Annotated in this window: 52 protein-coding genes and 1 pseudogene (1 of these 53 only partly in view); 24 read left to right on the forward strand and 29 right to left on the reverse strand. The window is 74.0% G+C overall.

Going from position 1 to position 55,842, the window contains the following annotated elements:
- Nucleotides 1–123: 123 nt before the first annotated feature.
- The 5 genes from AC2TEW_RS29120 to AC2TEW_RS29140 all read right to left on the reverse strand — a co-directional run bounded on the left by AC2TEW_RS29120 (nt 124) and on the right by AC2TEW_RS29140 (nt 4,314).
- Nucleotides 124–1,521 (reverse strand): carbohydrate-binding protein, encoded by a 1,398-nt coding sequence (locus AC2TEW_RS29120; protein WP_484626346.1) that lies wholly within the window; start codon nt 1,519–1,521, stop codon nt 124–126.
- A gap of 228 nt (nt 1,522–1,749) precedes the next feature.
- Nucleotides 1,750–2,724, reverse strand: a complete 975-nt coding sequence (locus AC2TEW_RS29125; protein WP_484626347.1) for an NAD(P)-dependent alcohol dehydrogenase — start codon at nt 2,722–2,724, stop codon at nt 1,750–1,752.
- Nucleotides 2,721–2,957, reverse strand: a complete 237-nt coding sequence (locus tag AC2TEW_RS29130; protein ID WP_484626348.1) for a helix-turn-helix transcriptional regulator — start codon at nt 2,955–2,957, stop codon at nt 2,721–2,723. The genes AC2TEW_RS29125 and AC2TEW_RS29130 overlap by 4 nt, the downstream gene beginning before the upstream one ends.
- Nucleotides 2,951–3,391 (reverse strand): hypothetical protein, encoded by a 441-nt coding sequence (locus tag AC2TEW_RS29135; protein WP_484626349.1) that lies wholly within the window; start codon nt 3,389–3,391, stop codon nt 2,951–2,953. The genes AC2TEW_RS29130 and AC2TEW_RS29135 overlap by 7 nt, the downstream gene beginning before the upstream one ends.
- Nucleotides 3,392–3,495: 104 nt before the next feature.
- The gene (locus AC2TEW_RS29140) at nt 3,496–4,314 is read right to left on the reverse strand and encodes an SDR family oxidoreductase (protein ID WP_484626350.1); all 819 of its coding nucleotides are present in this window, start codon (nt 4,312–4,314) and stop codon (nt 3,496–3,498) included.
- Between the two features lie 788 nt (nt 4,315–5,102).
- Here AC2TEW_RS29140 and AC2TEW_RS29145 point away from each other — a divergent pair.
- From AC2TEW_RS29145 to AC2TEW_RS29155, 3 genes are all read left to right on the forward strand, one after another.
- Entirely contained in the window at nt 5,103–6,131 is a 1,029-nt protein-coding gene (locus AC2TEW_RS29145) for an alpha/beta hydrolase (RefSeq protein ID WP_484626351.1), read from the forward strand.
- Nucleotides 6,132–6,515: 384 nt separating this feature from the next.
- Nucleotides 6,516–7,259, forward strand: coding sequence for a hemerythrin domain-containing protein (locus tag AC2TEW_RS29150; protein ID WP_484626352.1), 744 nt, complete (start codon nt 6,516–6,518; stop codon nt 7,257–7,259).
- 155 nt (nt 7,260–7,414) lie between these two features.
- The gene (locus tag AC2TEW_RS29155; protein WP_484626353.1) at nt 7,415–8,377 is read left to right on the forward strand and encodes a DUF1152 domain-containing protein; all 963 of its coding nucleotides are present in this window, start codon (nt 7,415–7,417) and stop codon (nt 8,375–8,377) included.
- Between the two features lie 51 nt (nt 8,378–8,428).
- Here the strand turns inward: AC2TEW_RS29155 and AC2TEW_RS29160 are convergent, their stop codons facing one another.
- Complete coding sequence (locus AC2TEW_RS29160) at nt 8,429–8,977, reverse strand: DUF1697 domain-containing protein (RefSeq protein ID WP_484626354.1); 549 nt, start codon at nt 8,975–8,977, stop codon at nt 8,429–8,431.
- A 138-nt stretch (nt 8,978–9,115) separates the two neighbouring features.
- Here AC2TEW_RS29160 and AC2TEW_RS29165 point away from each other — a divergent pair, with 138 nt between their 5' ends.
- A complete protein-coding gene (locus tag AC2TEW_RS29165) occupies nt 9,116–9,586 on the forward strand; it encodes a pyridoxamine 5'-phosphate oxidase family protein (RefSeq protein ID WP_484626355.1) in 471 nt (156 codons plus the stop codon).
- 33 nt (nt 9,587–9,619) lie between these two features.
- Here the strand turns inward: AC2TEW_RS29165 and AC2TEW_RS29170 are convergent, their stop codons facing one another.
- On the reverse strand, nt 9,620–9,979 hold the full coding sequence (locus AC2TEW_RS29170; RefSeq protein ID WP_484626356.1) for an ArsC/Spx/MgsR family protein: 360 nt from the start codon (nt 9,977–9,979) through the stop codon (nt 9,620–9,622).
- A gap of 181 nt (nt 9,980–10,160) precedes the next feature.
- Between AC2TEW_RS29170 and AC2TEW_RS29175 the strand changes: the two genes are divergently transcribed.
- The 5 genes from AC2TEW_RS29175 (at nt 10,161) to AC2TEW_RS29195 (ending at nt 13,947) form a co-directional block, all read left to right on the forward strand.
- Nucleotides 10,161–11,444: a cytochrome P450 gene (locus AC2TEW_RS29175; RefSeq protein ID WP_484626357.1), complete on the forward strand. Its 1,284-nt coding sequence runs from the start codon at nt 10,161–10,163 to the stop codon at nt 11,442–11,444.
- A gap of 134 nt (nt 11,445–11,578) precedes the next feature.
- The gene (locus AC2TEW_RS29180) at nt 11,579–12,745 is read left to right on the forward strand and encodes a PP2C family protein-serine/threonine phosphatase (protein WP_484626358.1); all 1,167 of its coding nucleotides are present in this window, start codon (nt 11,579–11,581) and stop codon (nt 12,743–12,745) included.
- A gap of 57 nt (nt 12,746–12,802) precedes the next feature.
- A complete protein-coding gene (locus AC2TEW_RS29185) occupies nt 12,803–13,054 on the forward strand; it encodes a DUF6011 domain-containing protein (protein ID WP_484626359.1) in 252 nt (83 codons plus the stop codon).
- A 15-nt stretch (nt 13,055–13,069) separates the two neighbouring features.
- Nucleotides 13,070–13,693 carry a hypothetical protein gene (locus tag AC2TEW_RS29190; RefSeq protein ID WP_484626360.1) on the forward strand — a complete coding sequence of 208 codons (624 nt, stop codon included), beginning with the start codon at nt 13,070–13,072 and terminating at the stop codon, nt 13,691–13,693.
- 89 nt (nt 13,694–13,782) lie between these two features.
- Nucleotides 13,783–13,947: a hypothetical protein gene (locus AC2TEW_RS29195; protein WP_484626361.1), complete on the forward strand. Its 165-nt coding sequence runs from the start codon at nt 13,783–13,785 to the stop codon at nt 13,945–13,947.
- A gap of 128 nt (nt 13,948–14,075) precedes the next feature.
- Here the strand turns inward: AC2TEW_RS29195 and AC2TEW_RS29200 are convergent, their stop codons facing one another.
- Nucleotides 14,076–14,999, reverse strand: a complete 924-nt coding sequence (locus AC2TEW_RS29200; RefSeq protein ID WP_484626362.1) for an LLM class flavin-dependent oxidoreductase — start codon at nt 14,997–14,999, stop codon at nt 14,076–14,078.
- A 601-nt stretch (nt 15,000–15,600) separates the two neighbouring features.
- Here AC2TEW_RS29200 and AC2TEW_RS29205 point away from each other — a divergent pair.
- The 5 genes from AC2TEW_RS29205 to AC2TEW_RS29225 are packed head-to-tail and all read left to right on the forward strand — an operon-like array spanning nt 15,601 to nt 21,428.
- Nucleotides 15,601–16,623, forward strand: a complete 1,023-nt coding sequence (locus AC2TEW_RS29205; RefSeq protein WP_484626363.1) for a glycosyltransferase family 2 protein — start codon at nt 15,601–15,603, stop codon at nt 16,621–16,623.
- Nucleotides 16,620–18,104, forward strand: a complete 1,485-nt coding sequence (locus AC2TEW_RS29210) for an NAD(P)/FAD-dependent oxidoreductase (protein ID WP_484626364.1) — start codon at nt 16,620–16,622, stop codon at nt 18,102–18,104. The genes AC2TEW_RS29205 and AC2TEW_RS29210 overlap by 4 nt, the downstream gene beginning before the upstream one ends.
- A complete protein-coding gene (locus tag AC2TEW_RS29215; protein ID WP_484626365.1) occupies nt 18,101–19,519 on the forward strand; it encodes an aspartate aminotransferase family protein in 1,419 nt (472 codons plus the stop codon). The genes AC2TEW_RS29210 and AC2TEW_RS29215 overlap by 4 nt, the downstream gene beginning before the upstream one ends.
- Nucleotides 19,516–19,953: a hypothetical protein gene (locus tag AC2TEW_RS29220; protein ID WP_484626366.1), complete on the forward strand. Its 438-nt coding sequence runs from the start codon at nt 19,516–19,518 to the stop codon at nt 19,951–19,953. The genes AC2TEW_RS29215 and AC2TEW_RS29220 overlap by 4 nt, the downstream gene beginning before the upstream one ends.
- On the forward strand, nt 19,950–21,428 hold the full coding sequence (locus AC2TEW_RS29225; RefSeq protein ID WP_484626367.1) for a GMC family oxidoreductase N-terminal domain-containing protein: 1,479 nt from the start codon (nt 19,950–19,952) through the stop codon (nt 21,426–21,428). The genes AC2TEW_RS29220 and AC2TEW_RS29225 overlap by 4 nt, the downstream gene beginning before the upstream one ends.
- 118 nt (nt 21,429–21,546) lie before the next feature.
- On the opposite strand, the gene glnA is transcribed toward AC2TEW_RS29225, so the two are convergent.
- Complete coding sequence (gene glnA, locus AC2TEW_RS29230) at nt 21,547–22,959, reverse strand: type I glutamate--ammonia ligase (RefSeq protein ID WP_033822819.1); 1,413 nt, start codon at nt 22,957–22,959, stop codon at nt 21,547–21,549.
- A gap of 271 nt (nt 22,960–23,230) precedes the next feature.
- On the opposite strand from glnA, the gene AC2TEW_RS29235 reads away from it, so the two are divergent.
- Nucleotides 23,231–23,698 (forward strand): RDD family protein, encoded by a 468-nt coding sequence (locus AC2TEW_RS29235; protein WP_033822818.1) that lies wholly within the window; start codon nt 23,231–23,233, stop codon nt 23,696–23,698.
- 195 nt (nt 23,699–23,893) lie between these two features.
- Here the strand turns inward: AC2TEW_RS29235 and AC2TEW_RS29240 are convergent, their stop codons facing one another.
- The 7 genes from AC2TEW_RS29240 to AC2TEW_RS29270 all read right to left on the reverse strand — a co-directional run bounded on the left by AC2TEW_RS29240 (nt 23,894) and on the right by AC2TEW_RS29270 (nt 31,313).
- Entirely contained in the window at nt 23,894–24,583 is a 690-nt protein-coding gene (locus AC2TEW_RS29240; RefSeq protein WP_033817826.1) for a DUF4191 domain-containing protein, read from the reverse strand.
- 136 nt (nt 24,584–24,719) lie between these two features.
- Entirely contained in the window at nt 24,720–24,932 is a 213-nt protein-coding gene (locus AC2TEW_RS29245; protein WP_484626368.1) for an SCO2195 family GlnR-regulated protein, read from the reverse strand.
- 207 nt (nt 24,933–25,139) lie between these two features.
- On the reverse strand, nt 25,140–26,093 hold the full coding sequence (locus AC2TEW_RS29250; protein ID WP_033817828.1) for a lipoyl synthase: 954 nt from the start codon (nt 26,091–26,093) through the stop codon (nt 25,140–25,142).
- A gap of 119 nt (nt 26,094–26,212) precedes the next feature.
- On the reverse strand, nt 26,213–27,010 hold the full coding sequence (gene lipB / locus AC2TEW_RS29255) for a lipoyl(octanoyl) transferase LipB (protein ID WP_484626369.1): 798 nt from the start codon (nt 27,008–27,010) through the stop codon (nt 26,213–26,215).
- Nucleotides 27,011–27,113: 103 nt separating this feature from the next.
- A complete protein-coding gene (locus tag AC2TEW_RS29260; RefSeq protein WP_484626370.1) occupies nt 27,114–29,051 on the reverse strand; it encodes a helix-turn-helix domain-containing protein in 1,938 nt (645 codons plus the stop codon).
- A 70-nt stretch (nt 29,052–29,121) separates the two neighbouring features.
- Nucleotides 29,122–30,486 (reverse strand): MFS transporter, encoded by a 1,365-nt coding sequence (locus AC2TEW_RS29265; protein ID WP_484626371.1) that lies wholly within the window; start codon nt 30,484–30,486, stop codon nt 29,122–29,124.
- Nucleotides 30,487–30,548: 62 nt separating this feature from the next.
- Nucleotides 30,549–31,313, reverse strand: a complete 765-nt coding sequence (locus AC2TEW_RS29270) for a 3-hydroxybutyrate dehydrogenase (RefSeq protein ID WP_484626372.1) — start codon at nt 31,311–31,313, stop codon at nt 30,549–30,551.
- A gap of 299 nt (nt 31,314–31,612) precedes the next feature.
- Between AC2TEW_RS29270 and AC2TEW_RS29275 the strand changes: the two genes are divergently transcribed.
- Nucleotides 31,613–33,292, forward strand: a complete 1,680-nt coding sequence (locus tag AC2TEW_RS29275; protein WP_484626373.1) for an NsdA family TPR-like regulatory protein — start codon at nt 31,613–31,615, stop codon at nt 33,290–33,292.
- A gap of 421 nt (nt 33,293–33,713) precedes the next feature.
- On the opposite strand, the gene AC2TEW_RS29280 is transcribed toward AC2TEW_RS29275, so the two are convergent.
- The 3 genes from AC2TEW_RS29280 to AC2TEW_RS29290 form a co-directional block, all read right to left on the reverse strand.
- Nucleotides 33,714–34,937 (reverse strand): cation:proton antiporter, encoded by a 1,224-nt coding sequence (locus tag AC2TEW_RS29280; RefSeq protein WP_484626374.1) that lies wholly within the window; start codon nt 34,935–34,937, stop codon nt 33,714–33,716.
- A 211-nt stretch (nt 34,938–35,148) separates the two neighbouring features.
- A complete protein-coding gene (locus AC2TEW_RS29285; RefSeq protein WP_484626375.1) occupies nt 35,149–36,477 on the reverse strand; it encodes an FAD-dependent oxidoreductase in 1,329 nt (442 codons plus the stop codon).
- 525 nt (nt 36,478–37,002) lie between these two features.
- Nucleotides 37,003–37,908 (reverse strand): TIGR01777 family oxidoreductase, encoded by a 906-nt coding sequence (locus AC2TEW_RS29290; RefSeq protein WP_484626376.1) that lies wholly within the window; start codon nt 37,906–37,908, stop codon nt 37,003–37,005.
- A 244-nt stretch (nt 37,909–38,152) separates the two neighbouring features.
- Here AC2TEW_RS29290 and AC2TEW_RS29295 point away from each other — a divergent pair, with 244 nt between their 5' ends.
- A complete protein-coding gene (locus AC2TEW_RS29295; RefSeq protein WP_484626377.1) occupies nt 38,153–39,127 on the forward strand; it encodes a DUF2510 domain-containing protein in 975 nt (324 codons plus the stop codon).
- Nucleotides 39,128–39,197: 70 nt separating this feature from the next.
- Here the strand turns inward: AC2TEW_RS29295 and AC2TEW_RS29300 are convergent, their stop codons facing one another.
- The 7 genes and pseudogenes from AC2TEW_RS29300 to cobU form a co-directional block, all read right to left on the reverse strand.
- Nucleotides 39,198–39,713, reverse strand: a complete 516-nt coding sequence (locus AC2TEW_RS29300; protein ID WP_484626378.1) for a DUF4240 domain-containing protein — start codon at nt 39,711–39,713, stop codon at nt 39,198–39,200.
- Between the two features lie 153 nt (nt 39,714–39,866).
- Complete coding sequence (gene sucB, locus AC2TEW_RS29305) at nt 39,867–41,657, reverse strand: 2-oxoglutarate dehydrogenase, E2 component, dihydrolipoamide succinyltransferase (protein WP_484626379.1); 1,791 nt, start codon at nt 41,655–41,657, stop codon at nt 39,867–39,869.
- 56 nt (nt 41,658–41,713) lie between these two features.
- Nucleotides 41,714–43,102 (reverse strand): dihydrolipoyl dehydrogenase, encoded by a 1,389-nt coding sequence (gene lpdA / locus AC2TEW_RS29310; RefSeq protein ID WP_484626380.1) that lies wholly within the window; start codon nt 43,100–43,102, stop codon nt 41,714–41,716.
- Between the two features lie 387 nt (nt 43,103–43,489).
- Nucleotides 43,490–44,986, reverse strand: a complete 1,497-nt coding sequence (locus AC2TEW_RS29315) for a leucyl aminopeptidase (protein ID WP_484626381.1) — start codon at nt 44,984–44,986, stop codon at nt 43,490–43,492.
- 324 nt (nt 44,987–45,310) lie between these two features.
- The gene (locus AC2TEW_RS29320) at nt 45,311–46,075 is read right to left on the reverse strand and encodes an adenosylcobinamide-GDP ribazoletransferase (RefSeq protein ID WP_484626382.1); all 765 of its coding nucleotides are present in this window, start codon (nt 46,073–46,075) and stop codon (nt 45,311–45,313) included.
- Between the two features lie 53 nt (nt 46,076–46,128).
- Entirely contained in the window at nt 46,129–47,247 is a 1,119-nt protein-coding gene (locus tag AC2TEW_RS29325) for a nicotinate-nucleotide--dimethylbenzimidazole phosphoribosyltransferase (RefSeq protein ID WP_359885883.1), read from the reverse strand.
- A gap of 28 nt (nt 47,248–47,275) precedes the next feature.
- Nucleotides 47,276–47,824: pseudogene (gene cobU, locus AC2TEW_RS29330) on the reverse strand (bifunctional adenosylcobinamide kinase/adenosylcobinamide-phosphate guanylyltransferase); the annotation flags it as partial.
- 118 nt (nt 47,825–47,942) lie between these two features.
- Here cobU and AC2TEW_RS29335 point away from each other — a divergent pair.
- On the forward strand, nt 47,943–48,143 hold the full coding sequence (locus tag AC2TEW_RS29335) for a hypothetical protein (RefSeq protein WP_484626383.1): 201 nt from the start codon (nt 47,943–47,945) through the stop codon (nt 48,141–48,143).
- A 28-nt stretch (nt 48,144–48,171) separates the two neighbouring features.
- Here the strand turns inward: AC2TEW_RS29335 and AC2TEW_RS29340 are convergent, their stop codons facing one another.
- Together AC2TEW_RS29340 and AC2TEW_RS29345 are read right to left on the reverse strand one after the other, a co-directional pair.
- Nucleotides 48,172–48,909 (reverse strand): methyltransferase domain-containing protein, encoded by a 738-nt coding sequence (locus AC2TEW_RS29340; protein WP_484626390.1) that lies wholly within the window; start codon nt 48,907–48,909, stop codon nt 48,172–48,174.
- 194 nt (nt 48,910–49,103) lie between these two features.
- Nucleotides 49,104–49,700, reverse strand: a complete 597-nt coding sequence (locus AC2TEW_RS29345; RefSeq protein WP_033821741.1) for a DUF3043 domain-containing protein — start codon at nt 49,698–49,700, stop codon at nt 49,104–49,106.
- Between the two features lie 269 nt (nt 49,701–49,969).
- Between AC2TEW_RS29345 and AC2TEW_RS29350 the strand changes: the two genes are divergently transcribed.
- A complete protein-coding gene (locus tag AC2TEW_RS29350) occupies nt 49,970–50,770 on the forward strand; it encodes a PspA/IM30 family protein (protein WP_082526702.1) in 801 nt (266 codons plus the stop codon).
- 31 nt (nt 50,771–50,801) lie between these two features.
- A complete protein-coding gene (pspAA, locus tag AC2TEW_RS29355) occupies nt 50,802–51,095 on the forward strand; it encodes a PspA-associated protein PspAA (RefSeq protein WP_484626384.1) in 294 nt (97 codons plus the stop codon).
- Nucleotides 51,096–51,208: 113 nt separating this feature from the next.
- Here the strand turns inward: pspAA and nadA are convergent, their stop codons facing one another.
- Nucleotides 51,209–52,390 carry a quinolinate synthase NadA gene (gene nadA, locus AC2TEW_RS29360; RefSeq protein ID WP_359885884.1) on the reverse strand — a complete coding sequence of 394 codons (1,182 nt, stop codon included), beginning with the start codon at nt 52,388–52,390 and terminating at the stop codon, nt 51,209–51,211.
- A 192-nt stretch (nt 52,391–52,582) separates the two neighbouring features.
- Between nadA and AC2TEW_RS29365 the strand changes: the two genes are divergently transcribed.
- From AC2TEW_RS29365 to AC2TEW_RS29380, 4 genes are all read left to right on the forward strand, one after another.
- A complete protein-coding gene (locus AC2TEW_RS29365) occupies nt 52,583–53,512 on the forward strand; it encodes an NADP-dependent oxidoreductase (RefSeq protein ID WP_484626385.1) in 930 nt (309 codons plus the stop codon).
- Between the two features lie 85 nt (nt 53,513–53,597).
- The gene (locus tag AC2TEW_RS29370) at nt 53,598–54,062 is read left to right on the forward strand and encodes an Lrp/AsnC family transcriptional regulator (protein WP_051812956.1); all 465 of its coding nucleotides are present in this window, start codon (nt 53,598–53,600) and stop codon (nt 54,060–54,062) included.
- Between the two features lie 219 nt (nt 54,063–54,281).
- Nucleotides 54,282–55,649 carry a pyridoxal phosphate-dependent decarboxylase family protein gene (locus AC2TEW_RS29375; protein ID WP_484626386.1) on the forward strand — a complete coding sequence of 456 codons (1,368 nt, stop codon included), beginning with the start codon at nt 54,282–54,284 and terminating at the stop codon, nt 55,647–55,649.
- Between the two features lie 161 nt (nt 55,650–55,810).
- Nucleotides 55,811–55,842: the beginning of a bacteriocin immunity protein gene (locus AC2TEW_RS29380; protein ID WP_484626391.1), read on the forward strand. It continues 184 nt past the right edge of the window; only the first 32 of its 216 coding nucleotides appear in the window; it begins with the start codon at nt 55,811–55,813; its stop codon lies beyond the right edge, outside the window.

The raw sequence follows: 55,842 nt of genomic DNA on the forward strand, positions 1-55,842 counted from the left end.
GACCGGCTAAACAAGGACGTCCTGTTCCGGCACCACCCCCACCCCCACGAAGAGTGAGCCGAACGGCGGCCCGGCGGCGCACCCGGGCCGGGCGGCCGGCCCGGGTGCGCCGCCCTTCGGGTCTCAGTGGCCGAAGTCGAACCAGTTGACGTTGACGAAGTCGGACGGCTGGCCGCTGGTGAAGGTCAGGTAGACGTCGTGGACGCCGGTGACGCCGGTGATGTTGGCGGGGACGGTCCGCCAGCTCTGCCAGCCGCCGGTGCCGGCGATGGCGAAGGAGCCGATCGGCGCGCCGGTCCGGCTGTCGAGGCGGACCTCGACCAGGCCGCTCACCCCGCCGGCCGCGCCGCTCGCCACCCGGCCGGTGAACTGCCGGGCCGGGGCGGCACCGAAGTCGACGCCCCGGTAGAGCGCCCAGTCGCCGTTGGCCAGCGAACCGATGTCCTGCCCGCCCTCGGCACACGCCTCGGTGGACGTCCCGCCCTGGGCGTCGAAGGACTCCGCCTGGATCGGCGCGTAGGCGTTCCGGCTCCCCCCGGGCGGCGTCGGGGTGGGGCTCGGGGTGGGCGTCGGGTTGCCGCCGCCGGACTGCCAGACGCCGACGTAGTCGACCACCATCGGCACGCCGGAGACGGTGCCGCCGTCCGGTCCGCCGCCGAACGCCCCCGGGAAGCCGCCGCCCATCGCGACGTTGAGGATCACGAAGAACCCGTGGCCGGTGGCCGCCGCCCAGGTGCCGGCGTCCATCTGGGCGGCGCTCACGCTGTGGAACTGCACCCCGTCCAGGTACCAGCGCAGTTGCTCGGGGCTGGTGCTGCGGTCCCACTCCACGGTGTAGGTGTGGAATCCGCTCTGGCAGGTCCCCGGGGAGCAGGCGCGCTGGCCGCCGATGCCGGTGGTCTCGTTGCAGACCCCGCCCGGGCTGGTGCCGCAGTGCAGGGTGGCCCACTCGTTGTTGAGGCCCTGGACGTTCTCCATGATGTCGATCTCGCCGATGCCGGGCCAGTTCCAGTAGTTGCCCCGGAACGGTGCGCCGAGCATCCAGAACGCCGGCCAGTAGCCCTTGGCGGCGGCGCCGGTCACGTTCGGCATCTGGAGCCGGGCCTCGACCCGGAGCCTGCCGCCGGCCGGGGGCCGGAAGTCGGTCCGGTTGGTCTCGATCCGGCCGGAGGTCCACTGCCCGGCGGCGTTGCGGACCGGGGTGATCCGCAGGTTCCCCGCGCCGTCGAGCGCCACGTTCGCGGTGCTGGAGGTCATCGTCTCGACCTCGCCGGTGCCGAAGGCGGCCGGGCCGCCGGGGTACGACGTGCCGGTGGTGTAGAGCCAGTCGGCGGTGTTGACGCCGGTGCCGGCCGGGCCGTTGAAGTCGTCGGCGAAGACCTGGGTCCAGCCGCTCGGCGCCGGGACGGCGGCCTGCGCCGGGCCGAACTGCCCGGCGAGGCCGGCGGCCAGCAGCCCGGCCAGGCCGAGCGCGGCCAGCAGCCGGCGGGTACGGGGACGTCGGTGCGGTCGGTGTCTCATCGGGTGCCTCTCGACGGCGGGGGCGGAACCGGGACCTGAGAGCGCTCTCTCGTTTGGTATCGGAGTCGATGCCACCTGTCAATGGACGAAGGCTCTCCTCCTGGGAGTTGAGGCTCATCCTTGAAGAGTTCGACGCGCCGTGTTGACGCGCTGTACCCGGGTCCGCACAATCCGCACGAGAGCGCTCTCGGGCCGCCCTGCTCCCGGCCCCCCGCCCCGCCGTTCCGGTCAGCCGATCCGGATGACCGCCTTGCCGCGCACGTGGCCCTTCATCAGGTCGTCGAGGGCGTCGGCGGCCTCGTCCATGCCGTAGCTCCGGTCGAGCGCGGGAACCACCGAACCGGCCTCGATCAGCTCGGCCAGCGCCGCCAGGTCGTCGTGGTTCGGCTTGCCGGCCACCGCGCACACCCGGCGCCCGCCGATCGGCGGCAGCAGGGCGGCCCGCAGCTGCCGGTCGAAGCCGCCGGTCCAGCTGCCGCCGGTCTCGCCGCCGACCAGGACCAGGGTGCCGCCCGGGGCGAGGACGCGGCGCAGCCGGTTCAGGGTCCGGTTGCCGCCGGTGTCGAGCACGAGGTCGTAGCGGGCGGGCCCGTCGGTCGGGTCGTCGCGGGTGTAGTCCACCACCTCGTCGGCGCCGAGCGACCGCACCAGGTCGGCCTTGCCCGGGCTGCAGACGCCGGTGACGTGGGCGCCGGAGGCCTTCGCCAGCTGGACGGCGAAGCTGCCCACGCCGCCGGAGGCGCCGAGCACCAGCACCCGCCCGCCGGCCTGCAGGCGGCCGCTGTCGCGGAGCGCCTGGAGGGCGGTGCAGCCGGAGACCGGGACGGCGGTGGCCTGTTCGAAGCTGAGGCCGGCCGGCTTGCGGGCGAGCCGGTCCTGGGAGGTGCAGGCGTACTCGGCGTAGGAGCCGTCGCAGGTGCCGTACACCTCGTCGCCGGGCGCGAAGCGGCTGACGCCCGGGCCGACGGCCTCCACCACGCCGGCCAGGTCCAGGCCGCGGATACGGAGCTTGGGTGCCCGCAGCCCGAAGCCGAGCGCGCGGACCAGGTACGGCTTTCCGGTGGTGAGGTGCCACACGCCGGGGTCGACGCCGGCCGCGTGGATCCGGACCAGCACCTCGCCGCTGCCGGGCACCGGTCGCGGGAGCTCCTCGACGCGGAGGATCCCGGGCGGTCCGTAGCTGTCGTGCACGATGGCTCTCACGAGCTCTCTCCTTCGGTGTCGGGGTACTGGAACACGCCGTCGAGCGGGACGGCGAAGACGCGGGCGATCTGGAAGGCCATCTCCAGCGAGGGCGAGTAGCGGCCCTGTTCGATGGCGATGACGGTCTGGCGGGTCACACCGATCCGGCGGGCGAGTTCGGCCTGGGTCATCTCGCCGTTGGTGAAGCGCAGGGTCCGGATCGTGTTGGTGACCCTGGTCGGCGGCTTCACCACGACTGGAAGCCGACCCGGTAGGCGGCGATCTTGGCGAGCGAGGCGAGTACGGCCGAGAGCGTGAAGGCCAGGTAGATCGCGTTGGCGATCCAGAACCGGTCGGCGCCGGCCATCGCGAGCCCGAGGCCGGCCACGGCTCCGATCGCGACGAACGACTGGCCGATGTGGTCGCCGGACCGGTGGATCTCGCGGTCGCGCTGGTCCTTGACGTTGGCGCCCTCGGGCGAGGCGATCGACACCACGATGTGGAGCACGATCGACGCCACGATCGACAGGCCGACCGTCCACAGCAGGACCCCGGCGTAGGGCTGCTCGGCCAGCGGCAGGCTGCCGGGCCGTCCGAGCAGGATGGACAGATACGTCCCGTAGGACACCACCGCGACCAGGAGCATGATCCAGGCGCGTTTCTCTTCGAAGGCCACTGCGGCTCCCATGTAAAGAAAACCTGACACCGAGGAGTGTCAAGCAGTCCGGACACGGTGTCAAGTTTTCTGTACACGGGAGCCGTGCTGGAGACCCGGAGCCCCCGGGAGTCCGGTCAGCCGCGCCCGATGTACGGCATCGCGGTCGCCATCACGGTGGCGAACTGCACGTTGGCCTCCAGAGGCAGCTCGGCCATGTGCCGGACGGTGCGCGCCACGTCGGCCACGTCCATGGTGGGTTCCGCCGCCGTCCGGCCGTCCGCCTGCCGCACGCCGGTCGTCATCGCCGCGGTCATGTCGGTCGCCGCGTTGCCGATGTCGATCTGCCCGCAGGCGATCCGGTACGGCCGCCCGTCCAGCGAGAGCGACCGGGTCAGGCCGGTGACGGCGTGCTTGGTGGCGGTGTACGCGATGCTGTGCGGCCGCGGCACGTGGGCGGAGATCGAACCGTTGTTGATGATCCGGCCGCCCTGCGGGCGCTGCGCCTTCATCAGCCGGAACGCGCCCTGGGCGCACAGGAAGGCGCCGGTCAGGTTGAGCTCGACCACCGCTCGCCACTGCTCGTACCCGAGGTCCTCGACGGGGGTGGGCGCACCGAACGTGCCGGCGTTGTTGAACAGCAGGTCCAGCCGGCCGAAGCGCTCGGCGGTCTCGTCGAAGAGCGCGTCCACGGCCGCCGGGTCGGTGACGTCGGTCGGGACCACGGCGGCCGCCCGCCCGCCCGGGGCGGCCGCGCCGATCAGCCCGGCCGTACCGCGGAGCGGGTCGGCGCGGCGGCCGGCCAGGACCAGCTGCCAGCCCGCCCCGGCGAGCTCCAGCGCCACCGCGCGGCCCACCCCGCTGCCGGCTCCGGTGACCACGGCGACCTGCTGCGACACGTGCTGCTCCTGGGGGTGGTACGGGGGCGGGCCGCTCCGGCGCCGGGTGTCCGGCATCCGGCGGTCTGCTCGTCGGGCCCGGCGTGCGGACGGCCGGAGGTGGACCGATGATCCCGCGGCGGCCCGCCCCGCGTCACTGGTACGAGCGTCCAAGCGGCGGCGCGGCGGGCGGGCGCCCGGCTGGCCGGACCTCCGGCGGCGGGTGCGCGGCCGGGGCGCGGCGGACCGGCCTGCGGGCCGTGCGGCGGAGACGGGCCGGGGCGGCGCGACGCGCCGGGGGGTGCTCCGGGTGGGTGGTGCTCCGGGCGGGTGTTGTTCCGGGCGGGTGTTGTTCCGGTCTGGCGTTGCTCCGGGTGGGGGTTGCTCCGGGCGGGTGTCGTTCCGGAAAGGCGTTGCTCCGGGCGGGTGGCTGCCGATCGGGGTAATCCGGCGGGGCCGCCCGGGTGGTCCGGTATCCCGGTCGGCGGCGGTCGGGGCGCGGCCGGAGTCCGGTCGGAGTCCGGTCGGACGGCGTGAGAGTGGTCACCGCGACCCGGTCCCCGGCCGCCCGCGTCGGTCCGGCGGAGCCCCGCAGTCGGGCTGCCGCGGGCCGTCCGGCGGCCCCGGCCCCTCCCGTGCGGAGGGGGTCGCCCCCGCCGTTCGGCGGGTTCCCGGTCCGTGGCGCAACCGGGCTCCGGCCTGCTCCGTCATAGGATCTCGGGTGGTGCGGTCTCCGGTCGGAGGCCGCCGCGCCCGTTCTCGGGGCGGCTGACAGCCAGAGGTCCGCCGCCCGTCCCCAGGCCCCGCCGGGGCCGCCGCCGCCCGGATCCACCGACCGGGCGTGAACCGCTCGGAGAGTCCCCACCGTGCTGCCGCAGCCGTCCGTCACCCGTGCCCGTGCCGTCCTGTCAGCCGCCGCCGTGTTCGCGCTGGCCACTGCGCTGGCCGGGTGCGGGAGTACCCAGTCCGGCAAGCCGGCCGCCGACGGCGCGAAGGCGGCCGCCGGGTCGGCCGCGGCCGCGCCGAGCCCGAGCCCGACGCCGACCAAGCCCTCCAAGGTGCTGAAGCCGACCGGGCCCGCCGCCGACCTCCAGAAGGCGACCGACACCTCGGCCGGGCCGATCATGGTGACCACGCTGACCGGGCCGAAGTCCGGCGTCAGCGGAAAGGTCTGGGTCTGGCTGCCGCCCGAGTACAACGACCCCAAGTACGCCAACACCGGCTTCCCGGTGCTGACCCTGTACGCGGGTGGCCAGAGCGCCGGGTACAACACCTGGACCGACAACCAGCTGCCGATCCAGGCGGTCGACACCCAGCTGGTGAAGGAGGGCAAGGCGCACCCGTTCATCATGATCATGCCGGTGCAGAACCTGAACTCCAACGAGGCCACCGCCATGGAGTGCGCCGACATCCCGGGCCAGCCGAAGATCGGGACCTGGATGGCCGAGGACATCCCGGACTTCGTCCGGGCCAACTTCCGGACCGTCAAGGGCCGCGACGGCTGGGCCGTGATGGGGGCCTCCACCGGCGCGTTCTGCAGCGCCAAGCTGGCCCTGCAGCACCCGGACGTGTTCAAGGCGGCGGTGCCGATCGACGGCTACTTCAACCCGGACTCGCCGCTGTGGAAGGGCCACGAGCAGGAGCGGCTGGCCAACAGCCCCGACGTGCTGGCCACCGCCGGCACCGCCGACGTCCGGATCCTGGCGACGGCGGGCGGCTCCAACTCCGCCGAGCTCAAGCTGGTGAAGGCGTGGGTCGGCAAGGTGAAGGCCCCGGCGACCGTCGAGTACTACGAGCAGCCCGGCGGCAAGCACCTCACCTCCGACTTCAAGAAGATGATCCCGGACCTTCTGCAGTGGGTGTCCAAGAACGTGGCCGGGCCCGAGAGCGACTGACGCGACTCCGGCCGGGGGCGGCGGCCGGTCGGCGGCGGCCGGTCGGGCGCGGTGAGGTCGGGGACGGCGGGTCGGGGACGGCGGGGCCGGGGGCGGGCCGGGGTGGCGTCGGCGTCCGGCCCGAGTTCGGTGGACCGGCCCCTTCGCCGCGCCGCGCGCGGCATACTGTTCGTGGGCCCCGCGACCGGACCGGGGGCGACCGGGAGGCGGTGCCCGCAGCGCGGGCGGAACGGCCTCCCCGAGCGCCGAGATGGCCTCTGACCTGCACGTCAATCAGACATTCATTCGATCCTGATGGCATGTCATCACTCTGGAGACCCGGGCCGGGACACCTAAGATCGGTGTCCGCAGCGGCCAGCCTCAGCCAGCCGTGAAGAGAGCGACATGCCCAGCCACCTGCTGCCCGTCAGGACCCCGACCATCCCCGCCCAGCAGGACGGGGAGAGCGCCGGGTCCGTCGCCGAGCCGCCCGCCGCCGTCGCACCGATTCCGTTCGCCGGTCTGCGGCTCGTGCACGCGGCCCTGCGCCGTGACCTCGCCCGTCTGCCCAACGCGCTCCGACTGCTCCAGCCCGGCGACACGGTGGCCGGTGACGCCCTCCAGCGGCACTGGGACTTCATGCTCGCCATGGTCACCTGCCACCACGAGCAGCAGGACACCCGGCTGTGGCCGCTGCTCCGGCGCTTCGTGCCCGAGCTGCGGCTGCTGCTCAACTGGCTGGAGGCCGACCACCACAACCTCGACCACTCGTTCACCCGGGTGACCACCCTGGTGAAGATCGCCACCCGGGACGCGGCCAGCAGCTGGCCGGTCGCCTACGCGGTGGAGGAGCTGGCCGCGCGCCTGGAGACCCACCTGCGCATCGAGGAGCGCCAGTTGCTGCCCCGGATGGAAGGCGTCTTCCCGGCCGGCTCCCGGATCGGCACCCTGCCCGAACTGCTCGACCTGCTCCGCTCCGCCGACGGCCCGGCCTCCTCGGACGCCCTGGTCTGGCTGCTGGAAGGCGTGAACGAGCAGGAGATCGACCGCCTGCTCGCCGACTGCGACCACGAGACCGTCCGGCACTGGCCGCACTGGCGCGACACCTACGCCCGCTGCACCGACGAACTCTGGGGCCCGCGCCTCTGACCGGTCCGTGCCGGTCCGTGCCGGTCCGTGCCGGCAACCGCCGGTCCGTGCCGGCCCCTGCCGGTCCAGGTGATCGCTGCCGGGGGCGTGGTGTCCGCCGCCCGCCACCCGGTGGCCGGCGGCCCCCGGCCTCAGGGCCCTGCTACGGTCCTCGGATGCCCTCGCTCCTCGAACCTCCGCTGCTGGCCCGCCTGAAGTCCGCCGAGCGGATCCTGATCGCGGGCGCGGGCGGCGGCTTCGACGTCTACGCGGGGCTGCCGATCGCCCTCGCGCTCCGGGGCGCAGGCAAGGAGGTCCACCTCGCGAGCCTGTCGTTCAGCCACCTGTACGGGCTCGACGCCGAGGTCTGGCTGGAGCCCGAGGTGGCCGAGATCCGCCCCGACACCCGGTCCGCCGAACCGTACTTCCCCGAACGCACCCTGGCCCGCTGGCTGCGGCTGCACGGACTGCCCGACACCGTCTGGGCGTTCGGGTCGGTCGGGGTGCAGCCGCTGCGGGCCGCGTACCGGTCCCTCACCCGGCACCTGGACATCGACGCGGTCCTGCTGGTCGACGGCGGCACCGACATCCTGATGCGCGGCGACGAGGCGGGCCTCGGCACCCCCGAGGAGGACATGGCCAGCCTGGCCGCGGTGGCCGGGCTCACCGAGATCCCCGAGCGCCTGGTCAGCTGCCTGGGCTTCGGGGTCGACGCGTACCACGGCGTCAACCACAGCCTGGTGCTGGAGAACCTGGCCGCGCTGGACCGGGCCGGTGGCTACCTCGGCGCGTTCTCCATCCCGCGCGACTCCCGCGAGGGCGCCCTCTACCTGGACGCGGTCGCCCATGCGCAGGCCGCCTTCCCCGAGCACCCCAGCATCGTCCAGGGCTCGGTCGCCGCCGCCCTGCGCGGCGAGTTCGGCGACGTCCGCTTCACCGAGCGCACCCGGCACAGCGAGCTCTTCGTCAACCCGCTGATGACGCTCTACTTCTCGGTCACCGTCGAGGCCCTGGCCGCCCGCCACCGCTACTTCGACCGGATCGAACACACCGTGCTCACCCGCCAGATCAGCACCGCCATCGAGGAGTTCCGCGACACCCTGCCCCGGCAGCGGCCGCCCCGGATGTTCCCGCACTGATCCCGGACGTTCCCGCACCGACCCTGCCGCCGGCGGCGGCCACCGCGCGCATCAGGGTTTCTTCGCCGCCGCCAGGATCTTGACGGTGGTGTGGAAGAAGCGCGAAGTGCCGTGTCCGGGATAGGACTTGGGGAAGGCGGTGGCCGGGTTGGAGCCGAGGCGGCCGTCGCGCAGGTGCATCACCACGTACGCCGCGCCCGGCGTGGCGCCGAGGATCTCCCAGTCGCCCTTGGGGGAGCGGACCGGGAACTCCAGATCGGCCGGGAGCGGTTCGGACAGGAAGACCACGCAGAGCCGCAGCTCCGGGGTCACCTCGACCTCCGCGAACGGGTCCGCGGCGACCAGCTCCTCCACCTCTGCGACGGTCCGCACCATCGCCGGGACCGGATAGCCGAGCGCGGCCGCCAGGTGCTCCTCGATCCGGCGGGTGAGCGCGGCGCGGTCGGTCTCCTCGGTGTCGAAGAAGACGTTGCCGCTCTGGATGTAGCTGCGGACCCGCTCCAGCCCGAGCTCGGCGAAGAGCTCGCGCAGCCGCTCCATCTTCACCGTCCGCCCGCCGACGTTGATCGCGCGCAGGAATGCGATGTAGGTCTGTGCCATCCGGCCAGTCTGTCAGGGCCCGCCGACAATGCGGGCCCGGCCGGGCGGGCCGTCCCCGCCCGCATGTCCCCGCCCGGATCGTCGGGTGGCCGGATCGTCCTCGGCCGGATCGGGGGCGGCCGGTGCCACACTGGCGCCATGGTTACCTGGCAGGATTTCGAACAGGAGGCGCCGGACCTCGCGCCCCTCGTGCGGGCCCGGTTCGAGGCCCATCGCCACCACGTCCTGGCGACCCTGCGCGCCACCGGGGCGCCGCGGGTCAGCGGCACCGAGGTGGGCTTCACCGGCGCGGACCTGACGATCGGCTCGATGCTCGGCGCGGTCAAGGCGCTCGACCTGCGCCGGGACGGCCGCTTCGCACTGCACAGCCATCCCGGCGACGAGACGATGACCGACGGCGACGCCAAGGTCTCCGGTGTCGCCGTCGAGATCACCGACGAGGTCGAGCTGTCCGCGTACGAGAGCGAGCTGCCGCAGCCGCCGCCCGGGCCGTTCCACGCCTTCCGGCTGGGGGTCACCGAGGCGGTGCTGACCACGGTCGAGGACGGCCGGCTGGTGATCCGTTCCTGGCGTCCGGGCGAGGCGGTGCGGACGGTCACCCGCGACTGAGCCGCGCCGGGCGGACGGCGCAGGCGCCGCCGCTCAGCCGGGCAGTACCGAGCGCAGCGCCTCCGGGGTGCGCGCCACCACCGCGTGCCCGTCGTCCGCGGTGATGATCGGCCGCTGGATCAGCACCGGGTGCTCCGCCAGCGCCGCGATCCAGCGCGCCCGCTCGCCGCTCTCCCGCGGCCACTGCTTCATGCCCAGGTCCTTGGCGGGCTGCTCGTCCAGCCGGGTGATGTCCCAGGGCTCCAGCAGCAGCCGCGCCAGCACCTCCTCCAGCTCGGCGGCGGTCGGCGGCTGCTCAAGGTAGCGGCGGACGGTGTACTCGGCGCCCGCCGCGTCCAGCTCGGTGAGGGCGACGCGGCACTTGCTGCAACGCGGATTGATCCAGATCTCCATCCCGCCACCCTAGGCCGTACCCGACGGCGTGTCCGACGGCGTGTCCGACGGCGCCGGTGCGCGCTCGGCAGCCGTCCGCGGAGCCGTGTTGCGGGTCCGCGGGGGCCTGCGGGAACGCAGGCGCGGCCGCCCTCCGTTCACCCGGGGCGGGCGGAACACGGCGGTCACCAGGGGGCGGCGGATGAACGGCATGGCGGTGGTCGAGCGGTTGCTGACCCCCGAGGGACGGGCCGACCCCTACCCGCTGTACGAACTGGCGCGCGGGCTCGGCCCGGTGGCGTCCTGCGGCGAGGGACTGCTGCTGGTCACGGGGTACGAGGCGGCGGACCGGGTGCTGCGCAGCGCGGCGTTCCCGGTGCCGGGCCAGGCGCCGCCGCCGGAGACCAGGTACCAGCTGTTCGGGGGCTCGGCCCGGGCGCTGATCGGGCGCTCGATCCTGGAGGCCAACGGGCCCGACCACACCCGGGTCAGGTCGCTGATCGCCTCGGTGTTCACCGCCCGCCGGGTGGCCGCGCTGGTGCCTGCCGTCCGTGCCGCCGTCGACCGGCTGCTGGACGGGATGGCGGAGCAGGGCGCGGACGGTGCACCGGTCGACTTCATGGACCGGTTCGCCCATCAGCTGCCGGTCGGGGTGATCTGCGAGCTGCTGGGGGTGCCCGAGCGGGACCGCCACCGGTTCCGCGGGCCGGCCTCGGACCTCACATCGGTCCTGGAGCTCGCGGGGGAGTCCGGTGACTCCGAGGCCGGCGAGGCCGCCGCGGACGAGGCCGCCGACGAGCTCTGCGACTACTTCGTGGAGCTCGCCGCCGAGCGGGCGGCCCGCCCGCAGGACGACCTGGTCAGCGACCTGGTCCGGGTCGCGGCGGCGGACGGCGGGCGGCTCGGCGGCCACGAGCTGATCGCCAACCTGGTGCTGCTGCTGGTGGCCGGTTTCGAGACCACCACCAACCTGCTCGGCAACGGCCTGGCCCTGCTGTTCGAGCACCCCGGGCTGATGGCCCGGCTGCGGGCGGGCACCCTGGCCCCGGACGCGTTCACGGAGGAGGTGCTCCGCTTCGACCCGCCCGTCCAGATCACCAGCCGGATCGCCCAGGGGAACGGCCTGACGGTCGGGCCGGTGCCCGCGCCGGACGGCACCGGGGTGCTCCTGCTGCTGGGCGCGGCCAACCGCGACCCCGCCCGGTATGTGCGGCCCGACCGCTTCGACCCCGACCGCTTCGACCCCCGCGGCTCGGGCTCTGGCTCTCGCTCAGGTTCCGGTTTCGGCGGCCCGGCCGGGCGCCCGCTGAGCTTCGGTGCGGGAGCCCACTTCTGCCTGGGCTCGCAGCTGGCCCGGCAGGAGGCCGCGCTGGCGCTTCCCGCGCTGCTGGCCCGCTTCCCCCGACTCGCCCCGGCGGCGCCCGCGGTGCGGCGTGACCGGCTGGTGCTGCGCGGCTACCGGACGCTGCCGGTGACGACGGTCTGAATCGGGCCTTTGGTCCCTCCCCGGCGGGACCTTCGGCCGCCGGATCGGCCGGGCCCGCGGGCGACCATGGGGGAAGCGGCGCACCGCGGTGCCGGGAGCAGGTCCCGGGGCCGCGCGCCGTCCCAGGAGGACCCTTGCCCGACCGTTCCCGCCCCGCCGAGCGGGCCCCGACCGCCGTCCGCCGGACGGAGAGCGGTGGGGCCCGCCGTACCGAGGCGTCCGCGGTCGCCCGCTGGCAGCAGGCGCTGGCGGAGGCGACCAGGGCGCCGCGCTGGGTGCTGTGGCTCCCGGTGCTGCTGGTCGTGGTCGACCTGGGGCTGGAGTACGCGCTGCCCGAGTCGGTGGCGGCCGGGTTCCTGTGCACGGTGCTGCCGGTGGTGGTGGCGTTCGGCCTGGGCCCCGGTCTGGTCGCCGCTTCGACGCTGGTCGCGGTCGGCCTGCAGATGATGCTCGCGGAGCGCGCCGGACACCTCGCCGAGCAGCACCACATCTGGGTGTACGTGACCACGGTGCTCGCGGGGGTGCTGGGTGCGGCGCTGTCCTGGCAGCGCCGACGGCAGGCCCGCGACCTGGTCCGGGTCAGGACCATCGCGGACACCCTGCAGCACGCCGTGCTGCGTCCGGTCCCGGCCGCCCCGGGCCGGCTCCGCGCCGCGGGCCTGTACCGCCCGGCCCAGGCGGACGTCGCGGTCGGCGGTGACCTGTACGAGGTCTGCGAGACCAGGTTCGGCACCCGGATCCTGCTCGGCGACGTCCGTGGCAAGGGGCTGGACGCGGTCCGAACCGTCGCCGACGTGATCGGCGCCTTCCGGGTGACCGCGCACGAGACGGCCGACCTCACGGAGCTGGCGGGGCAGTTGGACCGCCAGGTGCTGCGGGAGGCGGCCGACCGGGCCGACGAGGAACTGTTCGTGACCGCGGTGCTGCTCCAGCACTGCCCGCGGACCGGCCGGGTCGAGCTGGTCAACCGCGGCCACCTCGCGCCGCTGCTGCTCAGCCCGGGCGCCGCCGAGCCGGTCGACTGCCCGGACCGGCTGCCGCTCGGGTTCGGGCACCTGGCGGCGGACGGCGAGCGGCCCACCACCGTCGAGCTGGCGCGGGGCTGCACGCTGCTGCTGCACACCGACGGCGTGAGCGAGGCCCGCGACCGGGCCGGGGTGTTCTACCCGCTGGCCGAACGGCTCGCCCGGCTCGGCACCACCGACCCGCGGGCGGTGGTGGCCTTCCTGGACCGGGACGTCCGCGGCCACTGCGAGCGGCTCACCGACGATCTCGCGGTCCTCGCCCTCACCCCGGCCTGAGCCGTACCGACGCCCCGACCCGTACCGCACGTCGGTGCGGGGCGGCAGACTGGGCGGATGCCCGATCCCGCGTCCGATCCCGCACTGATCCCGCCGGTCCCCGCCAGGCTGCCCGCCAAGGTCCGCTGCCTGCGCTGCGGACGGCTGCTGCACGACCCGGAGTCCCGGATGCTGCGCCTGGGCCGGGAGTGCCGCCGCCCGTCCGACCCGGTCCGGGTGGTCGCCGGGGAGCAGGAGACGCTTCCCGGAATGCCTGCGCCCGACAGTGAAATTGATGGACCGTCAGGATTGCCCTCCCCTCGGCGGTGATTCATCCTGGCTGATATGAAGCGGCGGTGGGGGAGCTCCGGGCGCTGGCTGATCGCGGGCCGGTTGATGCTGATCACGGTGGCCGAACTCGTCCTGACGGTCGGCCTGGTCTGGCTGACCGCGTTCACGGTGGACCACACGGGCGAGCGCTCCGTGCCGACCATGATCTGCTACGTCCTGGTCGCGCTCGCCGCCATGGCCGCCCTGCTGCTCGGCGTGATCGTCCTGGACGAGGACCGCCCGCTCAACTTCCTGGCCGCCCTGCTGGCCGGCGCGGGCTGGCTGCTGCTGGGCTGGAGCTGGCTGACCGGCGCCGAGCAGCAGGCGATGCACGACCGGGGCGTGCCGGAGAGCGCGGTGGTGGTCCGCTGCTGGACCGACCCACCGGACCTGCAGACCTCGGACGAGATGATGAGCGTCCGCCTGCCCGACGGCTCGACCCTCAAGCTGGGTACCGGCGGCCGCTGCGAGACCCCGGGGACCCGGATCGTGATCACCCGCGATCCCACCGGCACCTACTCCCCGGTGTCCGGCCCACCCCCTGGCCCGCCGGACCACACCCACCGCACGGTGGGGCTGGTCATGCTCTGCGTCGGCGCGCTGGGCCTGGCGTCCTTCTTCCCCTACCTCCTCGACTGACTCCCCGCGCGGGGTCCGGAGCCCCTGCGGCGCGAGTGGTACTCGGCCGGGTGCGGCGCTCGCGTTACGAACATGCGGAGGGGCTGAGCGTGCAGCAGGCGCAGCGGGATCTGCGGGAGCTGGTCACCGCTCAGGTGCTGGAGCCGGTCGGCCGCACGCGGGCCAGGTACTACACGGCCGGGCCGCGTTTCCCGGAGCGGGCACTGGGTGTGGCGCGCACTCCGATGCGCCTCGTCGACCCGTTCGCCGGCTGAGATCCTGGTGGCGGGGGGATGGCCGCGGTCGATGCCGTCCCCGCCCTCCTGCGCCACAGCGGCCGCACGGCCCGGCAGTTCGCGCGCCGGGTCCGGGTCCGGGTCCGGGTCCGGGTCCGGGCCCCAGGTCACGGACGGGCTGTGGAGTGGACGGCCCCGAGGAGATCGGAGTCCGGATCGGCGGGGGCGGGGGGTCCGGATCGGATCCGATCGCGGACGAGTTCGACCGGGCCTCGGAACCAGCCCAGTTTCTCCACCCACCAGGTGAGGCCGGCCGCCCGGTACGGGGCAACGACCATGGCGTCGGCGTCCCTCCGGAGCCCGGACGTCCGGCCCTCCATGACGACGTCGAACGGCCGGTTCCGGACGGGCTGTTGGGCGCGGACGTAGGAGACCACGTCCGCCAGGTCGGCCGGGGGCATCATCTGGGTGTGGCCCACCCCGGCCCGGGTGGGGAAGACGCCGTCCCAGCGCGCGGCCCGCCGCATGGGGCGCCGCGAGGGCCAGGTGCCGGCGATCCACACCGGGATGCGGGGGCGTTGCGGGCTCACCGGCTGGAAGGTGAGGTCGGTGGCCGTGAACCAGCGGCCCTGGAAGGTGAACGGCAGGCCCGTCCACAGCCCGTCGAGGAGGTGGAGGGCTTCGTCCAGCTTCTCCGCCCGCACCCGCGGGTCCGGATCATGGCCCAGCGCCTGGAACTCGGCGGCGGAGGACCCCAGGCCGGCGCCGAAGACCAGCCGTCCGCCGCTGAGGAGGTCCAGCGCCACGGTTGCGCGGGCGACTTCGGCAGGACGTTTGAGGGCGAGGACGCTCACCATGACGCCGAGTCGTAGGCGCTCCGTGTCGGCGGCGATCGCGGCGAGGGTGGTCCACGAGTCGGTGACGTGCTCGTCCGGGTGTTCCGCGACCTGGCCGTCCCAGAGGAAGAAGCCGTCCCAGCCGGACTGCTCCGCCAGCGTTCCGAGTTCGCGGAGCAGGCGGGGGTCCGCGTACTCGCGCCTGTTGGGCAGTCCGACGGCGTATCGCAGCGGCTGCTGTGGCATGGCGTCCATCGGTTGCCGCCTTCCTGGTGGCCTTCCTGGTCGCCTTCCTGATCGCCCGTCCGATCGCCTTTTCGGATCGGATCCGACGCTCGCCGGGGCGACCGGCTCCAACCTCGATGATGTCCGCTTCGCGACGACCGGGGCAACCGGAACGGCGCCGCTCCGGTCGCCCGGCCGGGCGGGCGGGAACGGCCCGGCTCCGGTGCCCCGGGCGCCCGCTGTCCCGCCGTTGGGCGGCCGCCTGCCCGGAAATTCACACGTGCACGAATCGAGCCAGGTCAGCGGCTGACTCGGCAGGACGAGAGCCCGGCGCGGTGCTAGGGTCCTCTGGGAGCCTGAATCGCCGGCGGCGGTTCCGATGAGCTCCCCGCGTGTGGCGGCGTCCCCTTCGGTGGGACGGAACGCCACCCTCCCCTGACATCAGTGATCAACCGGAGTCCCTCGGCCGCTGCGCGATGCCGCTGCGCGTTGCACCTGCGCGTCGCAGCCGGGCGGAGGGCGCCTCCGATGCCGGCGCGCGAGGCACTGCCTGCGCCGCCCAGACCTTCCACACCTCCCCCACCTATCGCCTTCGGACGGAACACCGCCGGAGGATGCGAAGGGAGCAGCGATGTCCGAGAACAGTGCGGCATCGGGGCTCGGTCCGCGGTACCTGATCAGCGTCGTGGTCCCGTGTTTCAACGAAGAGGCCGTCCTGCCCGCGACCTACGAGCGGCTGACCGCCGTGATGGGCCGTCTGGTCGGCTGCGACCACGAGTTGGTCCTCGTGGACGACGGCAGCACGGACCGTACCTGGGAGGTGCTGCGGGAGCTGGCCGCCGCCGACCCCAGGGTCCACCTGGTGCGGTTCAGCCGGAACTTCGGCCACCAGTGCGGACTGCTGGCGGGGCTCCGGGCGGCGGCCGGCGACGCCGTGGTGATGATCGACGCGGATCTGCAGGACCCACCCGAGGTGGTCCCCGAACTGGTGGAGCGGTGGCGGCAGGGCTGGCCCGTGGTGTCCGCCCGCAGGACCCGCAGGCAGGGCGAGTCCTGGTCCAAGCGCGGGTCCGCCTACCTCTTCTACCGGGTCCTGGACGTGCTGGCCGACCAGCCCGTGGCCAGGGACACCGGTGACTTCCGGCTGCTGGACCGCAGTGTGGTCGACCTGGTCGCGACCCTCCCCGAGCGCCGGCTCTTCCTCCGCGGCCAGATCAGCTGGGCCGGCTTCCCCGAGACCACCGTGGAGTACGTCCGCCGGCCCCGCCCGGCCGGACAGTCCAAGTACGGCATCCGCCGTCAGCTCGCCCTCGCTCACCAGGCGTTGATGAGCTGCTCCGCCTTTCCCGCGCGGCTCCCGGTCCTGGCCGCGGCCCCGGTCCTGGGCGCGGCGGTCGCCGGCCCCCTGATCGGCCGCAGGGCGTCGCAGGGCGCCTGGGCACTGGGCGTCCAACTGCTGTGCCTCGGCGTGCTGGCGGACTACGTGTTCCAGGAGTACGACCAGACGCGCGGCCGTCCCGCGTACCTGGTCCGGCAGAGCGTGCCTGGCCGGTCCGCGGCGCGGGCGGCGAGAACGGGGACTCCCGTGGCATCCGCGTCCTCCCGAGCCGCCGTGGGCCCGGCGGGCCCCGACGATCGGGCGGCGGCCTCGTGACCGGCGTCGTGGGCCGTCCGGTGGCGGGCCCGGCGCGGCAGAACGGCCGAACCCCGGCCCCGCCGTCCGGCGACGAGGTCCTGGTGATCGGCGGCGGGTTCACCGGCCTGGCCGCCGCCCACGAGCTCGCCCTGGCCGGGGTGGCCTGCCGGGTGCTGGAGCGGGACCCGTACGTCGGCGGCCTGGCGGGGTCGTTCGAGGTCGGGGGAGCCCGGCTGGAACGCTTCTACCACCACTGGTTCTCCTCCGATCTGGAGGTCCGGGGGCTGTGCGCGGAACTCGGCTGCTCCCACCTGCTGCAGCCGCACCTGACCCGGACCGGTGTCTACTACGCGAACTCGGTGTACCGGTTGTCGAGCCCGTGGGACGTGCTGCGTTTCGCCCCCCTCCCGCTGCCCGACCGGGTCCGGCTGGGCTGGTCCGCGGTCCGTGCCCACCAGGTGAAGCACTGGCGGGACCTGGAGGACCTGACGGCCCGCGAGTGGCTGCTGCAGCTGAGCGGGCCGAAGGTCTACGAGACGGTCTGGCGGCCGCTGCTGGAAGGCAAGTTCGGCCAGTACGCGACCGAGGTCGGCGCCACCTGGATGTGGACCAAGCTCCACCTGCGCGGTGGCAGCCGGTCGAACAGCGGCCGCGAGGTCCTCTACTACCTGCAGGGTGGCTGCGCCGCCCTGCTGGACGCGTGGGTGTCGCGCCTCTCCGGGTTGGGAGTCCGGATCAGCACGGACACCCCGGTACGGCAGGTCCTCACCGACGCCCACGGGGTGTGCGGGGTCCGCACCGGGAGCGGCGTCCTGCCCGCCCGGCGGGTTCTGGCCACCACGGCACCGGACCTGCTGGCCGGCTTCCTCGCCCCCGCCGCGGGACCGCCGCCCCATCCGGACGTGCCCGCCGTCCGCCGGCGGCTGTCCGACATCCCCTACCTCGCCAATCTGTGCCTGGTGCTGCAGACCGACCGGTCCCTGTCGGACACCTACTGGCTCAACGTCACCGACCCGTCGTTCCCCTACGTCGGCGTCATCGAGCACACCAACCTGGAGGCCTCCGACGCCTACGCCGGGAGTCACCTGGTCTACCTGTCCGCCTACCTCCCGACCAGCGCCGAGCTGTACCGGATGGACGACGACGCGGTCTTCCGCGCCAGCCTTCCGTACCTGAGCCGGATGTTCCCGCAGTTCCGGCGCGACTGGGTCCGGCGCTACCACGTCTGGCGGGCCGATCACGCCCAGCCGGTGATCACCCCGCACTACTCCGACCGCATCCCGGCGGTGGAGACCGACGTGCCGGGGCTCTACCTGGCCAGCATGGCCCAGGTCTACCCCCAGGACCGGGGCACCAACTACGCCGTGCGGCAGGGGCGGCACGTCGGCCGCCTGATCGCCGACCGGATGCGCACCGCCCCCGGTACCGGCCCCGGTACCGCCCCCAGAACGGCGCCGAGCACCGCGCCCAGCACCGCCCCCGAGGAGTGGACGCCATGAACTCCCTGATCAGCACCGAGGATTGCGAGCGGATGGCCATCGCGCGGGTGCACGAGCTCTACCGCCGCCACGTCAGCCGGGGCCAGGTGTCGCTGCTCTCCGCCTTCGGATTCGGCCGCGATGTCGTGGACAGCGCCTCGGGCTGCTGGATCACCCTGCGCGACGGGCGGCGGGTCCTGGACTTCACCGGCGGGATCGGCGTCCTGAACCACGGCCACAACCACCCCCGCATCCTGGCCGCCCGCCGGCGCTTCCAGGAGCTGCAGCGCATGGAGGTGCACAAGAACTACTTCTCCCCGTACGTCGCCGCGCTCGGGCACAACCTGGCCCAGCTGCTGCCCGCGGACCTCGAGGTCAGCTACTTCCCCAACTCGGGCGCGGAGGCCGTCGAGGGCGCCCTCAAGATGGCCTACAAGTACCACCGCGGCCACCGCGGCACCGTCCTGCACTCCGACATCGCCTTCCACGGCAAGCTGCTCGGCGCCGGGAGCCTGACCAGCTCGCCGGAGGTGCACTTCACCTTCCCGCGGATCCCCGGCACGGACGCCTTCGCCTTCGACGACCTCCGCTCCCTCGAACTGGCCCTGGAGCGGCACACCACGCCCGAGGGCGGCAGCGACGTCTACGCGCTGGTCCTGGAACCCTTCAGCGCCTCCAGCCTCCGCGAGTGCTCGGAGGACTTCCTGCGCGAGGCGCGCCGGCTGTGCACCGAGCACGACATCGTCCTGATCTTCGACGAGGTCTACACCTCCTGGGGCAAGACCGGTTCGCTCTTCCACTTCATGCGCCACCCCGGTCTGGTCCCGGACGTGGTGACCACCTCCAAGTCCTTCGGCGGCGGCAAGGCCTCCATCTCCGGCTACGTGGCGAGGGAACCCGTCTTCCGCAGGGCCTACGACTCGCTCCCCGACGCCACCCTGCACAGCACCACCTACTACGGGTTCGGCGAGGAGACGGCCACCGCGCTGGAGGCCGTGGCGATCGCGGTCGAGGACGACTACCCCGCCAGGGCCCGCCGCCTCGGCGAACGGCTGCGCCGCGGCCTCACCGCCCTCGCCGCCGGCCATCCGCGCGCGATCGCGGAGGTGCGCGGCGCCGGTGCCCTCCAGGGCGTCGTCCTGCGCCACGGTCCGGCCGCCCTCGACCACGCGCTGCGACTGCTGCCGTCCTCCTTCGCGCGCGACCCGCAGGCCGGGGCCAAGCTGGCCACCGCTGCCGTGGTCGCCGCCCTCTACCGCGACCACGGTGTGCTCACCTACTACGGCTCCAACCACGACCTCCCCCTGATCGCCGCGCCTCCCCTGGTGGCCGAGGACTCCGACGTCGACCTCTTCCTGGAAGCCCTGGACGCGGTACTGGCCAAGGGAATGCCCCGCCTCCTGGCGGGCCTGGTCAGGGAGAAGGCCACCGCATGAGCTCCCCGGCGGCCCGTCCCGCACCGCCCGCCGACGGGTTCCGCAGCGCGCGGGAGCACCGTCGTCTGCGGGGGTGGGAACGGCGGATACGCTCCGCCGGGCTCCCGCCGCTCTGGGCGGGGCGCTGCACGGCCCTGTCCGAACCGTCCCGCCAGGCCGCGGCGGTCCGGCACACGGCCGCCACCTTCGCCGCCCTCCCGAAGGCGTACCGCCTGGTGTTCGCCCTGCTGATGCGGGTGTTCCCGGTGGCCGCCGCCCTCGCGGACCCGACGGGCCCGCTCCGGGGCGCCCCGGACCGGGACCGTCCGCAACGGGTCGCCGACCGGCTGTCCACGGTGCCCGGGTGCGCCGAACTGCTCAGGGTGAGCCTGGCGTTGGCCCTGCACGGCGCCCTGGACGGACCCTCCACCACGGCGCGACAGGAGTCCGGATGACCAGCAACGTACGCACCGTCCACTGCGACGCCCTGGTGATCGGCTCGGGCGCCGGCGGCAGCACCGCCGCCCTGGAACTCGCCGGCGCGGGCCGGGAGGTCCGCGTCCTCGAGGAGGGCCCGCGGGTCCCGCAGGCGCGGATCACCCGGGCGTCCCCGGCGGAGAACCTGCGCCTGCTCTACCGCCAGGGCGGCCTGGTGCCCCTCCACGGCGCACCCACCATCCCCTTCGGGGAGGGGCGTTGCGTCGGGGGAACCACCGTGCTCAACGGAGGGCTGCTCTGGCGTCCGCCCGAACACCTGCTGGAGTGCTGGGCGTCCGCCGGCGTCGACGGCTTCCGGTCCCACCATCTCGCCCCCCACCTGGCCGAGGCGGAGCGGCGTCTGGGTGTCATCGACCAGCTGCCCGGGGAGGGAAACCGCGACTCGGTGCTGCTCGCCCAGGCGGCCGACCGACTCGGCTGGCGCTGGGCACCGGCCCGCAGGGCGGTACGGGGCTGCCGGCACGCCAACCGTTGCGTCACCGGCTGCCCCACCGGGGCCAAGCAGAGCATGCTGGTGAGCTACCTGCCCGCCGCCGAACGGCTCGCGGCGGTCATCGAGCCCGACACCCGGGTCGTCCGGCTGGAACACGACGGCACCCGGGTCACGGCCGTGCACGCCCTGCACGACGGCCGGCGACTGCGCTACCTCCCGCGGACGGTGTTCCTGGCCGCGGGTCCGATCGGCAGCGCCCTGCTGCTGCGGCGCAGCGCCATCGGCGGACGCGGCCCGGGCCGGGCCATCGCGTTCCACGTCAACTTCCGTACGGTGGCGCGGTTCGACGAGTCGGTCCGCGCCACCGAGGGCACCATCTTCACCGCGCAACTGCAGGAGTTCGCGGACCGGGGTGTGCGGGTGATGCCCGGGAACCTCACCCCGGGGTCGCTCGCCGCGGCGCTGGCTGCCCATCCGGCCGGGACCGTCGACCGGATGCTGGCCCAGCTGGACCGGATCGCGGTCTACACGACCCAGGTGAGCGTCCAGGGCACCGCACGGCTGCTGGCGGTACCGGGCCTCGGTCCGGTCCTGCGGCACCGCCTGACCGGGAACGACCGGGACCTCCTGCGCTCCGCCTTCCGGCACACCGCGGAGCTCCTCCTGGAGGCCGGCGCGGTCGAACTGCTGCCGCCCGCACCCACCAGCCTGACCGGCGCCGCCCAGGCAGCCGACTTCGCACGGCAGGCCCGGCCCGAGAGCTGGGACCTGATCTCGGTCCACGCCATGGCGTCCTGCCGGATGGGCCCACCCGCCCTGGGCGGGGTGTGCGACGCCCAGGGACGCCCGTACGGCTTCACCAACCTGCGGCTGTGCGACGCGAGCGTCCTGCCGGGCGCCACCGGCGTCAGCCCGCAGGAGACCATCATGGGCTTCTCCCACCTGATGACGGCCCGGTACCTCGAGCACTCCACCGGCCATCGGCCCGGGGGCACTTGAGCAGCCACGGCACAGCGCCGTGCGCGGGCCGGCCGTCCGGCGTCCCCGCCGGTCGGAGAGGTTCCGGCCGGCGGAGACGCTCGGCGGTCGAGCCGCGCCCCCGCAGATCGGAGGGGTTCTACAGGTCGTAGTACAGCTCGAACTCGTGCGGGTGCGGCCGCAGTGCGATCGGGGCGATCTCGTTGGTGCGCTTGAAGTCGATCCAGGTCTCGATCAGGTCGGGGGTGAACACCCCGCCCGCGAGCAGGTACTCGTGGTCGGCCTCCAGCGCCTCCAGCACGGCCCCGAGCGAGGCGGGCACCTGCGGGACGGCGGCGTGCTCGTCGGGGGCGAGCTCGTACAGATCCTTGTCGACCGGCTCCAGCGGCTCGATCTTGTTCTTGATGCCGTCCAGGCCGGCCATCAGCATCGCGGCGAAGGCCAGGTACGGGTTGGACGCCGGGTCGGGCGCGCGGAACTCGATGCGCTTGGCCTTGGCGTTGGAGCCGGTGATCGGGATCCGGATCGCGGCGGAGCGGTTGCGCTGCGAGTAGACCAGGTTGACCGGGGCCTCGAAGCCGGGCACCAGGCGGTGGTAGGAGTTCACCGACGGGTTGGTGAAGGCCAGCAGCGAGGGGGCGTGCCGCAGCAGGCCGCCGATGTAGTAGCGGGCGGTGTCGGACAGCCCCGCGTAGCCCTGCTCGTCGTAGAAGAGCGGCGAGCCCTCGGTCCACAGCGACTGGTGGACGTGCATGCCGGAGCCGTTGTCGCCGAAGATCGGCTTGGGCATGAAGGTGGCGGTCTTGCCGTTGCGCCACGCGACGTTCTTGATGATGTACTTGAACAGCATCAGGTCGTCGGCGGCGTGCAGCAGGGTGTTGAACTTGTAGTTGATCTCGGCCTGGCCGGCGGTGCCGACCTCGTGGTGCTGGCGTTCGACCTCCAGGCCCGCCTTGGCCAGTTCCAGCGACATCTCCGCGCGCAGGTCGGCGAAGTGGTCGACCGGCGGGATCGGGAAGTACCCGCCCTTGTACTTGACCTTGTAGCCGCGTGCGTCGCCCTCGGCGGAGCCGCTGTTCCAGGCGCCGGCCTCGGAGTCGATGTGGTAGTACGAGGCGTTGGCGCTGGTCTCGAAGCGCACCGAGTCGAAGACGTAGAACTCGGCCTCCGGCCCGAAGTACGCGGTGTCGGCGATGCCGGAGGAGGCCAGGAACGCCTCGGCCTTCTTGGCCACGTTGCGCGGGTCGCGGCTGTAGGCCTCGCCCGTGATCGGGTCCTGGATGAAGAAGTTGATGTTGAGGTGCTTCTCGGTCCGGAACGGGTCCAGCCGGGCGGTCGCCAGGTCCGGCACGAGTGCCATGTCGGACTCGTGGATGGCCTGGAAGCCGCGGATCGACGAGCCGTCGAACATCAGGGTCTCGGACGGATCGAAGGTCGCCGCGGGTACCGAGAAGTGCTGCATGACGCCCGGCAGGTCGCAGAACCGGACGTCGACGAACTTGATGTCGTTGTCGGCGATGTACTGCTTCACCTCGTCGGCGTTGGTGAACATCCATCCTCCTCAGCGTGCGGTCTGGTGGCGCCCTAGGGCGGCTCACGTTAGAGCTGGGCCGTTTCCGGCCGGTGACTCCACCGTTTCCTGAATGTTAACCGGACCGCCGTGCCGGGCGGCAAAGCCGTACGGTTCCGGACAAAACGCAGCCTCCGGCGGGCCGGTGACCCATGAGTGGTCCAGACCACTTGCGGGGTCCGGCCGACACGGATTCACCCCTGCGGGGGGAGGGTGCCGAAGATCGCCCGACCGGTCCGGATACTGTGGATTCGTGGATACCAGAGAAGCGTTGGGATCGTGGATCGACGGGCCGAAGGCCGCCGCCGAGCGGATGGGCGCCGACTTCGGGTACCGCGGCGAGCGCCTCGGTCTGCCCAAGGAGGGCCCCGGCTCGATCGCCGGGCCCGGCCGCCGGATCGGCGCGCTGTTCGTCGACGGCTGGCTGGTCAGCCTGGTCGCGTACGGGCTGATCGCCCGCGGTGACCAGGCGGCGGCCAATCTGTGGACCACCCCGCTGTTCTACGTCGTCACGGTGCTGCTGCTGGCCACGGCCGGCTTCACCGTCGGCAAGCGGATCTTCGGCCTGCGGGTGGTCCGCCTGGACGGCGGCCGGGCCACCATCCCGCAGATCCTGCTGCGCACGCTGCTGCTCTGCCTGCTGGTGCCCGCCCTGGTCTGGGACCGCGACACCCGCGGCCTGCACGACAAGGCGGTCGGCACGGTGGAGATCCGCGCCTGAACCGCGTCCACCCCGCATCCACCGCGCCCGCCCCGTCCACCGCGCCACCACCCGGCCGCGGACGCCGAACGGCTGGTGACGTCGAGCGGCTGCGGGCACCGAACGGCTGCGGACACCGAACCGCCGAGCGGACGTCGAACGGCCCCGTCGCGATCTCTCGCGGCGGGGCCGTGGTGTCAAACGAAGCAGGCGGGGTCAGCGGGCCTGGCCGCCCTTGGGCATCCGGGCACCCTTGGGCATCGGGCCCTTGGGGATCGGCGCCTTGGAGAGCAGGTCGCCCAGCGCGCGCAGCCGGTCGTTGGTCTCGGTGACCTGGCCGGGGGTGATGGCGCGCGGCAGCCGCATCAGGTGGATCTGCAGCTTCTTCAGCGGGATCTCACCCTCCCCGTTGCCGACCATGATGTCGTGCACCGGGACGTCGCCGACGACCTTGGCCATCTTGCGCTTCTCGGACGCCAGCAGCGGCCGGACCCGGTTCGGGTTGCCCTCGCCGATCAGCGCGATGCCCGCGCGGCCGACCGCCCGGTAGACCGCGTCCTGGTTGCGGGTCACCGCGACCGGCGTGGTGTTGGCGCTCCAGCCGCGGCGGATGTTGTCCAGCACCGCCGCGACCGCGCCGGGCTGGCCCTCCATCTGCCCGAAGGCCGCCCGCTCCGCCCGGCGGCCGAAGACGATCGCCATGGCCAGGAACGCCACGATGAAGCCCAGGATGCCCAGGTAGATGGGGTGACCGATCAGGAAACCGATGGCGAGGAACACGCCGAAGGTGAGGAGGCCGATGCCTCCGATGATCAGGCCGATCTTGGTGTCGACCTTCTTGGTCATTTGGTACGCCGTGCGGATCTGCTGCAGCCGCCCGGGGTTCACGGATGATTCCCTCGCCATACCGGCCATGGTACGTGTGGCAGGTACGGGATATCCAAGGGCGGTGCCGGTTCGTGACCTGCGTCTTCCCCCGGCCGGTCGCCGCGTGGCGTTCCCCGGGCCGCCGGCCCGCCGCCCACCGGGCCCCCGCCGGGGGTCAGACCCGCCGGGCGGCCCCGCCGGCCGCGGCGGACGGCGCCGCGTCCTGCACCCGGTCGGCCGCGTACCGCCGGTTCTCGCACACCGCCGACCAGGCGTTGCGCCGCGCGCCGCCCAGCAGTGCGCGCTCCGCCAGCCGCACCGCGTCCCCGACCGAGCGGACCCGGCCGATGCCCCGGCCGGTCCGTACCGCTCCGATTCCTGCCTGCATCTCGCGCGCTCCCGTAGCTGTCGAGGTGGATCCGACACCGTTCATGGTGGCCCACCGGTGTTGCCGACCGGTGACCTCGGCGTCAAAGGCCGATGAAGACCGGGCCCGTCGGCGTGTTGCGGGCACGCCGGACGGGCCCGGACACGGCGACGGGGCGGGCCCGACCGGACCCGCCCCATCATCGGACGAAACTCGGAGCGGCGAAACTCAGACCGCCGCCTGCGCGCGGTGCTCCAGCGCCTGCCGGTAGAGCCGCCCGGCGCGGTACGAGGAGCGCACCAGCGGGCCGGACATCACACCGGCGAAGCCCAGCTCCTCGGCCTCCTGCTGCAGCTCCACGAACTCGTGCGGCTTCACCCAGCGCTCGACCGGGTGGTGGCGCAGCGACGGCCGCAGGTACTGGGTGATGGTGATCAGCTCGCAGCCGGCCCCGACCAGGTCGGCCAGCGCCTGGCTGACCTCCTCGCGGGTCTCGCCCATGCCCAGGATCAGGTTGGACTTGGTCACCAGCCCGGCGGCACGCGCCTGGGTGATGACGTCCAGCGAACGCTCGTACCGGAACGCCGGGCGGATCCGCTTGAAGATCCGCGGCACCGTCTCGACGTTGTGCGCCAGCACCTCGGGCCGGGACGAGAAGACCTCGGCCAGCTGCTCGGGCACCGCGTTGAAGTCCGGGATCAGCAGCTCGACACCGGTCCGGCCGGCCTGGCGCTCCGCGGTCATCGCGTGCACCTGGCGGACGGTCTCGGCGTACAGCCAGGCGCCGCCGTCGGGCAGGTCGTCGCGGGCGACGCCGGTGATGGTGGCGTAGTTGAGGTCCATCGTGACGATCGACTCGGCGACCCGGCGCGGCTCGTCCCGGTCGAAGTCGGCGGGCTTGCCGGTGTCGATCTGGCAGAAGTCACAGCGGCGGGTGCACTGGTCGCCGCCGATCAGGAAGGTCGCCTCGCGGTCCTCCCAGCATTCGAAGATGTTGGGGCAGCCGGCCTCCTGGCAGACCGTGTGCAGCCCCTCCTTCTTCACCAGCGACTGCAGTGCGTTGTACTCCGGGCCCATCTTCGCCCGGGTCTTGATCCACTCGGGCTTCCGCTCGATGGGGGTCTCGGCGTTCCGGACCTCGAGGCGGAGGAGCTTCCGGCCGTCGGGTGCGACAGCGGACACGTGCGACTCCTAGGACTAGACGGGGTACCCCCAGGGTACGCCTGTGCATTCATCGGTTGTGCCGGGCCCGGCCCTGCAATCGCAGGGCAACAACCGGAACCCGGTCTGGATTCCCTACCTCAGCGGGTGAGGGCGGGTTCCGGAAGCTCGGCGAGGACCGCCGACAGGTGCCGTTCGACCGCGGGCAGTGCCTCGGCCACGGTGAAGTCCCGGCCCAGCTCGGAGCTGACCGAGCCCACCCCGGCGTCCCGGATCCCGCACGGCACGATCTTGTCGAACCAGGTCATGTCCGGGTCGCAGTTGAGCGCGAACCCGTGCATGGTCACCCCGCGCGCCACCCGGACGCCGATCGCCGCCAGCTTGCGGTCGTCGCCGCGCTGACCGGCGTTGGAGGGCGCGTACTCCGGCCCGGCCAGCCGCGGGTCGATCCCCAGCGGCAGGCCCATCCGCAGCGTCAGCTTGCCGATCTCCACCACCTGGGACGGGTCGACCACCGCGTCCGGGATCTCCGCGCCGAGCTTCCACACCCCGCTGCGGCCCTCGATCCGGGTGGTGTCCACGCCGAACTCGGCGCAGGCCCGGATCAGCGCCTCCTCCAGCCGGCGCACGTACGCCACCACGTCGATCGGGTCCGGCAGCTTGACGATCGGGTAGCCCACCAGCTGGCCGGGGCCGTGCCAGGTGATCTCACCGCCGCGGTTCACCTCCACCACCGGCGTGCCGTCCAGCGGCAGGTCGGCCGGGTTGGTGCGCTTGCCCATCGTGTAGACGGGCGGGTGCTCCAGCAGCAGCACGGTGTCCGGGATCTCGTCCGCCACCCGCAGCGCGTGCAGCCGCTGCTGCTCGGCCCAGGCCTCCTGGTACGGCACCGCAGCCTCACCGGTGCCCAACCGCACAAACCGTATCCGCTCGCTCACCGCTGCTCCTTGCCAGGCGTTCGAGACCAACCTCGTCACTGTACGCCCCGGGCCGCGGCACCCTTCAAGGCGCGGGGTCCACGGTGGGGAGCGCGGTCGGGGCTCAGGGGGCGGCGAGCAGTTGCAGGCGCAGCGCGAGGTGCAGCTCGAGGGCGCGCTCGGGGTGGTTCCAGCCCGGGCCGAGCAGTGCCTCGACCCGGTCCAGGCGCTGGACCACGGTGTTGACGTGGACGTGCAGCTGGTCCTTGGCGCGGGTGAGGCTGCCGCCGCTGTCGAAGTACGCCCGCAGGGTGCGCACCAGCTCGGTGCCGCGCCGTGCGTCGTAGTCGATCAGCGGGCCGAGCGCGCCGGTGACGAACGCGTCCACCTCGTGGCCGTCGCCGAGCAGGACCCCGAGGAAGCCGAGGTCGGCCGCCGAGGCACCGTCGCCCTCCCGGCCGAGCACCCGCAGCGCCCGGACGCAGCGCACCCCCTCGGCGTGGGCGGCGGCCAGTGCGGCGGGCCCGGTGGCCGGGCGGCCGACGCCGACGGTCACCGGGGCGCCGGTGAGCCGGGCCAGCCGGTCGGCGGTGTCGCGGGCGACCCGGCCGGGGGCGGTGCCGTCCTCCGGGAGCAGCAGGACGACGGCCTCGCCGTGCTCGGCGCTGATCCCGCGGGAGCCGAAGAGGTGGCGGGCGGCGGCGCCGGCCAGCCTGGTCCGGCCGTCCGGGGTGGTGTCGGCGACCAGCGCCAGGTGGGGGCGGGCCAGGTCGACGCCGAGCCGGCGGCCGCGCGCGGTCAGGCCGGCGGGATCGCGGTCGGGGGCGGTGAGCAGGTCGGTGAGCAGTTCGCCGCGGATCCGGTTCTCGGTCTCGGCGACGGACCGCCGCAGCAGCAGGAGCAGGGCGGTGACGACCCCGGCGCGTTCGAAGATCCGCCGGTCGGCGTCGTCGAGGTCGGGGCGGCCGAGCAGGGCCAGGCCGCCGAGCAGCTCCTGGCCGGCCAGGACGGCGCAGACCCAGCCGTCCCCGTGCCGGACCGCGCGGGCCTCGCCGCGGGAGGCGGCGAGCGCCCGGGCCAGGTCCTCGGCGGCGGCCGGGCGGCCGGTGACCGGGCGGCCCTCGCTGTCGTGCACCGCGACCTCGCCGCCCAGCAGGGCGGCGACCTCGGCCGCCACGTCCGCCACCTCGGCGCCGCGCAGCACCAGGTCGGTCAGCCGGTCGTGGGCCTGCTCGGCGCGCTGGACGGCGGCGGCGTGGGCCTTGATGACCTCGTTGGCGCCGGCCAGTTCGGCCAGGGCGGCGCGGGTCCCGGCGAGTGACTCGGCGGTGTCCAGGGCGATGGCGGCGTGCGCGGCCAGCGTGCACAGCAGGGCCACCTCGTCCGGGGAGAAGGTGCGGGCCGAACGGTCGGCGGCGAACAGCACGCCGATCACCCGGCCGCCGAGCAGCAGCGGGACGCCGATGATCGCGACCAGGCCCTCGTCCAGCACCCCGGCGTCGATCCGGCCGGTGTGGCGGAACCGTCCGTCGGTGCGGTAGTCGGGGGTGGCGTACGGGCGGGCGGTCTGGGCGACCAGGCCGCCGAGTCCGTCGCCGAGGCTGAGCCTCAGGTGCTGGAAGAGCGCGGAGACCGAGCCGTCGGTGACCCGCATGTAGGTGTCGCCGGCGGCCTCGTCCGGCAGGGTCAGGTAGGCGGTGTCGGTGCCCAGCAGCATCCGGGCCCGGCGGACGATCGCCTGCAGGACGGAGTCCAGGTCGCGGGAGGCGGCGAGGTCGCCGGCGGTGTCGAAGAGCGCGGTCAGCTCGGTCTCCCGGCGGCGGTGCTGACGCAGGGTCCGGTGCACCCGCAGGGCCTGCCAGGTGGCGTCGTCGATCTCGGCGAGGACCTGCGGCGGGGCGCCGCGGCGGCGGGCGTCCGCGAGCACCGCGGCGAAGTCCTCGGTGGCCGCGCCGGTGGCCAGCAGGTCGAGCAGCCGGCGCAGGGCCGGGGCCGCGGTGGCCTCCGGGGCCCGGGCGCCGGGTACGGAGCTGGTGTCGGGGTGGTCCATGGTGCGGGACATCGTGCCAGTTCTCGGTGGAGGGCGGAACGGCCCGGCGCGGATGGCGGAGCGCGCCGGGCCGTACGGGGGCTCAGACGGTGACCGCCTGCCCCGCCGCGCGGTCCCCGGCCGGGCCGGAGGGCTCGATCGCGGCCAGGTCGCGGCCCCGGGTCTCGCGGGCGCACAGCACGGCGAGGACGGTGACCGCGGCGGCGATGGCGACGTAGACGGCGATCGGGGTGGCGCTGCCGTAGTCCTTGAGCAGCGCGGTGGCGATCAGCGGCGCGGGGGCGCCGGCGGCCACCGAGGAGAACTGGGCGCCGATGGACGCCCCGGAGTACCGCATCCGGGTGGCGAACAGCTCTGAGAAGAAGGCCGCCTGGGGGGCGTACATCGCGCTGTGGAAGACCAGGCCGACGGTGACGGCCAGCACCAGCGAGCCGAAGTCCTTGGTGTCGACCAGCCCGAAGAAGACGAACGCCCAGACCCCGACCCCGACCGCGCCGACCAGGTAGACGGGCTTGCGGCCGACCCGGTCGGAGAGTGCGCCGAAGACCGGGATCAGGGCGAACTGGATCGCCGAGCCGATCAGGACGGCGTTCAGCGCGGTCTGCTTGGGCACGTGGACGTGGCCGACGGCGTACGCCAGCACGAAGGTGGTCATCACGTAGTACGAGATGTTCTCGGCCATCCGGGCGCCCATCGCCACCAGCACGTCCCGCCAGTGGTCGCGCAGGACGGCGACCAGCGGCGGCCGCTCCTCGCGGCCGCGCGCCTCGGCGGCCGCCAGCGCCTGCTTGAACAGCGGCGACTCGTCCACCGACAGCCGGATCCACATCCCGACCATCACCAGCAGCGCGGACAGCAGGAACGGGATCCGCCAGCCCCAGGCGAGGAAGTCGGCGTCGCTCTGCACGGTGGTCAGCAGCGAGAGCACCCCGGCGGCCAGCAGGTTGCCGGCCGGGGCGCCGCCCTGCGGCCAGGACGCCCAGAAGCCGCGCCGCCGCTGGTCGCCGTGTTCGGAGACGAGCAGCACCGCGCCGCCCCACTCGCCGCCCAGCGCGAAGCCCTGGACCAGCCGCAGCGCGGTCAGCAGCAGCGGTGCGGCCACCCCGATCTGGCGGTACGTCGGCAGGCAGCCGATCAGCGTGGTCGCCCCGCCCATCAGCAGCAGGCTCAGCACCAGCAGCCGCTTGCGGCCGATCCGGTCGCCGAAGTGCCCGAACACCAGGGCGCCGAGCGGGCGGGCGGCGAAGCCGATCGCGTAGGTGAGGAAGGAGAGCAGGGTGCCGGTCAGCGGGTCGCTGTTGGGGAAGAAGACCTTGCCGAACACCAGGGCCGCGGCCGTGCCGTAGAGGAAGTAGTCGTACCACTCGATGGTGGTGCCGATCAGGCTGGCACCGACCACCTTCCAGAGCCGGGAGCCGTTTCTCGCGTCGTCGGGGGAGCTGGCCATCGGGGTCACCTCGGGGGGTTGGGTGGCTGGGCGGGGACGGGTGGGGCGGGACGGGACGGGGGTCAGTACGCGGTCCAGCCGCCGTCGACGGGCAGGCTGGCGCCGGTGATGTATGCGGCGGCGGGGGAGCACAGCCAGAGCGCCAGTGCGGCCACCTCGGCGGGTTCGATCAGCCGCTTGACGGCGGTCCGGTCGAGCATGATCCGCTCGACCACCTCGTCCTCGGGGATGCCGTGGGCGGTGGCCTGGGCGGCGATCTGCCGCTCCACCAGCGGCGTGCGGACGTAGGCCGGGTTGACGCAGTTGCTGGTGACGCCGTGCGGGGCGCCCTCCAGCGCCGCCGTCTTGCTCAGCCCCTCCAGGGCGTGCTTGGCGGTGACGTACGCGGACTTGTAGGGGCTCGCCCGCAGCCCGTGCACGGAGGAGATGTTGACGATCCGTCCCCAGCCCTGCCGGTACATGTGCGGCAGGGTGCGGCGCAGGATCCGGAACGGCGCCTCCACCATCACCCGCTGGATCTCGGCGAACCGCTCCGGCGGGAACTCGTGCAGCGGCGCGATGTGCTGCAGGCCGGCGTTGTTGACCACGATGTCGGCGTCGTCGGGCAGCGCTTCCACGGCGCGGGGGTCGGCCAGGTCGGCGACCACGGCCGTCCCGCCGATCCGCGCGGCCAACTCCCCGGCCGGGCCCGCGCTGAGGTCGACGACGTACACCCGGGCGCCGGCCGCGGCGAGCGCCTCGGCGCAGGCCCGGCCGATGCCGGAGGCGGCCCCGGTGACCAGGGCGGTGCGGCCGCCGAGCGAGGGCGGCGCGGAAGTGGTGTCCATGGCCGAGAACGGTAGGAAGGGCGGGCCCGCACTCCTATGTGCCCGGCCGCCATAGCGCGTGAGGCCCGCATGGGGGGCCGCGCCATGTGCGGCAATTCGGGACAGCCGACCCCCAACCCAAACACGCCGGGCCGGAGCTTCCCCACAACGGACGCCAATGCATCACCCGTTCGGAGGATTGCCCGCCCAGATCCGCCCATAGCGCCCGAATGCTCGCTACATTCACGCCGATTCCCGACAGGGGCGCCGCCCCGAGCACCGGGGGGATCCGGTGCGGCGCTCGAGAGGTGTTGACAGACATGCCCCAACGGCCTGCAACCGACAGCCCGGCGTACGGAGCGCTCGATCCGCTCGACCTGCACGACCCGCACGACGTGCCGGACGGGGCCGCCGCGCAGGTGCCCGCCGGGCCCGCCGCCGCGGTGCCCCCGGCCGACCCGGCCGGGGGTCCCGTCCGGACCCAGAACCCTCAGCTCGCGGCGCTCATCGAGGAGTCCGGCTTCTCGCACGCCGGCCTCGCCCGGCGGGTCGACCAGCTCGGCCTGGAGCACGGGCTCGACCTGCGCTACGACAAGACCTCGGTGACCCGCTGGCTGCGCGGCCAGCAGCCGCGCGGCGCGACCCCCGCGCTGATCGCCGAGGTCTTCACCCGTCGGCTCGGCCGCCGGCTGACCGCGCAGGACGCCGGCCTGGACGCCTGCGCCCCGGTCTACGCCGGGCTCGAGTTCGCCGAGACGCCGCAGGAGGCCGTCGACATCGTCGCGTCCATGTGGCGCAAGGACAACGGCCCGTACGCCGAACTGCGCAAGATCGCCTTCACCCCGGCCGGCCTGGTGGTACCCAGCCGGGACTGGCTGATCGGCCGCACCGACGAGCGGGTCGCCCGGGACGGCTCGGCGCCGCCCGCCCCGGACACCGCCGACGGACGCCCGGAGCCGGCCGCCGCCAGGGCCGGGCTGCCGGGCGCCGCACCCCGGGTGCCCCAGCAGGCCCGGGTGCCGCAGCAGAGCCGCCGGCCGCCCGCGGCCGGGCCGGAGCAGGCCGAGACCACCCGCGACCACCGGCCGCAGGTCCGGGTCGGCCGGGGCGACATCGCGGCCATCCGCGCGGTCGGCGACCTCTTCCGCGCCCTCGACCAGGCGTACGGCGGCGGCCACGCCCGGCAGGCGCTGGTCCGCTACCTGGAGAGCGAGGCCGAGCCGATGCTGCGCGGCCGCTACGGCGAACCGGTCGGCCGAGCCCTGTTCAGCGCCGTCGCGGACCTGACCAGGCTGGCCGGCTGGACCTCGTTCGACATCGCCGCGCACGGGCTGGCCCAGCGCTACTTCGTCCAGGCACTGCGGCTGTCCCAGGCGGCGGGGGACAGAGTGCTCGGCGGCTTCATCCTCACCACCATGAGCCAGCAGGCCGTCCACCTCGGGCACGCCCGGGAGGCGATCCAGCTCGCCCGGGTCGCCCAGCAGGGCGTCGGCACCACCGCGGTGCCCGTGGTGCAGGCGCTGATGCACGCCGCCGAGGCCCGCGGCCACGCCCTGCTCGGCGACGTCCGCTCCTGCACCACCGCGCTGGTGCGCTGCGAGCGGGCCCTCGCCACCGGCCGCACGGGCGACGAAGTCCCCTCCTGGGCCCGGTACTTCGACGACGCGCAGCTCGCCGACGAGTTCGCACACTGCTACCGCGACCTCCAGCAGTGGCGGCCCGCCGCCCAGCACGCCGAGAAGTCGCTACGGCTGCGCGGGCCCGCCTACGCCCGCAGCCGGATCCTCTGCCGCCTGGTGCTGGCCTCCGCCCGGCTCGGCATGGGCGAGGCCGAGGAGGCCTGCGGCATGGCCACCGACGCGCTGCGCGCCGCCGGCGAGATGCGCTCCGCCCGCACCGTCGAGTACCTGCGCGACTTCCACCGCCGCCTCGCCCCGTACCGCAGCCACCCGGCGGTGCGCGCCTTCGAGGACGCCGCCCGCCAGTCGGGGGTGATCTGACGGCGCGCGGCCCACGGTCCGCGGTGGCCGGGCGGGCGGGTGCGCGCCCTGCGGCGCCCCGGTCCGGCGGCTGCCCCCGGCCGGCCGGGCGATCACGGCGGCGACGTTCGTGCGGTGGCTGTGCGGCGAGGACGAGTCCTGCGGCACGTCCCAGCGGTACGTCTCTGCGGCGGGGCCGGCCCGCCGGGCGCCCCCGGACGCCGTACGGGCGGCGGTGCCCGCGGGGGCCGGCAGGCGTTGCCGTGCGCCGGGCGGTCGCTGCCGGGGCGTACGGGCTGCGCGCCGGGTGCCCCGGGGTGCGGCAGGAGCGCCGCAGGCCCGCGCCACGGCGCGGTCGGTCGGCCCACCCGGGCGCGCTCCGGGCGGAGCCCGGACCCCGAGGCGGGAGCTGCCGCTCCCGGTGGCCGCGCCCCGCCCGGCGTCACCAGCTCTCGGCCTGCACCCGGGGGCCGTCGGCCGGTGGCTCGGGCGGAGCCGTCCGGCCGCGCAGCCGCTGGGCGAGCAGCGGCAGCAGCAGGACGGAGAGCAGCCCGGCGCCGACCAGCGCCGCGGCGGTGGAGGACTGCAGGTGGCCGTCGTCCACCTCGATGGTGGTGATCACCACGACCAGGGGGAGGGCCGTGGCGGCGTACAGCCCGAGCGCGGCCCGGTCGCGGTGCGGCAGGTCGGGGGCGAGCAGGGCGGCCGGCAGCCCGCGCACCACCACGAAGCACAGCAGGAAGACCGGGACCAGCAGCAGGGTGCGCGGCTGGTGGAGCAGTGACTCCAGGTCGAACTCCATCCCGCTGACCACGAAGAACACCGGCACCAGGAAGCCGAAGCCGATCGCCTCCAGTTTGGCGTCCACCACCTCCCGCTCGGCCTCGGCGGCCCCCGCCATCAGCAGCCGGGAGACGATCCCGGCCGTGAAGGCACCGAGCAGCATGTCGAGGTCGAGCCACACCGCGGCCGCGACCATGGTGCCGAGCACCAGGATCACCGTGCGCACGGCGAACTGTCCGGAGGTGCGCAGGGTGCGCCGCATCACCCGGCCGACCCAGGCCGGCCGCGGCCGGCGCGCGAGGCCGACGGCGGTGACGGCGACCACCGCGAACGCGCCCAGGATCACGGCCGACCGGGCCGGGCTGTTCCCGCTGAGCAGGACCGCGACGGCGATGATCGGCCCGAACTCGCCGACCGCGCCGGTGGCCATCGTCATCGAGCCGAACGGCGTCGGCAGCGCCCCGCAGTCGCGCAGGATCGGCAGGATGGTCCCCAGCGCCGTGGTGGTGAACACCAGCCCGGTGAAGGCGCCGTTCAGCGGATCGCCGTTGAGCAGGGCGCCGAAGACCAGCGCCACGGTGAGCGAGAGCAGCCAGGCGGCGCCGGCCCGGCGCAGCGGGCCGCCGCGCAGCCGGGCGAAGTCGATCTCGTACCCGGCCAGGAACATCAGCATCGCCAAGCCGAACTCGGAGAGCGCGCCGAGGAAGTCGCCCACGCTCGCCCAGCCCAGTACGTCGGGGCCGATCAGCACCCCCAGGACGATCTCGAACACCACCGTCGGCACCGCCAGCCGTCGGCGCAGCCGGTCGGCGAGCAGGGGCGCGGCCACGGCACAGGCCGGGACCAGGATCAGGGCCTGGGTCTGGATGTCGGCCGCGCTCACGGCTCGCCGCCGCCGGTGCGAAATGTCCGACTACTACTCATATCGGCATACTGGCACGCGGCGCTGGGCCCACCGGGCATGCCCCGCCCGGCCGGTCCGGCGGAACGTCCCGGCACCCCCCGGTACGAGAACGTTCCACCGGCCCGCCACGGCCGGGCCGACCGGCCCCCCGCCCCGGCCCGGCCCGCGCGTCACCCCGCCGTGACGGCCGCTAAGCCGCCACGTCCGCCACCCGTTCCGCCGTCGGCACCCCCAGGTCGCTGAGCACCGCCTGGGCGGCCCGCCGGCCGGAGACCAGCGCGCCCTGGACGGTGCTGGTGTCGCGGTGGTCGCCGCAGGTGTACAGGCCGGCCAGCAGCCGCACCGGGCGGCGGACGTTGTGCGGCGGCGGCATGGCCGGCACCGCGTCCGGCAGGTGCCGCACGCTCAGGAACTCCCAGTCGCCCGTCCCGGTGCCGTACAGCTCCGCCAGCCTGCGCCGGACGGCCGGCTCCTCCCCGGCGGGCCCGCCCGGGTCGAAGCTCTGCCGACCGAGCACGGTGGTGGCGATCAGCGCCCGCCCGGCGGGGGCGTACGAGCGGTCCAGCTCGCTGAGGACCAGGGAGTGCGAGACCCCGCCGCGGCCGGTGCCGCGGTCGGCGTCGAGCAGCAGCAGCGCCTCGTCCATCGGCGAGCGGTCCGCCACGTGGTAGTACGTGGTGACCGGGTGGAAGCCGGGCAGCCGCAGACCGGGGAGCAGCGCGGCCGCCGACCGCGCGTCGGTGGCCACCACCACCGCGCGGGTGGCGATCCGGCCGTGGGCCGCGGTCTGTACGCCGTCCGCGGCGACGGCGGTGACCTTCACCCCCAGCCGGACCGTGCCGGCCGGCAGGTGCTCGGCCAGCTGCGCCGGTACCGCGCTCGCCCCGGCGGCGGGCAGGCACAGCCGCCCCCGGGCGTAGCTGCGCAGCACCAGGTCGGCGACCCGGCTGCTGGTGGTGAGCGCGGGGTCGGCGAGCAGGACGCCGAGCAGCGGGCGCAGGAAGCCGTCCACGGTCCGGGGGGACAGGCCGCGGTCGGCCAGGGCGCGGGCGGCGGTGGTCTCGGGGCGGGCCAGCAGCCGGGCGGCGGGCGTCGCGGCCAGCCGGGCGAGGGTGGCGGCGAGCCTGGCCCGGTCCAGCGGGCTGCCGAGCGGGCCGCGCGAGGCGGCCTGCCGGGCGGTGGTCTGCTGCGGGCCGCCGACCCGGTGGCGGCGGCCGCCGCTGTGCACCAGCAGGCCGGGGGCGAGCGGGCGCAGCGCGAGCCGTTCCAGGTCGAAGCGGCGGGCCAGCTCCGGGAAATCGGTGTTGAGCAGCAGGCCGCCGTGGTCCAGCCGGAAGCCGTCCAGTTCGCGGGCGGCCATCCGCCCGCCGAGCTGCTCGGCGGCCTCCAGGACCTGGACGGTGATGCCGCGGGCGGTCAGCGCGCGGGCGGCCGCCAGGCCGGCGAGCCCGGCGCCGACCACGATGACGTCGGGGTCCGACGGCTGACGGATGCGGCGGGTGAAGTCGTATGCGGGCACGGATGTGTTCCTCCCTGACGGTGGCCTCCGCGGCCGGGCGTCCGGACCGGTGAACTCCGGCCGAGCGGGCAGCGACGTGCCGGGAACCGGTCCGTTCTCGTGATGCCCCGTCAATGTCCTGATCAGACAGAAGGATCAGGTGAAATGAGGAGGCACGGGAGGGGCGTGGCGGCACCTGACGGGGGCACGGTCACGGAGTGTGCGCGATCCGGGGACGGTTTGCGCGCCCTTGGGCGCGCGCGGTCACCACGGGCGCGCGGCGCGCCTGCGGTATGCCTCCGTGCGCCCCCCGATGTCCGATCCGCGCACCGGCACGGCGGCACCGGCACCACCAGCAGCGCCTCGCCCACCCGCCCTTCGCCCGGCGCACCACCGACCCCGCCCGCCCCTCGGCCCGCGGCGCCACTGCGCCGGCCCACGCCGAGCCGAGGCCGAGCCGAAGCCGCACCGCACCCACCTCGGGCCACAGCCGCACCGCGCACCCTCCGCGGCACCACAGCCGCACGCCGCACGCCCTCCGCGGCGCTACAGCGCGGCACAGACCACCGACTCCGGGTCCCGGTGCCGGAACTCGAACCCGGCCTCCAGCAGCCGCCGCGGCACCACCCGGTGGCTGCCCGCCACCTCCACCGCCATCTCGCCGAGCACCGCGTCCAGGGCGAACTGCGGCACCGCGAACGTGGTCGGCCGGCCGAGGACCCGGCCGATCGCCTCGGTCAGCCGCCGGTTGGTGACCGGCTCGGGACCGGTCAGGTTGACCGGGCCGCTCAGCTCGGCGGTGTCGATCAGGAAGCGCAGCGCCGCCACCTCGTCGTCCAGCGAGATGACGCTCCAGTACTGCTCGCCGGAGCCGAGCCGTCCGCCCAGCCCGAGCTTGAACAGCGGCAGCAGCCGGGCGCCGGCGCCGCCCCCGCCCGCCAGCACCAGGCCGGTACGGGGGTGCACCACCCGGATCCCCGCGGCTTCGGCGGGGCGGGCCGCGGCCTCCCAGTCCACGCAGACGGAGGCCAGGAAGTCCCCGCCCGCCGGGTCGCGCTCGTCGATCACCCGGTCGCCGGTCTGCCCGTAGAAGCCGACGGCCGAGCCGCTCACCAGTACCCTCGGCGGTTCCTTCAGCGCGGCCAGGGCCCCGGCGATGGTCTCGGTGCCCAGCACCCGGCTGTCCCGGATCTCCCGCTTGTACGACTCGGTCCACCGCCGGTCGCCGACGCCGGCCCCGGCCAGGTGCACCACGGCCTCGACGCCGTCCAGGCCGGCCGAGTCGACCTGCATCAGGTGCGGGTTCCAGCCCACCCCGACGGTGCCGTCCGGCTGCGGCCCGGTCCGGCTCCTGCGCCGTACCAGCCGCACGACCCGGTGCCCGTCCGCCAGCAGCGAGCGGACCAGTGCCGAACCGATCAGTCCCGTGGAGCCTGTCACCGCGATACGCATGGTTCCATCCTCGCAGGCCCGGACCGCCCGGACGGCCGGGGCGCGCTGCCCCGCGCGCCGGTCCGCGCGCCGGTCCGCCCGCCCCGGCGCGGTCCGCGGGCGCCGGCGGAAGGCTCCTCCGTGGACGATGTGCTGACGGCCCGTCGGCACCTCGCCGGACCTGCCGGTACGGCGTGCGCACGGTGCCAAGTCGTGACCGGGTCTCCACTGCCGCGGGCCGGTCCGGGGCCGGTAGCGTGCCGGGGTGACCAATTCGATCCCTCCCGGCTGGTACCCCGTCCCGGGGACGTCGCAGGAGCGCTGGTGGGACGGCAACGCCTGGGCCGCCGACGTCCGCCAGGCCGGAGCGCCCACGGCCGGGCAGCTCGCCGACGCGCCGACCCAGGCCTGGGGGAGCCCGTCCTTCACCCCGCCCGCGGCCGACCCGGCCGTCCCGCCCGGCCAGGCCGCGTACGGCTACCCGCCGCAGGGCCCGCTCGGCGGCGGGTACGGCTACCCGGGCCCGCCGCCGAGCCCCAACCGCAACGGCCTGGTGATCGGCATCAGCATCGCGGTCGTCGTGGTGCTCGTGGCCGCCGCCGCGATCGGGTACGCGTTCACCCGGGGCGACGGCCCGGGCCCGCCGCCGCCGACCCCCACCTCGTCGACCTCCGGCCCGGCCACCAGGTCGCCGTCCCCGTCCCGCAGCCCGAGTGAGCGCCCGAGCCCGTCCCCGAGCACCGGGTCCGCCACCGCCGTCACCGACACCGTGCACGCGCTGCGGATCACCGTGCCGTACGGCTGGACCACCCGGGACGCCACCGCGACCGCCTCGATGCACGCGACCAGCGGGCCCTACGACTGCGGGCTGTCCAGCCAGTGCGTGCGCGGGCAGTTCTCGATCGAGGCCGAGGCGGTGGAGGGCACCGGTGCCCAGTCGGCCGCGGAGACCGCGATGGCGAACTACGCCCCCGCGATCTTCGGCAAGCTGCTGGGCCACCGCGAGCTCGACTCCGGCCCGATCGTGGTCGCCGGGGTGAACAGCTACGCGGTGCGCTGGTACGTCACCCCCGAGCAGGGCGCGCAGGGCTACGTGCTGCTGATCGCGGCGCCGGCCGAGGGCGGCGGTTTCGTCCTGCTGCACGGCGGCGTGGACGACGACCCGCTGGCGCCGAAGCCCGCGGTGCTGGAACAGATCGTCGCCGGCATCCGGTCCACCGACGCGGGCAGCGGCGCCTGACCGGCCCGGGGCCGGGACACGGCGGCACCGGCCGGGCGACCACCCGGCCGGTACCGGCCCCCGGGCGGGCTCAGTCGCCGAAGCGCTCCCACAGCCGGGGGAATCGTTTCGCCATGATCTCGGGGTCGTCGAAGTCGAAGGGCTCGCCCTCGGGTCCGTCCGGCTGTTCCATCCCGAGCTCCGGCAGCGGCAGTCCGGTCAGCGCCTCGTACGCCTCGTCGGCGGCGTACCCGAGGTCCTCCGCGTCGCCGTCCTCCTCCTCGTCGAAGTCCGGCACCAGGTCCGCCAACGCGTCCGGCTCGTGCACGGCGCCCTCGAACACCTCCCGGCCCTGGCCGATCAGCCAGCACCGGAAGTAGTCGAAGGCGTCGTCCGAGGCGCCGTCCATCAGCAGGTACGCGGCGCCCCACAGCTCGGTCCGGTACGCGCGCTGGAACCGCGCCTCGAACAGCCGGGCGAAGTCGATCACGTCATCGGGCGTCAACTGGGCCAGGCGCTCCACCAGCGCGTCCGCCTGGTCGTCCGGGTCGCCCTCGGCCGCGTCCCTGGTCTCGTCGATCAGTTGCCAGAAGTCCGTCTCGTACATCACCGCTCCAGCATCCTCGCTCACCCCCGCCGACGCACTCGCGGCGCACGGGGGCGGGTACCCCGTGCTCCCCGGTTCGGGCCAACGGCCGCAGACGCCGGTGCCCCGCCCGTCCGGGGACGAGCGGGGCACCGGCGGTCGGGCCTGTGACCGTCAGAGGCCGAGGTCGCCCTCGAAGGCGCCCTCTTCCAGACGGGCCTTGACGGTGCCCAGGTAACGGGCGGCGTCGGCGCCGTCGACGATCCGGTGGTCGTACGACAGGGCCAGGTAGACCATGTCGCGGACCGCGATCGTCTCGCCCAGGTCCGGGTGGTTGATGACCACCGGGCGCTTCACAGCGGCACCGATGCCCAGGATCGCCACCTGCGGCTGGTTGATGATCGGGGTGTCGAACAGGGCACCGCGCGAGCCGGTGTTGGTGATGGTGAAGGTGCCACCACCCAGCTCGTCCGGGGTCACCTTGTTGTCGCGGGTACGGGCCGCCAGGTCGGCGGTCTTCTTCGCGATGCCGGCGATGTTGAGGTCGCCCGCGTCGTGGATGACCGGGACCAGCAGACCGCGCTCGGTGTCCACCGCGATGCCGACGTGCTCGGCGCCGTGGTAGGTGATGGTGCCCTCGGCCTCGTTCACCTGGGAGTTGACGACCGGGTGGGCCTTCAGCGCCTCGGTGGCGGCCTTCACGAAGAACGGCATCGGGGACAGCTTGACGCCCTCGCGGGCCTCGAAGCCGGCCTTCGCCTTGGCCCGCAGCCGCATGATGTTGGTGATGTCCACCTCGACCACGGTGGTCAGCTGGGCCGACACCTGGAGCGACTCGACCATGCGCTTGGCGATCACCGAGCGCAGGCGGGACATCTTGACCGTGGTGCCGCGCAGCGGGGAGACCGCGGCGACGGTGGCCGGGGCCTTCGCGGCAGCGGGCGCCGGGGCGGCGGCCTGCGCCTTGGCGGCCTCGGCGGCGGCCAGCACGTCCTGCTTGCGGATGCGGCCGCCGACACCGGTACCGGCGACGGCGGACAGCGCGACACCCTGCTCGGCGGCGAGCTTGCGCACCAGCGGGGTGACGTAGGCGTCACCGGCGTCGGCGGCCGGCACGGCCTGGGCCACCGGGGCCGGAGCGGCCGGGGCGGCGACCGGAGCGGCCGGAGCCACCGGCGCCGGAGCGGCGACCGGGGCAGCCGGGGCGACCGGAGCCGGAGCGGCCACCGGCGCGGGGGCGGCGACCGGAGCGGCCGGAGCCGGAGCCGGAGCCTCGGCCACGGGGGCCGGGGCGGCGACCGGGGCAGCCGGAGCGGCCGGGGCCGGAGCGGCGGCGACCGCGCCCGCCGCGCCGATCAGCGCGAGCTGGGCGCCGACCTCGGCGGTCTCGTCCTCGCCGACCAGGATCTTGACCACGACACCGGCGACCGGCGACGGGATCTCGGTGTCGACCTTGTCGGTGGACACCTCCAGCAGCGGCTCGTCGACCTCGACGGTGTCGCCCTCGGCCTTGAGCCAGCGGGTGACGGTGCCCTCGGTGACCGACTCGCCCAGGGCGGGGAGCAGGACCGGGGTGGCGTCGGCGGCCGGCGCGGCCGCGGCCGGAGCGGCGGCCGGAGCAGCCGGGGCGGCGGGAGCGGCGGCGGGAGCCTCGGCCACCGGGGCCGGGGCGGCGGGGGCCGGGGCGGCCTCCGCGACGGGGGCGGCAGCGGCGGCCGGGGCGCCCGAGCCGTCGTCGATGATCGCCAGCTCGGCGCCCACCTCGACGGTCTCGTCCTCGCCGACCTTGATCGAGGCCAGGATGCCGGAGGCCGGCGCCGGGATCTCGGTGTCGACCTTGTCGGTCGACACCTCCAGCAGCGGCTCGTCCATCTCCACCCGCTCACCCTCGGCCTTAAGCCAGCGGGTGACGGTGCCCTCGGTCACGCTCTCGCCCAGTGCGGGCAGTGTTACTGAGACCGCCATGGTTTCAGCGACTCCTATCAAGTCTTGCGTACAGGAATGGGGGTGGCTGGGCGCGATCAGTCGTGCGCGTGCAGCGGCTTGCCGGCCAGCGCCAGGTGCGCCTCGCCGAGGGCCTCGGACTGGGTCGGGTGGGCGTGGATGAGCTGGGCCACCTCGGCCGGCAGCGCCTCCCAGTTGTAGATCAGCTGGGCTTCGCCGACCTGCTCGCCCATGCGGGCGCCGACCATGTGGACGCCGACCACGGCGCCGTCCTTGACCTGGACGAGCTTGATCTCGCCGGCGGTCTTCAGGATCTTGCTCTTGCCGTTGCCGGCCAGGTTGTACTTGAGCGTGACGACCTTGTCCTTGCCGTACAGCTCGACGGCCTTGGCCTCCGAGATGCCCACCGAGGCGACCTCGGGGTTGGAGTAGGTCACCCGCGGCACGCCGTCGTAGTCGATCGGCACGGCCTTGAGGCCGGCCAGGCGCTCGGCGACCAGGATGCCCTCGGCGAAACCGACGTGGGCGAGCTGCAGGGTCGGGACGAGGTCGCCGACGGCCGAGATGGTCGGCACGTTGGTGCGCATGTACTCGTCGACCAGGACGTAGCCGCGGTCCATCGCGACGCCGTTCTCCTCGTAGCCGAGGCCGGCCGAGACCGGGCCGCGGCCGATCGCGACGAGCAGCAGGTCGGCGTCGATCTGCTTGCCGTTCTCGGTGGAGACGCGCACGCCGTCGGCGGTGTACTCGACGCCGGAGAAGCGGGCCTTGAGCTCGAACTTGATGCCACGCTTGCGGAAGGCGCGCTCCAGCAGCTTGGAGGAGTTCTCGTCCTCCAGCGGGACCAGGTGCGGCAGGGCCTCGACGATGGTGACGTCGACGCCGAAGGACTTCCAGACGGAGGCGAACTCGACACCGATCACGCCGCCGCCGAGGATGACGGCCGACTTCGGGATCCGGTCGAGCTTGAGGGCGTGGTCGGAGGAGATGATCCGGTCGCCGTCGATGTTCAGGCCGGGCAGCGACTTCGGCACCGAGCCGGTGGCGAGGACGATGTGGCGGCCCTCGATGCGCTGGCCGTTCACGTCCACCGAGGTCTGCGAGGAGAGCCTGCCCTCGCCGGTGATGTAGTTGACCTTGCGCGAGGCGACCAGGCCCTGCAGGCCCTTGTACAGGCCGCTGACCACGTCGTCCTTGTACTTGTGGACGCCGTTGATGTCGATGCCCTGGAAGGTGGCCAGGACGCCGAACTCGGCGGCCTCCTTGGTCTCGTCGGCGATCTCGGCCGCGTGCAGCAGGGCCTTGGTCGGGATGCAGCCGCGGTGCAGGCAGGTGCCGCCGAGCTCACCCTTCTCGATCAGGGTGACGCTCAGACCCAGCTGGGCGGCGCGGAGCGCCGCGGCGTAACCGCCGCTTCCGCCTCCGAGAATGACTACGTCGAAAACGGTGCTGGCGTCGTTCGCCACGTCACGTCCTCCATGCAAGGGGTGCGGTTCGCCGGGCCGGTCGCGGTCCGGTGGGTCGGAAGCCTTTGTAAGGCGCCCAGTCGTGCCGGAAATACATCTTTGCACTTGTTGAGCGCGGCTGACGTCGGGGGCTGCCCCGCCGGGGCCCATGAGGCCGTCGGCGGGCTGCCCGGTACCCGGTACGTGTGGCCATTGTCGCAGCTCAAAGGCGTGCCGCGGCAGGGGCGAAGGACCCGGGCGGCCGCCCGGGGGAGCGGCTGGTTCCACGGTGCGGAACAAAGTTTCGCCGGAGGCGAACAGGTGCACTGATTGCGCAGCGGCGTTACCGGCTGGTAATGCCGCAGGGGCCCGGCGCCGGGTCGGCGCCGGGCCCCTGCCTTCCGGGCGTCAGGCGCCCGCGGTGTCCTCGGCGAAGCGCACCAGGGTGCGGATCGCGCTGCCGGTGCCGCCCTTGGGGGTGTAGCCGTACGGCGCACCCTCGTGGAAGGCCGGGCCGGCGATGTCGAGGTGGGCCCAGTCGATGCCCTCGGCCACGAACTCCTTCAGGAACAGGCCGGCCACCAGGCCGCCGCCCATCCGCTCGCCCATGTTCTGCAGGTCGGCGATGGTGGTCTCGACCATGGCCTTGCGCAGGTCGGCCGGGAGCGGCATCGGCCAGGACGGCTCGCCGACCGCCTGTGCGGTCTCGTGCAGCCGGGTGCGCAGGGCGTCGTCGTTGGCCATCACGCCGAAGGTGCGGTTGCCCAGGGCGAGCACCATGGCGCCGGTCAGGGTGGCGACGTCGACGATCACGTCCGGGTTCTCCTCGCCGGCCCGCACGATCGCGTCGGCCAGCACCAGCCGGCCCTCGGCGTCGGTGTTCAGCACCTCGACGGTCTTGCCGCCGTACATCCGCAGCACGTCGCCGGGGCGGGTGGCGGAACCGGACGGCATGTTCTCCGCCAGCGCCAGCCACGCGGTCACGTTGACCTGCAGGCCCAGGCGCTTGGCGGCGACCACGGCGGCGAACACGGCGGCGGCGCCGGACATGTCGCACTTCATGGTCTCGTTGTGGCCGGCCGGCTTCAGCGAGATGCCGCCCGAGTCGTAGGTGATGCCCTTGCCGACGAAGGCGAGGGTCGCCTTGGCCTTCGGGTGGGTGTAGGCGACCTTCACCAGCCGGGGCGGGTTGGCCGAGCCGACGCCGACGCCGAGGATGCCGCCGAAGCCGCCCTTGGCCAGCGCCTTCTCGTCGAGCACCTCGACCTTGAGGCCGTGCTCCTTGCCGGCGGCCTGGGCGATGGCGGCGAAGGCCTTCGGGTGCAGGTCGTTCGGGGCGGTGTTGACCAGGTCGCGGGCGCGGTTGATCTCCTCGCCGATCGCGGTGGCGCGCTCGACGGCGGCCTTGGCGTCCTTGCTGCCCTTGCGGGCGGCCAGCACGAGCAGCTCGCCGACCGGCTCCTTGGCGCTGCCCGCGCCCTTGTAGGTTCCGAAGCTGTACGAGCCGAGCAGGCCGCCCAGCGCGACGGCCTCGATCTCCTCGGCCGACTCGGCCGGCAGCAGCAGCGCGGCCTTCTTGGCACCGGTCAGGGTGCGCGCCGCGACACCGGCGGCCCGGCGCAGCGCGTCGGCGTCGTAGGCGCCCTCGGCGGCCTCGCCGAGGCCGACGGCCAGCACCAGCGGGGCCTTCAGGCCCGCGGCGGCGGGGAGCTTGACCGCCTCACCCTCGGCGCCGGTCGCACCCAGGGTGGTGAGGACCTCGGCCAGCTTGCCCTCGAACGCCTCGACGACGGCCTCGGCGCCGGAGGCGACGACCAGGCCCTTGGGGCCCTTGGCGACACCGATCACCAGGGCGTCCGCGCGCAGCGAGGCGGCGGAGGAGGTGCTCACAGACAGTGCAGTCACGTAAATGCGTCCTGTTCTTTCGCGGTCCACGGCCGGCTACGGCACCGGTGCCGTACCGGCATAACCCCGGCGTGTTCCGCGGGGAAACGGGCGCAGGGCTACGGTTGCTCCCCGCATGGTAGTCCGCATGCCGAGATCACGCCGCCCCCGGTACGGGGCCCGGCCGGTCGTCACGGTGAGTGACGAAGCCTGTCCGCGGTCGCTGATCCGGTGTCAGCTGAGCGGGCGTCGGCCTCCGGTCCGTCAGATCCCTTCCCAGTCGCACCCGCCGCTATCCCTGATCCGGTACCTGTCAGATCCCGGCCCCCGGGCGGTGAGGATGCCTCAGAGCAGCGCCAGCGCCACCAGCGCGCCGGTCGCCGCGGTCTCCGCCAGTGCCCCCAGCACGTCCCCGGTCACCCCGCCGAACCGCCGTACGCAGCGGCGCAGCAGCAGCAGCGCGCAGCCGAGCCCGGCCGCCAGCGCCGCCGGGTAGCGCAGCGCCCACCAGCCCTCGGCGGCCCCCGCGAGTCCCAGCAGCAGCGCGCACCCGGCCGACACCGCGGCCGCCCCGGCCGGCGGGACGGTCCCCGCCACCATCGCGCCCAGCCCGCCGGGCCGGGCCGCCGGCACCGGCCGCAGGCAGCCCCAGCCCAGCGCGCAGCGGGCCGTCACGGCCGCCGTCAGCACCGCGAGCGCACCCTGCCCGGCCGATCCGGCGAACGCCCCGGCCAGCGCCGAGACCTGAGCCAGCAGCACCAGCAGCAGCGTCAGTACCCCGAACGGGCCGATGTCCGACTGCTTCATGATGCGCAGCGCGTCCTCGGCCGGCTTCCCGCTGCCCAGCCCGTCCGCGACGTCCGCCAGACCGTCCAGGTGCAGGCCCCGGGTCAGCGCCGCGAGCACCGCCACCGCGGCCACCGCCGCGAGCAGCCCGCCGGCCCGCAGGCCGACCAGCGCACCGGCGCCCGCCGCCAACCCGCCCAGCACCAGGCCGACCAGCGGGGCCGCGAGCATCGCCCGCCCCGCGGCGTCCCGGTCCCAGCGCTCCACCCGCACCCGCAGCACCGACAGCGTGCCGAACGCGAACCGCAGTCCGTCCAGGGCCATCAGGGCACCCCCGCGGCCCGGCCCGCCGGGCGGCAAGCATCGCGCACCGCGGACTAACCCCGGCCCAGCAGCTCCGCCGCCGAGGGCAGCTTCGCCGGCGGCCGCGGCTCCTGCGGGGCGGCGGCCGGCACCGCGGACGGCTCGGCCAGGGTGTCCGAGGCGGCCTGGAACAGCGGCAGCGCCAGCAGCGCGCCGGTCCCCTCGCCCATCGAGACCCCCAGGTCCTGCACCGGCGTCAGGGTCAGCCGGTCGTACGCCTTCGCCTGGGCCGGCTCACCGGTGGACATCCCGGCCTGCCACCACTCCGGCGCCCGGAACGCGATCCGCTGCGCCACCAGCGCGCAGGCGGCCGACACCACGCCGTCCAGCACCACCGGCAGTCGGCGCACCGCGGCCTGCAGCAGGAAGCCGGTGATCGCGGCGAAGTCCGCGCCGCCGGTGGTGGCCAGCAGCGCCAGCTGGTCGCCCAGCACCGGGCGGGCCCGGCGCAGCGCGTCGCGCACGGTGGCGCACTTGACCATCCACACCCGGTCGTCGATGCCCGAGCCGCGCCCGGTCACGGCGGCGGCGTCGGTGCCGCACAGCGCGCCGACCAGGACCGCGGCCACGGTGGTCGAGCCGACCCCCAGGTCGCCGAGGACGACCAGGTCGGTACCGGCGTCGGCCTCCTCGTCGGCGATCGCGATGCCGGCCCGGAAGGCCCGGGCGGCCTCCTCGGCGCTGACCGCGTCCTCGAGGTCGATCCGGCCGGAGCCGCGGCGCACCCGGTGCCGGACCACCTCGGCCGGGAACTCGCCCGGGTCGGCGTCGACCGCCACGTCGACCACCCGCAGTCCGGCGCCGTACCGGCGGGCGAGCACCGCGACCGGCGCGGTGCCGTCCAGCACGGCGTGCACCCGGCGGGCGGTGCCGCCGGCGGCGTCCAGCCGGGAGACCCCGAGCGCGGCGACGCCGTGGTCGCCCGCGAACAGCAGCACCTTGGCCGAGGTCAGCGGCCGGGTCGGCGCACCGCCCTGGACCGAGGCGAGCCAGCTGCCCAGCTCCTCGAGCTGCCCGAGGCCGCCACGCGGCTTCGCCGACGCCTGCCAGCGCTCCTCGGCGGCACGCCGCGCGCTCTCGTCGGGGCGCTCGACGAGCGAGGAGAACATATCGAGATCCACGGTGGTGTCCATCGTCCGGAAGGCTACACGGCGGCCGTGCTCAGGCGGCAGCAGGCTTGATGGTCAGCACCTGACCCGCCACCACCAGCAGGACCCGCTCGGAGGCCTCGGCCACCGCCATGTTCAGCCGGCCCAGGGTGTCCCGGAAACGCCGTCCGGCGGCGGTGGCCGGCACCACCCCCATCCCCACCTCGTTGCTCACCGCGACCACCTGACGCCCGGTGTGCTGCCAGGCCCGGGCCAGCGCCGTGCAGCGCTCCTGCACGGCCCGCTCGCCGCCGGCCGCCCAGCGCCCGTCGTCCCAGGCGTCGTGCTCGTCCATCACCCAGGTCAGCCACAGCGCCAGACAGTCCACCAGGACCGGCGCCGGGTCGTCGCGGTCCGCCAGCACCGTCTCCAGGTCGCAGGTCTCCGCGGTGCGCCAGCTCGCCGGGCGGCGCTCGCGGTGCAGCGCGACCCGCTGCGCCCACTCGGCGTCGCCGTCCCGGGTGCCGCCGGTCGCCACGTACAGCACGTCCGGCTGCCCGCCGAGCAGTTGCTCGGCCCGGGTGGACTTGCCGGAGCGGGCGCCGCCGAGGATCAGGGTGCGGGGGAGCAGCATGCGCCCCATCCTGCCGCAGATGCGGCCTGACGAGGTATGGGACCGATCACGGCGGGCACGCTACTGTCCGTACGACACAGCGGTCGGACGGTGGGAGGAGCACGGCATGGTGTGGACGTGGCGGTTCGAGAAGGAGGACGGCTCCCAGGTGGCCGCCTCCGGCGCCGAGGAGGAGTTCTCCAGCCAGGGCGACGCGGAGTCGTGGATCGGCGAGAGCTGGAAGGACCTGCTGGAGGGCGGGGCCGACCGCGCGGTGCTGCGCGACGACGACCGGGTGATCTACACCATGAGCCTGCACGAGGGCTGAGCCGCCCGGGCCCGCCCCGCCGGGCGGGCTACTTCCCGCCGAAGACGTGGAGCAGGGCCGCGACCTGCCGGTACGGATCCTGCCGGCCGGCCCGCTCCTCGGCGTCGATCAGCTGGGCGAGCTGCCGGCCGTCCACCGGTGCGGCGTGGTCGGGGGTGTTGTCGGTGAACACCCGCACGCCGTACCAGGCGCGCAGCGGTACCGAGATCTCGGTGAGGGTGAGCGAGAGGTCGGCGAGGCGGTCCGCGCGGGCGGACAGGCCGACCCGGTCGGTGTAGCGCACCGAGTCGAAGGAGTTCAGGGCGGTCCGCCAGTCCCCGGCCAGCCCGGGGCGCATGGCCAGCGCGTCGGCGTTGCGGACCAGCAGCGACAGCACGCCGCCGGGGGCCAGGACCCGGGCCAGCGAGGCCAGCATCGGGTCCGGGTCGGAGAGGTTGCGCAGCACGTCGTGGCAGAGCACGACGTCGAAGCTGCGCGGGCCGAACCAGCGTCCGCAGTGGTGGCCGTCCCCGGTGTGCAGCTGCACCCGGGCGCGGACCTCCTCGGACTCGGCCGCGAGCGCGGCCTGGGCGACCCCCAGGTTGACCGGGTCGGGGTCCAGCGCGGTGACGGTGTGCCCGGCGCGGGCCAGCCGCCGGGCCTGGGTGCCCTGGCCGCAGCCGACGTCGAGCACCCGCAGTCCGGTCCGGCCGGCCAGCTGCTCGGCGAGCTGCCGGGCCACCAGCTCCTGCCGGACCAGGTTGCGCAGTCCGCCGTGCCGCTCCAGCCAGTGCCCGGCGGCGCTGCCGAGCGGCGGCGCCCCGCGGGCCGGCAGGTGGGTGTGCGGCGCGGGCGCCTGGGGCGGCTGCGCGGCCGGGGCGATCCGGTCGTGGCCGCCGCCGCCCTGTCCGGGCAGCGCGTACAGCCCGGGCGGCTGCGGATCGACCGCGTACACCCGGTGCGGCGGGACCGGCTCCGCGGTCAGGGCCGCTCGCCCCGCTTCACCTGCGGCTTGGGCAGCCGCAGCCGGCGCATCTGCAGGGTGCGCATCATGGCGTACGCGACCACACCGCGGGTGTTCTCGTTCGGGAAGCGCTCGCGCAGGGCCTTGCGCAGGCCGAGGCCCAGGCGCAGGAAGTCCAGGATCACCACGACGAAGAACGCCATGAAGAGCAGCGTGGAGAGCACCTGGAGGCTCTGCACCTTCATCACGCTGAGCACCAGCACGACGACGGCGTAGGGCAGGAAGAACTCGGCGGCGGACCAGCGGGAGTCGATGAAGTCCCGGGCGAAGCGCCGGACCGGGCCCTTGTCGCGGGCCGGGAGGTAGCGCTCGTCGCCCTCCAGCAGGGCGGTGCGCTGCTTCTCGCGCTCGGTGCGCATCCGGTCGCGGGCCTGGCGCTGGGCCTCCTTCCGGTCCTTGGGGACGGTCACCCGGGTCCGCCGGTTGGCCTCGGCCTCGCTGCGCTTGGGCGTCGGCCGGCCCTTGGGGGCCTGCGGGTCACGGGACAGGGTCTTCTCGTCCTGCTCGGCCAGCGCGGTGGCGGAGGAGGCGTCATCTGAGCGGCGTCGGAACACATGACCAGCGTACGTGCTGGCCGGGTGGATTCGGCCAGGGCCGTCGGACCCAAACCGGTATCGATCACCTGGCGTGTCCCCCGGGGTGCGTCCGGGTTGCGGTGGATCATGGTCTCAGGGTCGGCTCCACCCCAGGGACGATGCCGCCGGGGCCCCTGGTGTAGCAGTCTTGTTGCAGCTCGTGCACTGCGGCGAAGACCTCGCTGCGAATACACTCGACGTGTTACGAGACGAATCCGCAGGCCCGAAGAAGGGGGCACTCGAGGCCCATGAGCGACGGAATCATGAAGCGTATGGGGCTGATCTTCCGCTCCAAGGCGAACAAGGCCCTGGACCGGGCGGAGGACCCGCGCGAGACGCTCGACTACTCCTACCAGAAGCAGCTGGAACTGCTGCAGAAGGTGCGCAGGGGCGTCGCCGACGTGGCCACCTCGCGCAAGCGGCTGGAGCTCCAGCTCACCCAGCTCCAGCAGCAGTCCGCGAAGTACGAGGACCAGGGCCGCAAGGCGCTCTCGCTCGGCCGCGAGGACCTGGCCCGCGAGGCCCTGACCCGCAAGTCGAACCTGCAGTCCCAGATCACCGACCTGGAGACGCAGTACCAGCAGCTGCAGGCCGAGGAGGAGAAGCTCACGCTCGCCTCCCAGCGGCTGCAGGCCAAGGTGGACGCCTTCCGCACCAAGAAGGAGACCATCAAGGCCACCTACACCGCGGCCCAGGCGCAGACCCGGATCGCCGAGTCCTTCTCCGGCATCTCCGAGGAGATGGGCGACGTCGGCCTCGCCATCCAGCGGGCCGAGGACAAGACGGCCCAGATGCAGGCCCGGGCCGGTGCGATCGACGAGCTGCTGGCCTCCGGCGCGCTCGACGACGCCAGCGGTCTCGGCCGCAAGGACGACATCGAGGCCGAGCTGGAGCGGGTGGCCGGCGGCAGCGACGTCGAGCTGGAGCTGGCCCGGATGAAGGCCGAGCTCACCGGCGGCACCCCGGGCGGGGCGCCGCAGGCGATCGAGCAGGGCAAGCAGACCGGTGCCCCGCAGGACACCCCGCCCACCATCAACTACAACAAGTGACCTGACCTCCACGGACCAGGAGACGCGCGGCATGATCATGAGGGTCATGGGTGAGGGGCAGTTCCAGGTCGGCGAGAGCCACCTGAACCAGCTCAACCGGCTCGACGACGAGCTGCTCACCGCGGTGCAGGCGGGTGACGAGGCGGCCTTCCGGGCCGCTCTGGGCAACCTGCTGGACGCGGTGAAGTCGTACGGCACCCCGCTGCCGGACGACTCGCTGGAGCCGTCCGAGCTGATCCTCCCGGACGCCGAGGCGACCATCGAGGAGGTCCGCGAGATGCTGCGGGACGAGGGCGACGGCCTGATCCCGGGCTTCCCGGAGTAGTCCGTGACACGGAACGGGGCGGCACCCACCGGGTGCCGCCCCGTTCCGTGTCCGCAGGTGGTGGGCCCGCACGGATGTGCGGAAACGTTCCTGCTTGCCGTGGGCCGGGTCCGCTACGGGAGCGCCAGCATCCGGTCCAGCGCGGCCTTGGCGTACTTCTCGGTCTGCGGGTCGACCGTGATCACGTTCGGCACCCGGCCCTCGACCAGCGACTCCAGCGCCCAGACCAGGTGCGGCAGGTCGATCCGGTTCATGGTCGAGCAGAAGCAGACCGCCCGGTCCAGGAAGACGATCTCCTTGTCCGGGTGCGCCTTGGCGAGGCGGCGGACCAGGTTGAGCTCGGTGCCGATGGCCCACTTGGAGCCGGGCTCGGCCGCGTCCAGTGCCTTGATGATGTACTCGGTCGAGCCGACCATGTCGGCGGCCGAGACCACCTCGTGCTTGCACTCCGGGTGCACCAGCACGGTGACCCCGGGGATCCGGGCCCGCACGTCGTTGACCGAGTCCAGCGAGAAGCGCCCGTGCACCGAGCAGTGCCCGCGCCACAGGATCATCTTGGCGTCCCGCAGCTGCTCGGTGGTCAGCCCGCCGTTCGGCTTGTGCGGGTTGTAGAGCACGCAGTCGTCGAGCGAGAAGCCCATGTCGCGCACCGCGGTGTTGCGGCCCAGGTGCTGGTCCGGCAGGAAGAGCACCTTCTGGCCCTGCTCGTACGCCCACTCCAGGGCCCGCTGGGCGTTGGAGGAGGTGCAGATGGTGCCGCCGTGCTTGCCGGTGAAGGCCTTGATGTCGGCCGAGGAGTTCATGTACGAGACCGGGACGGTGACGTCCGCGATGCCCGCCTCGGTCAGCACGTCCCAGCACTCGGCGACCTGCTCGGCGGTGGCCATGTCGGCCATCGAGCAGCCGGCCGCCAGGTCCGGCAGGACGACCTGCTGGGCGCTGCTGGTGAGGATGTCGGCCGACTCGGCCATGAAGTGCACGCCGCAGAAGACGATGTACTCGGCCTCCGGGCGGGCCGCCGCGTCCCGGGCCAGCTTGAAGGAGTCGCCGGTGACGTCGGCGAACTCGATGACCTCGTCCCGCTGGTAGTGGTGGCCCAGGATGAAGACGCGGTCGCCCAGCTTCGCCTTGGCGGCGCGGGCGCGCTCGACCAGGTCCGGGTCGGAGGCGGCCGGGAGGTCGCCGGGGCACTCGACGCCGCGCTCGCTGTTCGGGTCGGCCTCCCGGCCGAGCAGCAGCAGTGCGAGCGGCGTCGGAGTGGGGTCGACGCCGTAGGTCTCGGTGGTGGTGGTCACGGGCGGGTGCCCTCCTGTGCGGCCGATCGAACGAACCAGCCTTCTCGTCTATCTGACACTATCTATGATAACCCGTTAGCGTCACTCTGACGATGGCCGACCTGTCAGTGTGACGAGAACCGCTCCGACGGATCGGTGTCTTCCCGGCGTGCCCGAATCGATATCCGGGCCGCCTCGCGCTTGGCTTGAGCCATGAAGGCAATCGCGATCAGGACCTACGGCGGCCCCGACGTCGTCGAGTACACCGAGCTGCCCGATCCCAAGGTCGGGCCCGATTCGGTACTGGTGCGGGTCAAGGCGGCCGGGGTCAACCCGGTCGACTGGCAGATCCGCGAAGGGCGCCTGGACGGGCTGATGGACGTGCACTTCCCACTGATCATGGGCTGGGACCTGGCCGGGGTGGTGCAGGCGGTCGGCGGCGCGGTCACCGAGTTCCGCCCCGGCGACGAGGTGATCGGCTACGTCCGCAAGGACGCCGTGGAGCACGGTACCTACGCCGAACTGGTCTCCGCCCCGGTGCGCACCCTGGCCCGCAAGCCCGCCGCGCTGGACTGGGCCCAGGCCGGGGGCCTGCCGCTGGCCGGCCTCACCGCCCGGCAGAGCCTGGTCGGGGCGCTCGCGCTGAAGCCCGGCGAGCTGCTGCTGGTGCACGGCGCGGCCGGCGGCGTCGGCTGCCTCGCCGTGCAGCTCGCGGTCGCGATCGGCGCCCGGGTGATCGGTACCGCGGGCCCGCGCAACCACGACTTCCTGCGGAGCCTGGGCGCCGAACCGGTGGCCCACGGGGAGGGGCTGGCGGAGCGGCTGCGCGCGCTCGCCCCGGACGGCGTCGACGCGGCGCTCGACCTGGTCGGCGGCGGCGAGCCGGTGGAGATCTCGGCCCAGCTGGTGGCGGACCCGTCCCGGCTCGCCTCGGTCGTCGACTACGGCGTGGTCGCGCTCGGCGGCCACTACGTCTTCGTCCGCCCGGACGCGGAGGGCCTGGCCGAGCTGGCCGCGCTGGCGGACGCCGGGAAGCTGCGGGTCCCGGTCGCGTCCACCTTCCCGCTGGCCCAGGCGGCCTCCGCGCAGGCGCTCAACGCCGAGGGCCGGACCAGGGGCAAGATCGTGCTGCTGGTGGACTGACCCGGTCCTGGTCAGAATAGGGGCGGCGGACCGTCCACCGGGACGCCCCCGCCCCTCACCCGCACCACCCGTGGAGCCCGCACCGATGACCACCCACCGACCGGCAGACCAGGGCGGGGCGGCACTGGACGAGACCGACCGGCTCCTGCTGGAACACCTCAGCCGGGACGGCCGCGCCTCGTACGCCGAGATCGGGCTGCTGGCCAACCTCTCCGCCACCGCCGTCCGGCGCCGGATCGACCGGCTGCGCGCCCGCGGCGTGGTGCGCGGGTTCACCGTGGTGCTCGACCCCGCGCTGCTGGGCTGGCAGACCGAGGCCTTCGTCGAGGTCTACTGCCGCGAGCGCACCGCGCCGGAGGAGATCCTGGCCAGTCTGCGGCAGTTCCCCGAGGTGGTCGCGGCCTGGACGGTCACCGGCGACCCGGACGCACTGGTGCACCTGCGGGCCGCGGACACCCGGCATCTGGAGGCCGTGATCGAGCGGATCCGCAAGGAGCCCGGGGTGCAGCGCAGCCGCAGCTCGGTGGTGCTCTCCCGGCTGATCGGCTGACCCGGCCCGCCCTCGCCGCGGCCTGCGCAGGAATCCTGCGTGCGGTGGCGGGAACACGCTCGAATCCTGCCTGCCCAGCCCGCTTCCGACGCGCGCCGGAACGTTTCTGCTGCCTAGGCTGAGGAGCGTCCGGTGCGCCCCAGAACCCCCACCCGCCACCGGAATCACCCGCTCCGGGACCGTCCCGTCGAGCCCCGAGAACGACTGAGAGGGACCCCGGTGTCCGCAGCCCCCGACCGCATGCACCAGCCCGACAACCAGCTGGTCGACCTGGTCTTCGACTACATGCGCGAGCGGCTGCAGTACGACCCCGTGCCGCTCGACCACCCCGGCGACGGCGAGCACCTGCGCAGCCAGCTGGCCGGCCTGCTGAACGAGCGCGGCAACGCCCCCGCCGACGTGCTCAAGCTGTACGACCACGAGCTGTCCAGAGCGGTCATCTCCGCCGACAGCCCGCGCTACCTCTCCTTCATCCCCTGCGCCCCCACCAAGGCCGCCCTGCTCTTCGACATGGTGGTCTCCTGCGCCTCCCTGCAGGGCATCTCCTGGCTGGAGGCGGCCGGCGCCATCGCCGCCGAGAACCAGGTGCTGCGCCTGATCGCCGACCGGGCCGGACTGCCCGAGACGGCCGGCGGCACCTTCGTCTCCGGCGGCTCGGCCGGCAACCTCTCCGCCCTGGTGGTCGCCCGCGACACCGCCCGCCGCAGGCTTGGCGTCGGCCCGGAGGCCCGGCTGCGGATCGCCGTCGCCGACCAGGTGCACTCCTCGGTCAAGAACACCTTCAACATCATCGGCGTGGAGGCCTTCAAGGTCCCGACCGTCGACCGCCGCTTCACCGGCGAGGCGCTGCGGGCCGCGCTCGCCGCCGACCCGAACCCGGAGACCGTGATCGCGGTCGTCGGCACCGCCGGCACCACCAACGAAGGCATCGTCGACGACCTGCAGGGCCTGTCCGAGGTCACCCGCGAGCTCGGCCTGTGGTTCCACGTCGACGGCGCGTACGGCGGCGCCGGCCTGTTCGCCCCCTCGGTCCGCGAGCGCTACAACGGCATCGAGCACGCCGACTCGTTCGTGGTGGACCCGCACAAGTGGCTGTTCGCCCCGTTCGACTGCGCCGCGCTGATCTACCGCAACCCGCAGCTGGCCCGCGCCGTGCACACCCAGGACGCCTCCTACCTGGACGTCCTGCACACCGAGGGCGACGAGTGGAACCCCACCGACTACGCCTACCACCTCACCCGGCGCGCCCGCGGCCTGCCGCTCTGGTTCTCGCTGGCCGTGCACGGCACCCAGGCGTACACCGACGCCATCGAGACCGGCCTGCAGCTGGCCCGGGACACCGCCCAGGTGATCCGCGACACCGAGCACCTGGAACTGCTGCACGACCCGCAGCTGTCCGCGGTCTGCTTCCGCCGCACCGGCTGGACCAACGACGACTACTACCGCTGGTCCCAGCAGCTGCTCGCGGACCAGATCGGCTTCGTCACCCCGACCGGCTGGGACGGCGAGACCGTCGCCCGGTTCGCCTTCCTGCACCCCGGCACCACCATGGAGATGGTCGAGGAGATCCTCGCCACCATGGCCTGAGCCCAGCCCGGCCCAGCCCAGCCCAGCCCAGCCCGGCCCAGCCCAGCCCGGCCCAGCCCAGCGCCGAGCGGCGGCTCCCTCCGGCATCCGCTAGGAGCTGTCCGGTCGATCATGTGACTGTCTAGGCTGACCCTCTTCTGGAAGGGGTGGCTGTGACGGTGATGGCTCGTGCAACGGCCGTTGCGTTGGTGCA

The organism is Kitasatospora sp. NEAU-CNBT7 (genome assembly GCF_057220535.1).

Bases quoted from the DNA above. Each gene is read 5' to 3' on its own strand.
- AC2TEW_RS29245 (WP_484626368.1), bottom strand. From the start codon at position 24,932: ATGCAGGCAGGAATCGGAGCGGTACGGACCGGCCGGGGCATCGGCCGG.
- AC2TEW_RS29185 (WP_484626359.1), top strand. From the start codon at position 12,803: ATGCCCGATCCCGCGTCCGATCCCGCACTGATCCCGCCGGTCCCCGCC.
- AC2TEW_RS29300 (WP_484626378.1), bottom strand. From the start codon at position 39,713: ATGTACGAGACGGACTTCTGGCAACTGATCGACGAGACCAGGGACGCG.
- AC2TEW_RS29160 (WP_484626354.1), bottom strand. From the start codon at position 8,977: ATGGCACAGACCTACATCGCATTCCTGCGCGCGATCAACGTCGGCGGG.
- pspAA (WP_484626384.1), top strand. From the start codon at position 50,802: ATGATCATGAGGGTCATGGGTGAGGGGCAGTTCCAGGTCGGCGAGAGC.
- AC2TEW_RS29260 (WP_484626370.1), bottom strand. From the start codon at position 29,051: ATGTCCCGCACCATGGACCACCCCGACACCAGCTCCGTACCCGGCGCC.
- AC2TEW_RS29175 (WP_484626357.1), top strand. From the start codon at position 10,161: ATGAACGGCATGGCGGTGGTCGAGCGGTTGCTGACCCCCGAGGGACGG.
- AC2TEW_RS29215 (WP_484626365.1), top strand. From the start codon at position 18,101: ATGAACTCCCTGATCAGCACCGAGGATTGCGAGCGGATGGCCATCGCG.
- AC2TEW_RS29170 (WP_484626356.1), bottom strand. From the start codon at position 9,979: ATGGAGATCTGGATCAATCCGCGTTGCAGCAAGTGCCGCGTCGCCCTC.
- AC2TEW_RS29120 (WP_484626346.1), bottom strand. From the start codon at position 1,521: ATGAGACACCGACCGCACCGACGTCCCCGTACCCGCCGGCTGCTGGCC.
- AC2TEW_RS29220 (WP_484626366.1), top strand. From the start codon at position 19,516: ATGAGCTCCCCGGCGGCCCGTCCCGCACCGCCCGCCGACGGGTTCCGC.
- AC2TEW_RS29370 (WP_051812956.1), top strand. From the start codon at position 53,598: ATGACCACCCACCGACCGGCAGACCAGGGCGGGGCGGCACTGGACGAG.
- glnA (WP_033822819.1), bottom strand. From the start codon at position 22,959: ATGTTCACCAACGCCGACGAGGTGAAGCAGTACATCGCCGACAACGAC.
- AC2TEW_RS29240 (WP_033817826.1), bottom strand. From the start codon at position 24,583: ATGGCGAGGGAATCATCCGTGAACCCCGGGCGGCTGCAGCAGATCCGC.
- AC2TEW_RS29275 (WP_484626373.1), top strand. From the start codon at position 31,613: ATGCCCCAACGGCCTGCAACCGACAGCCCGGCGTACGGAGCGCTCGAT.
- sucB (WP_484626379.1), bottom strand. From the start codon at position 41,657: ATGGCGGTCTCAGTAACACTGCCCGCACTGGGCGAGAGCGTGACCGAG.
- AC2TEW_RS29190 (WP_484626360.1), top strand. From the start codon at position 13,070: ATGAAGCGGCGGTGGGGGAGCTCCGGGCGCTGGCTGATCGCGGGCCGG.
- AC2TEW_RS29270 (WP_484626372.1), bottom strand. From the start codon at position 31,313: ATGGACACCACTTCCGCGCCGCCCTCGCTCGGCGGCCGCACCGCCCTG.
- AC2TEW_RS29365 (WP_484626385.1), top strand. From the start codon at position 52,583: ATGAAGGCAATCGCGATCAGGACCTACGGCGGCCCCGACGTCGTCGAG.
- AC2TEW_RS29165 (WP_484626355.1), top strand. From the start codon at position 9,116: ATGGTTACCTGGCAGGATTTCGAACAGGAGGCGCCGGACCTCGCGCCC.
- AC2TEW_RS29200 (WP_484626362.1), bottom strand. From the start codon at position 14,999: ATGGACGCCATGCCACAGCAGCCGCTGCGATACGCCGTCGGACTGCCC.
- AC2TEW_RS29265 (WP_484626371.1), bottom strand. From the start codon at position 30,486: ATGGCCAGCTCCCCCGACGACGCGAGAAACGGCTCCCGGCTCTGGAAG.
- AC2TEW_RS29350 (WP_082526702.1), top strand. From the start codon at position 49,970: ATGAGCGACGGAATCATGAAGCGTATGGGGCTGATCTTCCGCTCCAAG.
- AC2TEW_RS29150 (WP_484626352.1), top strand. From the start codon at position 6,516: ATGCCCAGCCACCTGCTGCCCGTCAGGACCCCGACCATCCCCGCCCAG.
- AC2TEW_RS29290 (WP_484626376.1), bottom strand. From the start codon at position 37,908: ATGCGTATCGCGGTGACAGGCTCCACGGGACTGATCGGTTCGGCACTG.
- AC2TEW_RS29325 (WP_359885883.1), bottom strand. From the start codon at position 47,247: ATGGACACCACCGTGGATCTCGATATGTTCTCCTCGCTCGTCGAGCGC.
- AC2TEW_RS29155 (WP_484626353.1), top strand. From the start codon at position 7,415: ATGCCCTCGCTCCTCGAACCTCCGCTGCTGGCCCGCCTGAAGTCCGCC.
- AC2TEW_RS29335 (WP_484626383.1), top strand. From the start codon at position 47,943: ATGGTGTGGACGTGGCGGTTCGAGAAGGAGGACGGCTCCCAGGTGGCC.
- AC2TEW_RS29205 (WP_484626363.1), top strand. From the start codon at position 15,601: ATGTCCGAGAACAGTGCGGCATCGGGGCTCGGTCCGCGGTACCTGATC.
- AC2TEW_RS29320 (WP_484626382.1), bottom strand. From the start codon at position 46,075: ATGGCCCTGGACGGACTGCGGTTCGCGTTCGGCACGCTGTCGGTGCTG.
- AC2TEW_RS29225 (WP_484626367.1), top strand. From the start codon at position 19,950: ATGACCAGCAACGTACGCACCGTCCACTGCGACGCCCTGGTGATCGGC.
- AC2TEW_RS29140 (WP_484626350.1), bottom strand. From the start codon at position 4,314: ATGCCGGACACCCGGCGCCGGAGCGGCCCGCCCCCGTACCACCCCCAG.
- AC2TEW_RS29135 (WP_484626349.1), bottom strand. From the start codon at position 3,391: ATGGGAGCCGCAGTGGCCTTCGAAGAGAAACGCGCCTGGATCATGCTC.